This window comes from Microtetraspora malaysiensis, assembly GCF_001528665.1.
Classification (GTDB): domain Bacteria; phylum Actinomycetota; class Actinomycetes; order Streptosporangiales; family Streptosporangiaceae; genus Microtetraspora_A; species Microtetraspora_A malaysiensis.
This window is the reverse complement of record NZ_BBYJ01000030.1, coordinates 53,777-111,447: the sequence shown is the minus strand read 5'-3', so window position 1 is coordinate 111,447 and position 57,671 is coordinate 53,777. Positions and strand designations below refer to the sequence as shown.

The window sequence follows — 57,671 nt, the reverse complement described above, 5'->3', positions numbered from 1 at the left end:
CCTTGCCCGGTCCGAAGGCCACGCCCGCGTCCACGAAGATCCGGATCGCCTCGGGCATGGTCGGCATGTTGGCGCCCTCGCCCACGGCGACGCAGCCGCCGCGGACCAGCCGCTCCGCGTCCTTTCCGGTGATCTCGTTCTGCGTGGCGGACGGCATCGCCACCTCGCAGTCCACCTCCCAGACGCTGCGGCCGGGCACGAACACGGCGCCGTCGCCGCCGCGCTTGGCGGCGTACGCGCTCAGCCGCTTGCGCTCGACCTCCTTGACCTGCTTGAGCAGGTCGAGGTCGATGCCCTTCTCGTCGACGACGTATCCGGAGGAGTCGGAGCAGGCGACCACGACGCCGCCGAGCTGACGTACCTTCTCGATCGTGTAGATGGCGACGTTGCCCGACCCGGACACCACGACGCGCTTGCCCTCGAAGGACGTGCCGCGCGCCTTGAGCATCTCCTCGACGAAGAAGGCGCAGCCGTACCCGGTGGCCTCGGTGCGGACCTGGGCGCCGCCGAAGCTGAGTCCCTTGCCGGTGATGACGCCGGACTCGTATCGGTTCGTGATGCGCTTGTACTGCCCGAAGAGGTAGCCGACCTCGCGGCCGCCGACGCCGATGTCACCGGCGGGGACGTCGGTGTACTCGCCGATGTGGCGGTAGAGCTCGGTCATGAAGCTCTGGCAGAAGCGCATGATCTCGCGCTGGGAGCGGCCCTTCGGATCGAAGTCCGAGCCGCCCTTGCCGCCGCCGATGGGCAGGCCGGTCAGGCTGTTCTTGAAGATCTGCTCGAAGCCGAGGAACTTGATGATCCCCAGATAGACCGAGGGGTGGAAGCGAAGCCCGCCCTTGTACGGCCCGAGCGCGCTGTTGAACTCGACCCGGAAGCCGCGGTTGATCTGCACCTCGCCCTGGTCGTCCTCCCAGGGAACCCGGAAGATGATCTGCCGCTCGGGCTCGCAGATGCGCTCGATGATCTTCGATTCCGCATACTCCGGGTGCTTGCCGAGAACCGGGCCGATGCTCTCCATCACCTCGCGTACAGCCTGGTGGAACTCGATTTCCCCGGGATTGCGGCGCAAAACGTTGTCGTAGATGGTCGACAGCTTCTCGTGTAGCACCCGGTACCCCGTTCGTCAGGTCTGGTGGTCCATGCCCCCTAATCTTATGAGTCCCGACTTGACGCTGTTATGCCGGATCGGCACGTCAGCGCCGCTTTGCGTCCATATTTCGGACAAAGGCGGTGGACGTCGGCTTTACCTGCGGCTCCTGTTACGGTGGGTCGCTTGCGTGGCCTCTCTTGCCATGCTCTGTTGTAGGTCTCTTGATGCTCTCTTGACGGAGGCGTTCGGTGGTGCGGCGGTCTTTTGCGGCGGGGCCGGCGAGGTGAAGGGACGGCAGACCGGGTGGGGCTCGGCCATGCTCAACCGGTTCCAGAACCCGACACAGGTCCTGGCGACCTGTTTCGGCAGCGTGATCCTGCTCGGCACTCTTCTCCTGAGGCTGCCGATCGCGACCACCTCGGGCGAGTCCGCCGACTGGGTGTCCGCCCTGTTCACCGCCACCTCCGCTGTCTGCGTGACAGGGCTGGCCATCGTCGACACCGGTGGGCACTGGTCGGCCTTCGGTGAGGGAGTGATCGCCGGGCTGGTCCAGATCGGCGGGTTCGGGATCATGATTCTGGCCACCCTGTTCACCATGATCGTGTCGAACCGGATGGGGCTGCGCGCCCGCCTCATGGCCCAGGCCCAAACCAGCACGCTCACCGTCGCCGACGCCCGGCGGGTGGTCCGCAACGTCATCGTCTTCAGCCTCGTTTCGGAGGCGGTCGTGGCCGTGATCCTCACCGGCAGGCTGATGATCGGGTACGGCGAGTCGTTCGGCACGGCGCTCTATCACGGCGTCTTCCACGCCATCTCCGCGTTCAACAACGCCGGATTCTCCCTGTGGCCGGACAGCCTGACGCGTTTCGTGTCCGATCCGTGGATCTGCCTGACCATCGCCGGAGCGGTGATCGTCGGCGGGCTGGGCGTCCCGGTGATATTCGAGCTGCTGCGTTCCTGGCGTCGCCCCAGCCGATGGACGGTGCTCACCCGTGTAACGGTGGTCGTCACCACGCTGCTGCTCTCCGTGAGCACCATGGTGTTCCTGATGACCGAGTGGCGCAATCCGGGCACCCTGGGGGCGCTCAAGGACTCCGACAAGCTGCTGGCCAGCTTCTTCACGGCCGTCATGCCGCGGTCCTCCGGCTTCAACACCATCGACGTCTCCCAGATGGAGTCGTCGAGCTGGCTGGTCACCGACATCCTGATGTTCGTGGGCGCGGGCAGCGCGGGCACGGGTGGGGGCATCAAGGTGACCACGCTCGGGTTGCTCGCCTTCGTCATCTGGGCGGAGATCCGGGGCGAGCCTCAGGTCAACATCGGGCACCGCAGGCTCACCGAGTCCGCGCAGCGTCAGGCTGTCGCGATCTGCATGCTCGGCGTGGCGCTCGTCGCCATAACCACGTACGTGTTGCTGATCATGACCCCACACAGCCTGGACCAGGTGCTGTTCGAGGCGGTCTCCGCCTTCAGCACCACGGGCCTGTCCACCGGGATCACCCCCGATGTGCCGCCGGCCGGGCACCTGATGCTGGTGGTGCTCATGTTCATCGGCAGGATCGGCCCCCTCACGCTCGGCTCGGCGCTCGCCCTCAAGGAGCGCACCCGCCGCTACGAACTACCCGAGGAGCGAGTCATCGTTGGCTGAGAAGAAGAACGACCCCGTCGTGGTGATCGGGCTCGGCCGTTTCGGCAGATCCCTCGCGCTGGAGCTGGTGCGGAGGGGGGCCGAGGTCCTGGCCATCGACAGCCGCCCCAAGCTGGTGCAGAGCCTGGCCGGGCAGATCACGAACATCGCGACCGCGGACGGCACCGACATCGAGGCTCTGCGCCAGCTCGGCGTGCCGGACTTCTACCGCGCCGTGGTCGCCATCGGCAGCGACCTGGAGGCGAGCATCCTCGCCACCTCGCTGCTCGTCGAGCTGGAGATCGAGGACATCTGGGCCAAGGCGGTCAGCCGGCAGCACGGCCGGATCCTGCACCGGATCGGCGCCCACCATGTCGTCTTCCCCGAGCACGACATGGGGGAGCGGGTCGCGCACATGGTCAGCGGCCGGATGCTCGACTACGTCGAGGTGGACGAGGGGTTCGCTCTGGTCAAGACCCACCCGCCCAAGGAGTTCGTCGGCGTACCGCTGGGGGAGTCCAAGCTGCGCCACAAGTACGGTGTGACGATCGTCGCGGTCAAGAGCCCCGGCGAGGAGTTCACCTACGCCACCCCCGACACCGAGCTGTCGTACGGCGACATCGTGCTCGTCTCCGGCAGGAGCGACAACGTCGAGCGCTTCGCCGAACTCCCCTGAGCCCTGCGCCTGACCCCCTGACTGAGCTCTGAGCCCCTGACTGAGCCTGACCCCCGGCCTCCGAGCCCCCGAGCCCCAAGTCTGAGTCGGAGCCGTAACGGCTCGGCGAGGGCCGATGATGCCCCATCTGTCGCATAAGAGGCAATTGGTCACTTTGTCTGTCATTTATCGGGTTTTGCGGAGATCGAGGAGCTGGTCGAGGGGTCGACTGGGCATAATTCGCCTTGGTCACACGTTTGCTTAGCTGTACTAACTTCTTCGAGGCTAGGGGGCAGAGAAGATGTGCGGTATAGCCGGCTGGATCGACTACAACCGTGATTTGGGAGCCGAGCGCGACACCGCCCGGGCCATGACCGAGACCATGGCGTGCCGGGGCCCGGACGCCGAGGGACTGTGGACGGAGCCGCACGCGGCGCTCGGCCACCGCAGGCTCGCCATCATCGACATCGAGGGCGGTCGCCAGCCGATGGCGGCGGAACACGACGGGCGGCTGCTCGCCGTCCTCACCTACAGCGGCGAGGTCTACAACTTCCGCGAGCTGCGCGCCGAACTGGCCGTCCGCGGCCACCGCTTCCGCACCGAGAGCGACACCGAGGTCGTCCTGGAGGCGTACCTGGAGTGGGGCGAGGACTTCGTCGACCGGCTCAACGGCATGTACGCCTTCGCGATCTGGGACGCGCGGCGCGAGGAGCTGCTCCTGGTCCGCGACCGGATGGGCATCAAGCCGCTGTACTACTACCCGACCCCGTCCGGGGTGCTGTTCGGCTCCGAGCCCAAGGCGATCCTCGCCAACCCGCTCGTTGAGCGGGTGGTCGACGCCGACGGGCTGCGCGAGCTGCTCGCCTTCGTCAAGACGCCCGAGAGCGCCGTCTACCGGGGCATGTACGAGGTCCGCCCCGGCCAGATCGTCCGGGTCCGCCGCGAGGGCCTGACCAAGCGCCGCTACTGGCGGCTCGAGTCCCGCGAGCACACCGACGATCTCCCCACCACGATCTCCACGATCCGCGGGCTGCTGGACGACATCGTCGGCCGCCAGCTCATCTCGGACGTGCCGCTGTGCACGCTGCTGTCCGGTGGTCTCGACTCCAGCGCGGTGACCGCGCTGGCCGCCCGGTCCCTGGGATCGACCAAGGTGCGCTCGTTCTCGGTCGACTTCGCCGGGTACACCGAGAACTTCCAGCCCGACGCCATGCGCGACACCCCCGACGGGCCGTACGTCCACGACGTGGTCGAGCACATCGGCGCGGACCACACCGACATCGTGCTGAACTCCGCCGACCTGATGAACCCGGCCGTACGCGCCGCGGCGCTGCGGGCGCGTGACATCCCGATGGGCATGGGCGACATGGACACGTCGCTCTACCTGCTGTTCAAGGCGATCAGGGAGCGCTCGACGGTGGCGCTGTCCGGTGAGTCCGCGGACGAGGTGTTCGGCGGCTACAAGTGGTTCCACGACCCGGACACGGTGAACGCGGGGACCTTCCCCTGGCTGGCCACCGTGGGCGTCGGCCACCGTAACGGCCTCACCACGCTGTTCGACGAGCCGCTGCTGCGCAAGCTGGACATCCCCGCCTACCGGGCGGACTCCTACCAGCAGGCACTGGCCGCGGTGGAGCCGCTGCCCGGAGAGAGCGGCCTGCAGAAGCGGATGCGCGAGGTGAGTCATATGCACCTCACCCGCTTCGTGCAGATCCTGCTCGACCGCAAGGACCGGATGAGCATGGCCGTCGGCCTTGAGGTGCGTGTCCCGTTCTGCGACCACCGTCTGGTGGAGTACGTCTTCAACACCCCGTGGGCGATGAAGACCTTCGACGGCCGGGAGAAGAGCCTGCTGCGCGCCGCCACCGGCGACGTCCTGCCGCGCTCGGTCGTCGAGCGCCGCAAGAGCCCGTACCCCTCGACACAGGACCCCGCGTACGAGCGGGCGCTCCAGGTGGAGTCGGCGCGGCTGCTCAGCCGGGACGACCTCGCGATCGCGCCGCTGCTCGATCTGGCCAAGGCGCGGAACGTCCTCGACCACGAGGTGGGCACGACCAGCCTCCAGGAGAACAGGACGGCCATGGAGCAGCTCGTCCAGTTCAACGCCTGGATGGAGGAGTACGGGGTGCGGGTCACCATCTGAGCCACGGCTCCCGGCTTTGACAGAACAGCGCCGTCCTGCGGGGCGGCGCTGTTCGCGTCCGCCGGCAAAACAGGAGCGCGCAGACCTTGACGTCCACGCGGGGCCCGAAGGCAGGCGGGGGAGGAGAAGAATGGTCATTTCTCGTACAGCGATTCTCATCTCTGCGTAGTGTCTGAATCACTAATAGTGATCGAAGCGGGGGTTGTCGTTGTTGACTCGCGCGCAGATCCGGCTTGTCATGGCCGGACTCATGCTCGCCATGCTGCTCGCCGCCCTGGACCAGATGATCGTGGCCACCGCGCTGCCGATGATCGCGCAGGAGCTCGGCGGGCTTGATCAGCTCTCCTGGGTGGTCACGTCCTACCTGCTCGCCTCCACCGCCGGGACCCCGCTCTACGGCAAGCTCTCCGACCTGTATGGCCGCAAGCAGATCTTCCAGGGCGCGATCGTCATCTTCCTGATCGGCTCGATCCTGTGCGGCCTCGCGCAGAACATGGCCCAGCTGATCGTGTTCCGGGGTGTCCAGGGGCTCGGCGGCGGCGGGCTCATGGCGCTGGCGATGGCGGTGATCGCGGACGTCGTCCCGCCGCGTGACCGGGGCCGCTACCAGGGACTCTTCGGAGGTGTCTTCGGCCTGGCCAGCGTCGCGGGCCCGCTCGTCGGCGGCTTCTTCACCGACCATGCCACCTGGCGCTGGATCTTCTGGATCAACCTTCCCATAGGCGTGGCCGCGCTCGCCGTGATCGCGGTCGCGCTGCACCTGCCCCGCGCCACGGTGCGGCACCGCATCGACTATCCGGGCGCTGTCCTCCTGGTCGCCGCGGTGTGCTCCGTCCTCATGGTCACTGTGTGGGGCGGCCGGACGTACGACTGGGGATCGCCGCAGATCATCGGGCTGGCGGTCGCCGGGGTGGGCCTGACGGCGGCGTTCGCCGTCCGCCAGCGCAGCGCGGCAGAGCCGATCCTGCCGCCGCGGGTGATCGCCGACCCGGTGGTCGCGGTGAGCGCCGGCCTGTCGCTGCTGTCCGGTGTCGCGCTGTTCGGCGCGGTCGTCTACCTGCCCACCTACTTCCAGATCGTGCGCGGGCAGTCGGCGACGGAGTCCGGCCTCGCCCTGGTCCCGCTGACCGGCGGAGTGATCGTCGCCTCCCTGGTGAGCGGCCTGGCGGTCTCCAAGACGGGCCGCTACAAGGCGATGCCCGTCATCGGCGCGGCGCTGCTGGCCGTGGGGCTCTACCTGCTCGGCCTGGTCGAGATCGACACCTCGATGGTGCTGATCATGGCCTTCACCGTCGTGGTCGGCCTGGGGGTGGGCGCCTTCATCCAGGTTCCGCTGGTGGCGACGCAGAACGCGGTGCGTCCCGGCGACATCGGCACCGCCTCCAGCGCCATCGCGTTCTTCCGCACGCTGGGCGGCTCGCTGGGCACCGCGCTGTTCGGCACGATCCAGATCCGCACCCTGGAGGACGAGCTGGCCAGGGCCGGGCTGCCGGCGCAGGCCGCCCAGCTCGATCCCACCCTGCTCACCCGGCTGCCCGCCGCGCAGCTCCACAGTCTGCTCGAAGCGTTCACCACGGCGGTCCAGGCCGTCTACCTGTGGGCGATCCCGTTCGCCGTGGCGAGCCTGCTGCTCGCGTTCTTCCTGAAGGAGGTGCCGCTGCGCGGCGAGGTGACCGTGCGGCCGAGCGCGGTGACGCTCGCGGTCACCGGCGTCGCCCTCGCCTGGCTGGCCGACCGGCTCGAACGCGGGCACTCGCCCCGGCTGGTCGCGGCCGCGGCCCGGCTCCTCCCGGACCAGGGTCCGGACGGGAGCGGGGACGACCATGTGCGGGCCCGGCTGGCCTCGCGCAGGTTGATCAGGCCGTTGGCCGGCCAGGTGCTGCTCGCGGCATTGACGGAAAAGGAGAAGAAATGACCCGCTATCTGGCCGGCTTGATCGCGGCGACCGCCGCGCTCGCCGGCGGTGTCTGGCTGCTGCTCGCGCCGTACGGGCTGGACTACCCCTCGGGTGGGACGGCGGTGCGGGTGGACATGTGGACGGGAGCGGGTGTGTGCGTGATCGCCCTGGCCACGATCGGGGTGTGGGCGCGGGCCTGGCGCGGGCAGCTCCGCGCCGACGGACTTCTGCCCGAGCGTCCCGTCGAGGAGCCGGCCGCGGCGGCCGAGGCGGAGCAGCCGCCCGCTCCCGCGCCGGTGGCCGTACCGACGACAGAGGACCTGCACAGCCTGCTCAAGCCGCTGGTGGCGGCGCTCGCCGCGGACCAGCTTGAGCGGACGGGCAACAGGCACAACGAGGAGGACTGGTGAGCAGATGGGGGATCGCCGGCGTCGGCCTGCTCTTCGTGGCCGGGGTCTGGCTGGTCGCCGCGCCGTTCGTGACCGGCCAGCAGCCGGAGGGCGCGGCCTGGACGGCGGCCACGCGCAACGATGTGATCGTCGGCGCGGTGCTGGCGTTGCTCGGCTTCATCGGCTTCTTCACGGTGCTCGCCGGTCACGTCGCCGATATGTATGCCAGGGGCCCGCAGCCTCCGGCCCAGCGCTGACCCGCGACCACCGGGCTTGCGGTTCTCCCGGCGGGGACGTGCCCGCTGTGCGGGTGTGTCCCTCGCCCGCCCCCGCCGGGAGAACCTTCATTTCCTGAAATTTCCCGACAAGGGTTATTTCAGGCCGGCGTCGACGGCGCTGGTCAGCGTGCCGGTGTCACCGGACATCTCCCAGATCATCACGCCGAGCAGCCCCTTGCTGCGAAGCCACGCGGTCTTCTTGCCGATCGACCACGTGTCGTCGAAGGTCCACCACTGGCCCGGCTGGCTCGCGCTGCCGGTGTAACAGAAGGTGGCCACCGCCTGCTCGTCGTGCCGTACGGGGCAGCCGGGCACGCTCGCCACCAGGTTGCTGTAGCCCCGGGTGCCCGCCTCCTCCTGGAACTGGCCCGGCGCGGCGCCGGTGGCGGACTGCCACTCGCCGTACTTGCCGCCGTCGGTGACGCCCTGCCAGCCGCGGCCGTAGTACGCGAGCCCGATGGTGAGCTTGCGCGGGTTCACCCCGGCCTGCAGGTACGCGTTGACCGCGTTCTCGACGCTGAAGTGGAACGAGTAGGGGTCGTCGACGTCGGTGTACAGGTTGCCCGCGTGGCCGGTCCGGTTCGGCTCCCAGGAGTTGTCGCTGCCCGAGCCGTGGAAGTCGTAGCCCTGGATGTTGAAGATGTCCAGGTTCTTGGCCACCTCGGGAAGGTCCCAGCCGGCCTCGATCTTCGCCGGGTCGGCCGGCGTGAACGCGGTGAGCTCGTACCGCTTGCCGGTCTCCGCGGTCAGCGCGTCGAGCTGCTTGCGGAACTCGGCGATCAGTGCGGTGTTGTTCGCCTTGTCGTTCGCGCCGACGTGGTTGCCCGGGTGCCCCTCGGCGCCCGGCCACTCCCAGTCGAGGTCGATGCCGTCGAAGATCCCGGCGGCGCTGCCCGGCCCGCCCGCGCTGTTGTACTCGGGCAGGTTGCCCTTGATGTACATGTCGATGCACGAGCTGACGAACTTCTTGCGGGCCGCGTCGGTGGCGGCGGCGTCGGAGAAGTACTTCGAGTACGTCCAGCCGCCGATCGAGATCAGGACCTTCAGGTTCGGGTACTTCGCCTTGAGCTTGCGGAGCTGGTTGTAGTTGCCGCGCAGCTTCTCCCAGCCGGTGTCGGCGACCCCGTCCACGGACTGGGCCGAGCTCATCGGCCGGCCGTAGTCGGCGTCGGCGTCGCCCGCGCCGTCACCCTGGCTCGGGTCCTGCGGATCGGACGAGGTGCCCTTGGTGACGCCGTTGAGGCAGGTCAGCTTGACCGGGTCGATGTTGGCGAAGGCGTAGTTGAGGTGGGTCAGCTTCGCCGCCGCCCCGGTCGTGTCGAGGTTCTTCACGAAGTACTGCCGGCCGTAGATGCCCCACTGGACGAAGTAGCCGACCCGGGCGTACCCGTTCTCGACGATGTCGGCGGTGGTCGCCTTCACGGCCGCGCTGGCGGCGGACGTGTTGTCGTACAGGTCGCGGGCCCGCACGGTGAAGGAGTACTCCGTGGACGGGGAGAGCCCGGTGACCGTGGCGGTCGTGCCGAGGACGCTCGTGGCCAGGGTCGAGCCGACGTACACGTCGTATCCGGCGACGCCCTTGTTGTCGGTCGAGGCGTCCCAGGCGAGGGAGACGCTGGACGAGGTCTTGCCGGTGCTGCGTAGGTTCGCGGGCACGGTCGGCGGCTGGGTGTCGTCGGCCGGGTTGCTGGTGGTCACCTTCAGCGGCGTGCTCGCCGGGGAGAGGGTGCCCTTGCGGTCCTTGGCCTTCACCGTGAACGTGTACTCGGTGTTCGGGGTCAGGCCGGCGACCGTCGCGGCGGTGCCGGTGACCGTCGTGGCGAGCTCGGCGCCCCGGTAGACCTCGTACGCGGTGATGGGCAGGGTGCCGGGGGTCGCGGCGTCCCAGGCGAGGGAGACCGTCTTGGTGGTCTTGACCGGCGAGCGCAGGTTGCCCGGCGCCGACGGCGGGGTGTCGGCCGAGCCGTCACACGGCACGTCGTTGACCCGGCAGCTCGTCGGCTCCACCGGTGAGCTGAGCGTGAACGTCGGGCTGTACGGCTCCGTGGTGGCGTGCGCGTTCACCTTGGTGTTGTAGAAGGCCGGGCTGAGCGTGACCTGGCGGCCGCTCTGGCTCAGCGAGCCGTTCTGGGCGTTGCTCGCGGTGACGCCGGCGGGCAGCTCGAACTGGATCGACCAGCTGTCGAGCGCGGCGTCGCCGTTGTTCTCGACGACGAACTTCCCCTGGTTGCCGCTGAGCGAGAAGCTCGCCACGACCGGCGCGGTGGCAGGCGGCGGGTCGCCGCTGCCGTCGCAGTTCGCGTTGTTGATCAGGCAGCTCGTGGGCTGCGTGGGCGAGCTGAGGGTGAAGGCCGGGCTGTACGGCTCGGTGTTCCCGTTCGCCCCGACGGTGTTGATGTAGAACGCCGGCGTGAGCTTGACCCGCGTGCCGGTCTGCGTGGTCGTGGCGTTCTGGGCGTTGCTGACGGTGACGCCGGCGGGCAGTTCGAACTGGATGGACCAGCCGGTGACGGCTGAGCTGCCGGGGTTGCTCACCACGAATTTGCCCTGGTTGCCAGTCAGGGTGAAGGCGGCGGTGAGGCGGCCGGCGGCGTGTGCGGGGGCCGCGACGAACGCGACCATCATGGCGATCGGGAGCAGTAGGACGGCTAATCGGCGCATGTGAGAGCTCTTTCCGTAAGGAAAGTTTCCTAATAATTAGCCGGATCGTAACTTGCGCTCATGACTGCGGCAAGGCCCAAAACCATCGAGTCGGTAAATGTCCGGCTTGCGCGGATGGGCTAGCTTTGGGCTATCGTGGTGATATCACTTCAATAGCAAGGGGGAACGATGGAGCGTAGGGCGTTCCGTCTGAACGGCTTCGCCGTACTGGTCGGGCTGCTGGTGCTCGGCGGCGTCGTCGCCGTATTCGCGCTGCGCAGCCTGTCGGCAGACGGGGTGGGCGGTGGAACGATGAGCGACGACCCGGGCGACTTCGCGCTCCCGGGCCTGGCCGTGGTCGCGTGGATCGTGGTCTTCTTCATCGCGGCGACCGGATTCACCGTGATCAACCCCAACGAGGCCAAGGTCGTGCAGTTCCTCGGCCGGTATGTCGGCTCGGTGAGCGAGGCCGGCTTCCAGTGGGTGCTCCCGCTGACGACCAAGCAGCGGGTGAGCCGGCGCGTGCGCAACTTCGAGACGGCCAAGCTCAAGGTCAACGACGCCGACGGCAACCCGGTCGAGATCGCCGCGGTCGTCGTCTACAAGGTCGTCGACACCGGGCGGGCCGTGTTCGCGGTGGACGACTACGAGGAGTACGTGGCCATCCAGTCGGAGGCCGCGGTGCGCCACCTGGCCACCAGCCACCCGTACGACTCGCACGTCGAGGGCCGGACCAGCCTGCGGGACGGCGTCGAGGTGGCCGGGGAGCTCACCGCCGAGCTGCGCGAGCGCACCGATCTCGCGGGGATCGAGGTGCTCGAGGCCCGGATCACCCACCTGGCGTACGCCCCCGAGATCGCCCAGGCCATGCTGGTCCGGCAGCAGGCCGCCCAGGTGGTCGCCGCGCGCGCCCACATCGTCGAAGGCGCGGTCGGTATGGTGGGTCTCGCCCTGGACCGGCTCGCCGCGCAGGGCGTGGTCGAACTCGACGAGGAGCGCAAGGCCCAAATGGTGTCCAACCTCCTGGTCGTCCTCTGCGGCGACCGGGCGACCCAGCCGGTGGTCAACGCCGGCAGCCTCTATGCCTGACGCGTCCTGACCATGGTCGAACGCAAGAAGCTCCTGCTCCGGCTCGACCCGGCCGTCTACGAGGCGATCGCCAGATGGGCCGCCGACGACCTGCGCAGCGTCAACGCCCAGATCGAGTACGCGCTGCGCCTCGCGCTCAAACAGGCGGGCCGCGAGGCGAAGCGCGACGCCGGAGGGGGAGCGGCAGACCGGACCGCGGAGCCGGACGTCCCGGCGGGCTGACCCGCCTGGGGGCGTCCGGCACCAGGGGGACAGACCGGTTGGTCCGCGGCCGCGGAGCAGGGGCACGGAGCGGATGTGCTATGGAGGAGCCGTGACGAATCCCCAGGTCGACCCCCACGCCGATGTTCACGCCGATGTTCACGCCGGCGCTCACGCCAATGTCCACGCGCTGAACGGCAGGCCCTTCGACGCCGTTCTGTGTGACCTCGACGGCGTGATCCGCTTCTATGACATGACCGAGTTGACCCGGATGGAACGCGCGGCCGGGGTGGCGGAGGGAACGACCGCCGGGCTCGCGCTCGCGCCGGAGAACGATCTGCCGGTGCTCCGGGGCGAGCACACCGTGGAGCAGTGGCGGGACACCATCGCCGCCGCGCTCGCCGATCACGTGTCCGAGGACAAGGCCCGCGAGCTGGCCGCCATGTTCACCCGGACGCCGTTCCGCGTGGACGAGAAGGTGCTGGAGCTGCTCCGCCTCGCCCAGGCACAGGTGCCCGTCGTGCTGGTGACCAACGCGACCCCAGAGGTGGAGGACGACCTCGCCGGGCTGGGGCTCGCGTACTTCGCGGACGACGTGGTGAACAGCGCCCGGGTCGGCGTGGTCAAGCCCGATCCGGCCATCTACGCGATCGCCGCCGAGCGGGCCGGCGTCCCGATGGACCGGTGCCTCTTCGTGGACGACCGGGCGGAGAACGTCGAGGCCGCCGTGGCGCTCGGCATGACCGGCGTCGTGTACGTCGGGGTCGCGGACCTGGAGGCGGCGCTGGCCCCGCTGCTGGCCCCGCCGGCGGACCGGGCCACCCGCTGATCGAGCCCTGGACGAGACGGCCGCCTTCCCGGCGATCGGGTGGGCGGCCGTTCGCTTCCCGGGCGTCGGGGCGGCGAGCCGGGCAAACCCGATTACCGGCAATCGTGGAGATTACGGCGGTTGGGCGCCGGGAACCTCCCGCACGATGCGAGCGCGATCAGCCGCGTGCGGTGCGACCGACGAGCCTCGCTGCCACGTCCCACCGAAGGAGCCACCGTACCCATGCAGGCACGTCTGCCTGTCACGAAGCCGCGCGGATCCGGACTGGTCGCCCCGCCCGGAACGACGCGGCACGGCACCGGTGACGGCGCCGGGAGCAACGTCGTCCTCACCGTTCTCCACGGGGACGACCTGCCGCCTTCGCGGGACCGGCTGCACGACCTGGCGGGCGAGGTCCGGTACGCCCGCGGAGCGGAGCTGGGCGACGCGCTGCCGGGGAGTGACGCGCTGCTGCTGTGGGACTCGTTCTCGCCCGCCCTGCGCGCGGTCTGGCACCGTGCCGAGGCGCTGCGCTGGATCCACGTGGCGGCGGCGGGCGTGGACCGGATGCTCTTCGACGAGCTGCGCGCCTCCGACGTCGTCGTGACGAACTCGCGCGGCGTCTTCGACCGGCCCATCGCCGAGTATGTCCTCGCGTGCGTCCTCGCCTTCGCCAAGGACATGCCGGGATCGTGGCGCCTGCAGTGGGAACGCCGCTGGGAGCACCGCGTGACGGAGCGGCTCGACGGGAAGACCGTCATGATCGTCGGCACCGGGGCCATCGGACGGGCGATCGCCCGCATGCTGCGCGCGGTGGGGCTCACGGTGCTCGGCGCGGGCCGCTCGACGCGGGACGGTGACGCCGACTTCGGTGAGGTGTTCGACTCCTCACGGCTCCCGTCGCTGGTCGCGGACGTCGACTACCTGGTCAGCGTCACGCCGCTGACCCCCGAGACCAGGAAGCTGATCGACGCCGACGTCATCGGGGCGCTGAAGCCGTCGGCCCGGCTGATCAACGTCGGCAGGGGCGAGACGGTGGACACCGACGCCCTGGTCGAGGCGCTGCGAGCGGGACGGCTCGCGGGGGCGGCGCTCGACGTGTTCGAGGAGGAGCCGCTCCCCGCCGGGCATCCGTTGTGGTCGTTCCCCCAGGTGCTGATCTCCCCGCACATGAGCGGCGACGCGGCGGGGTGGCGGGACGCCCTCGCGGAGACCTTCCTGGAGAATCTGCGCAGGTACGTCGCGGGGGCTCCGCTGATCAATGTGGTGGACAAGCACCTCGGCTTCGTCCCCTCGTCCTGACCACGAGGCGCGCGCCGCCGAAACCGGCCGAGGCGCGGCGTCTCGTGGGGGAACGGTGGCTTCGGGCCTGGTCCGTAGCCGAAGCCCGGACCCGGCCCGCGATCCGCCGTGTTGCGGCGTTCCGCCCGGGAGGACCTGGGGAGCGCCGGTTCAGGGTCAGGGCTTACACCACGCCTTGACCGCGATGATCACCTTGAACGCCTGCACGCGGGTGATCGCCCCGCCGCCCTTGGACAGCTCCGCGACCGTGAACTGGGGGAGGCTCATGCCGCCGTCCTCGGGCTTGAGGATGCGCTGGCACACCAGGCCGCCCTGCCGGATCGCCCGGTCCTCGTTTTCGGCGAGCTCGGGCGCGATCTCCCGGAGGGCCGCCAGGTAGACCGCGCGCTGCGCGGAGGTCGGGCCGGGCAGCGCCTCGGTGGTGGGGGCGGCCGCCCCGCTCTTGGCCGGCTTCGCCTCCGACGCGGAGTCGTCGCCGCCGGTCAGGAGAATGATCGCGCCGACGACGGCGGCGACGACCACGACCGCGATGACGATCAACAACGGCATCTTGCTGCCGGGCTTGCGGCGGGAGGTGGGCGGCGTCGGCGGGGGAGGCGTGGGCGTGGGCATGGGGGGCTGCATCGGGGAGTGCGGCTGCGGTTGCGGCGCCTGCTGGTGCCATTGCTGTGGGGGGTCGTGTGGCTGCTGATAGCCAGGCGTTTGGTGCATGATTTGGAACGTTAGAGCCCCGGGCTCCGCCTTGTCCCGGCCAAACGTCCAAATGTCCACTTTTGGTCGGCGCTAATCCTGTTTACGATCTTATAAATACGACATGATTATATAAAAGTGACATAAAGCGCTATTTGTCGTGTAAGGGTGAAAACGGCGTCAAAGGGTGCTTTGTCTGGCTTGTTTCGGCGCAGAGCGGAGAGACCTGGGAAAGGTCCACGTTCTGTCGCGAAGGGAAACGACCATGTCCGGACTCCCTCGGCTGCCGTTCGCGCGGAACGACGTCCTGGCGCTCGCCCCCGAGTTCGGCCAGCTCAGAGCCGACGAGCCGATCACCCGGGTGCGGACCGCGACCGGCGACGAGGCCTGGCTGGTGACCGGCTGGCAGGAGATCAGGCAGGTCTTCGCCGACGAGCGGCTCGGCCGGTCGCACCCCACCCCCGCGTCGGCGCCCCGGCTGTCCAACAGCGCGTTCGCGGGCGGCCCGACCGGCGACCACGCCACCGAACGCGAGGTCCACGATTCCATGCGGCGGTTGCTCACACCCGCCTTTTCCGCGCGGCGCGTACAACGCCTCACCGGACGCGTGGAATTGCTCGTGGACGCACTGCTCGACCGGATGGCCGCGCAGGGGCCGCCCGCCGATCTGCACGGCAGCCTGTCCGCCCCCCTGCCCATTCACGTGATCTGCGAGCTGCTGGGCGTGCCGTACGAGGACAGGGAGCGGTTCCGGGCGATCGCGGAGGAGATGACGGACCTGACCGACCCGGCGCGCTCCGCGGCCGCCCAGGCGGAGATGAACGCGTACAGCTTCGCCGTGGTGCGGGCCAAGCGGGAGCACCCGGGCGAGGACGTGTACTCCGACCTCGCCACCGCTGAGCTGCCCGAGGCGGAGATCGCCAGGATCGCGGGCGGCCTCCTGTTCGCCGGGCACGAGACGACCGTCAACCAGATCGACTACGGCGTGCTGCTCCTCCTGCGCGATCCGGAGCAGCGGGACGCCCTGGCCCGCGACCCCGGGCGGGCCCCCGCCGCGGTGGAGGAGATCCTGCGGATGGCCGCGCCCAGCCAGCACGGGCTGGTCCGGTACGCGCACGAGGACGTCGAGATCGGCGGCGTGACGGTCCGCGCCGGTGAGCTGGTGGTGCTGGCGACGTTCGCCGCCAACCGGGACGAGCGGGTCTTTCCCGACCCGGAACGGTTCGACATCGGGCGCGAGACGGAGAACGCGCACGTCGGGTTCGGCTACGCGGGCCGCTACTGCCTGGGGGCGAGCCTGGCCCGGATCGAGCTGCGCGCCGTGTTCCAGGCGCTCTTCCCGCGCTTCCCCACCCTGAGCCTGGCCGTGCCGTACGAGGAGCTGGAGGTGCGCTCCGACCGGCTCACCGGCGGGTTCGCGGCGCTGCCCGTCGCCTGGTGAGACGCCGAGCGGGGACCGCCCGGCCGGGCGGGGGGTAACTCGCCGGGCCGGGCGGAGGGCTCACGGTCGCGGGCGCGGTCGCGGGCGCGAGCCGTACCGGCCGAGGGCGGTCCGTGGACCCGCGAAGCGACGCGGATCCACGGAGCCCGCCGATCAGAAACCGGCCGTGATCTTGGTGAACTCCCAGTTCTGCTGCGCGATGCCGCTACAGTTCTCGGCCACGCCGCCGCCCGGGCACGGCCGGTCGCGGTTCGCCGACCAGAACGCGAGGCGGGTCAGGCCCTTGGACAGCGCCCAGTCACGGATCTGCGTCCACGTCGCCGGGCTGGTCTGCTCCTGCTGGTCGGACAGGCCGTTCATGCCGGAGATGCCCATGTGCGCGTACGCCTGGGCGTCGGTCCAGCCGTTGGCGGACTTGAGCGCGTTCTTCAGGCCCTCGGAGGCGTTGACCGTGTTCTGGTACATGTTCGCGCCGCCGCCGAAGTCGAACGGCATGATCGTGTAGTTGTCGATCGGGACTCCCAGCGCCTTCGCCTGGTTGATCAGGCGGACGCCGTGCGAGTTCGGCCCCGAGGTGGTCGTGCCGAAGGTGACCACGACCTTGACGTTCGGGTTGTTCTGCTTGACGGTCTTCAGGCCGTTGAGGATGCGGTCCTGCACCGTGTAGTTCTCGAACTCGTCGGTGTTCTCGATGTCGAAGTCGACCACCGCCGGGCCCACCGCGTCGATGACCTGCTGCACGGCCCCGGCGAAGGCGGCCGGGGTGGAGCAGTTCGGGCCGAGCTTGTTGCCCTGCCAGCCGCCGAACGAGACCTGGACGCCGCCGCCCTTGGACTTGACCGTCGAGATCGTCTGGGCGTCCACGCCGCCGGAGAGCTGCCGCTGGCCGTCCCACTTCGGCGTGCAGCCGCCGCCGGACAGGATGAACGCCATCGTGAAGGACTTGATCCCGGTCGCGTCCATGACCGTCGCCGCGTTCGGCGGGTCGCCCCAGCCCATGTAGAGGTACGGCGCGCCCGGCATCCGGCCGCCGGTCGGGCAGCCGGTGGTGCTGCCGGTGACCGCGCCGCTCGCCGCCGACTCGCCCGTCGCGTTGTACGCCTTGACGGTGTAGGTGTGCGACGAGCAGGTCGTCAGGTTGGAGATCGTGGCGGTGGTCCCGGTCACCTGGGCGACCTGCGTGCCGCCCTCGTAGACGCGGTAGCCGGTCACGGTGCCGCTGGAGGCCGGCCAGGACAGCGAGATCGACGAGTCCGCGTTGCCGGTGACGGTCGGCGTGCCCGGGGCGCCCGGCGCGCCGTTGCCGCTCTGGGTGCTCGCGGTCAGCGTGTTGCTGGGGTCGGAAAGGTTGTTCGCCGCGTCCCGGGCGCGGACCGTGTAGCTGTAGGAGGTGCCCGCGGACAGGCCGGTGTCGGTGTACGTCGTCCCGGTGACGGTCGTCACCAGGTTGCCGTTCCGGTAGACGTTGTAGCCGGTGACACCGGTGTCGTCGGTGGAGGCGTTCCAGGCCAGCGAGATGCTGCCGGTCGTGCTGCCCGTGCTGCGCAGGTTCCCCGGAACCGACGGCGGCGTGGTGTCGCCGCCTCCGCCGCCCGCGACCTTCCACAGGGCCGGGACGTTCGGCGGCTCCCATCCGGGCAGCGAGGTGTGTCCCTGCACGCATTCGTAGTCGACGCCGTTGTACGTGACTTTCGCGCCGGTGCTGTAGGCCGTCCACGCCTGCCAGGCCGGATACGCGGCCAGCGTGGTCGAGGCTCCGAGTGCCGCCGGACTGGCGGCGGCGATGCCGAGGGTGGACATCGCGGCGGCGGCGAGTGCCGCCGTCGCCATGCGACGCAATCTCATTCGCACTCCTTGGGGGGTTAAGGGAGGGTAGCGAGGTGAGGCTTGACGGTCTTGGAGAAGTTCCAGTTGTTGCTGGCGTCCCAGTTGATCGACCAGGTCATCGCGCCCCTGATCTCGGGGTAGGCGCGCGGCGGCACGAAGGTCCCGCAGCTGGTACGGGTCGCCAGGCAGGTGAGGGCCTGGTTGACCAGGGAGGGTGACACGACGCCGCCCCCGGCCGCCCCGGGCCCGGCGGGCAGGCCGAGCGCGACCTGGTCGGGGCGCAGGCCGTTCTCAAGCTGGATGCAGGCCAGCGCGGTCATGAAGTTGACCGTCCCCTGCGAGTACGCGGCGGACTGGTCGCAGCCGAGCATGGAGCCCGAGTTGTAGTACTGCGTGTGGACGACGGTGAGGATGTCCTTGATGTTCAGCGCGAGCTTGAAGTACTCCATCCCGGTCGACTGCATGTCGATGGTCTGCGGCGCCATCGTGATGATCAGCCCCGCGCCGGCCTTGGTCCGCAGGGAGTGCAGCGCCTGGGACATGTAGGTGGCGTTGAGGCCGTTCTCCAGGTCGATGTCCACGCCGTCGAAGCCGTAGCTCTGCATCAGGGCGTAGACGGAGTCGGCGAACTTGGTCGCGGCGGCGGCGCTGCCGACCTGGATCCGGCCCTTCTCACCGCCGACGGAGAGGATGACCTTCTTGCCCCGGTTGCGCAGGGACTGCACGTCCGCCTTGAACTGCGCGTCGGTGTAGCCGCCGAGCCCGGCCGCCAGGTCGGCGCCCACGCTGAAGCTCACCTCACCGGCGGTGGAGGTCGCCTCGCCGAAAGCCACCGCGATCAGGTCGTACTCGTCCGGCACGGCCGACAGCTTCAGCAGCTTGGCCGCCTTGTTGTCGAAGTTGTGCCAGTACCCGGTGAGGAAGTGCTTGGGCAGCGGGCCGATCGGGCAGCCGGTCGTGGTGGCGGTGACCGGGTCGCTCGCCGGGCCGTCGCCGACCGAGTTGTACGCCGTGACCGTGTAGGTGTAGGGCGTGCAGGCGGTCAGGCCGGTGATCGCGTGCGAGGTGCCGGTGACGGTGGCCGCCACCGTGCCGCCGGTGCGGATCCGGTAGCCGGTGACCGTGCCGGTCGCGGCCGGCCAGCTCAGGGTGAGGCCGGTGTCGCCGATCTGTCCGGCGGTGACCGTCCCCACCTTGCCCGGCACGCCGCTGGAGCAGCCGGTGGTGCTTCCGGTGACCGCGCCGCTCGCCGCCGACTCGCCCGCCGTGTTGTACGCCTTGACGGTGTAGGTGTGCGACGAGCAGGTTGCCAGGTTGGAGATCGTGGCGGTGGTCCCGGTCACCTGGGCGACCTGCGTGCCGCCCTCGTAGACGCGGTAGCCGGTCACGGTGCCACCGGCCGCGCCCCAGCTCAGGGAGATCGAGCCGTCGGTGGCGCCCGTGACGCTCGGCGTGCCGGGCGCGCCCGGCGTGGTTTCGCCTCCGCCGCCCGCGACCTTCCACAGGGCGGGGACGTTCGGCGGCTCCCATCCGGGCAGCGAGGTGTGCGCCTGGACGCATTCGTAGTCGACGCCGTTGTACGTGACGCGCGTGCCGGCGCTGTAGGCCGTCCACGCCTGCCAGGCCGGATAGGCGGCCAGCGTGGTCGAGGCGCCGAGGGTGGGTGTCGCGGTGGCCTGGGCGGGTAGCGCGACGAGGCTCAGGAAGAGGGTCGCCAGGGCGACCAGGATGGCACGTGACTTCATGTTCACCTCGGGTCGGAGTGGGGGGTGCCGTACGGCTCGCGTCCGAGGAGGTGGCGGACGCGAGCCGTACGGGGCGGCGGCCGGGGCGGGAGAGTGCGCCGCGGCCGCGTGACCGGCCTGAGGACGGTGGCGGCTCCACCGGTCGTCAGGCCAGGTGAAGGGGGATCGGGGGGTGGGAGGTGTCAGCTAATCTTTTAATAAAGTTTCCTAAGAGTTGTGGCGATCGTAGCTTTGACATCCCGCCGTTACAAGGCCCAAAAGCCGGGGTGCGCCCGTAGCGGCGGCGAGGATCAGCGCGGGGTGAACTCCACCAGGGCGTCGGGCTTACGCATCAGGTCGGGCACCTCCGCGTCCGCCGCCGCGTACCCGACCGGGAAAAGGATGTACGGCCGCTCGTTGGCCGGCCGCGCGCAGATCTCACTGAGGAACGCCATCGGGTTCGGCGTGTGGGTGAGCGTGGACAGACCCATCCCGTGCAGCGCCGCGATGAACAGGCCGCAGGCGATGCCGACGCTCTCGTTGACGTAGTAGTGCTTGACCCGGGCGCCGTCGGGCCGCACGCCGTACTTCTCGGCGAAGCAGACGACCAACCAGGGCGCCACCTCCAGGTAGCCCTTGTCCGCGGTCGTCTCCAGCGGGGCCAGCGCCGCCCGCCACTCCGGGGTGAGCCGGCCGCCCTCGTAGTTCTGCCGCTCCTCGATCTCGGCGGCCTCCCTGATGCGCTTCTTGGTCGCCGCGTCGCCGATCAGCACGAACTTCCACGGCTGCTGGTGCGCCCCCGACGGCGCGGTGTTCGCGGCGCGCACCGCGAGTTCCAGGCACTCGCGCGGCACCGGTTCGTCGCTGAAGAAGCGAACGCTCCTGCGCTGGTCGAGGTGCTCGTAGAACGCCCGTCCTCGGGCGATCATCTCCGGCTCGTCGTACCGCTCCGGGTGGTACGGGACGAACGGGTGGGAATGCTGGCGTGCCATCGCAACCTCCACGGCTGTCATTTATGCACGCGTAGTCTGATTTGCCGCGTCAGACCGGGCAACAGGTCGGTCGATTCCCTGCCAGATCGGCAGCCACCGGGCCGGATCACCCCGCGGAAGTGAGCAGATTGGCAAGAACCGGGCTCGACACGCCGGACGTACGGGGTCTCCGGCACTCGCCCGACACGCCCGGATGAGGAGCGGCGGCCGGGTTACGGTCGCGGCTCGAACCGGGAGGGACCGCGTATCGCCACGATGAGGGCCACGAAGCCGGCCACGCCTCCGGCGGCGATCAGGACGAGGGCGAGCCAGAGCGAGTCCTGCCCCTGGTCGCTCTCCCGCTCACCGGCCCGCGAGACGACGGACGGACCGCCCGGCGGCAGGACCGCGCCGACCACACGGGCGGCCGCCTTCCCGGGCCAGTCGTACTCCGCCGACGCCAGAGCGCCCGGGTCGATGGACCCGGCGACCCTGCCCAGCGCGTCGTGGAGCACGTCGAGGGCGGCCTCGTTGTAAAAGGCGAGGATCGTACGGCCCGGCAGCCCGTCGGGCCCGTCCACCCGCGCGTAGCCGCCGTCGCCGGCGGTGCGGGGCACGACGGCGGCCTGCACCACCTTGTCGCGAAGGGCGCGCAGCGGGTCCTGCGCCGGGACGGGCTGCAGCCGCAGCGAGGGATAGCGCCGTTTCAGGGCCTCCGCCAGCTCCGGGTCGGTGTCCGGCAGCGAGACGCGGACGTCCTTGTCCTGCCCCTTGAGGGCCGCGCGCAACTTCTCCGGCGTGATCTGCCCGATGTCGTAGACCAGGACGTCCGCGCTCGGCACCGGGATGGTGCCGGCCTGGACGAACCCCTGTGGCGGTTCTCCCGTGAGCGCGGAGTCCGGGCCCGCGATGAGGACCACGGCCGGCTTCTCGACGGGCGCGGCGGCGGCGGGGATGTCGCTCCGCCGGATCTCGAACCGATAGCCCGAGCGCCGGACGACCTCGGCCACCACGTTCGTCGCGAACGCGTCCTCCGGCCGGTTCGCCGCCTGGATGACGACGGTGCCCGGCTGCGCCTCGGCGACGTCCGGGCCGGTGGGGGGATCGCCCCCGGGAGCGCGCACCAGCGCGACCACGCCGAGACCGATCAAGGTGATGCCCAGCGTCGCGAAGGCCACCGTCACCGTGACCTTGGCCTGCGGGCCCCGGCCGGACCGGGCTTGCTTCCCGCGATCGGCATGTTCCAGCCCGCCGAGCGCGGCCTGCATCGAGAGCGGCACGGCACCCGGCGCCGGCCCCTCGTCCGCCGTCCGCCGGTAGGGCGTGGTGGGCGCGGCCGTGCCATCCGGCGGCGCGCCGGGTGCGGGCGACCTGCCGCGGCCGCGGCCGCGGCCCAGCCAGGTCAACACGCTGCGGACGGGCAGGGTCAGCCGCCGCGCGTTCCCGGCGGGCGGGGACGTTCCGGCCGGCAGGGCGTCGCCGTCGTTCCGCTCCGGCGCCGGCTCGCGTCCGGGGGGATCGGGCGCGCCGGAGGCGGGTGCCGCCGTTCCCCGCTTCACCGGATGGTCCGGTTCACCGCCGTCCGGGGTCTCCTCCGTTCCCCGGGGCTCCGGCTCCGCCTCGTCCGCGGAGTCGGGCCGCAGCTTGGGATAGCCGGAGCGTTCGAGCAGCCGTACGGCCATCGGCCGGTCGGCGGGGCCGAACGACAGCGGCTCGGTCTCCCCGGCCAGCCCCCGGAGCAGGTCCGCGAGCCGGACGTCGGACCGGGTCAGCAGGTCCAGGCACACGTGGGCCGGGCTGTCCCGCCGGGTGATCTCCGCACCGTGCCGCCACCGCACCTCGTAGGCGTCCTCCGGCGCGTGCCGCGCGAACGACAGCCTGATCTTGTGCCGGGCCGTGCTGCTGGTCCAGGTCGCCGCGGTCAGCCGCGCCCGCATGCCGTACGGCAGCAGCGCGGCGACGGCGTCCAGGAAGCGCAACCGCTCGATCATGGGGACGCTGTCCGCGCCCACGACGCAGACGGGCCGCCCGGTCAGCAGCAGCGCGGCGGCGGAGAGCGCGTCCGGACCGGGGACGCCCTCCTCGCCGAACCCCGTCGTGGGGTCGAACTCCGGAACCTGAACGGCCAGAGGAGGGGACGGGGTCACCGGAAGGCCCGCGAGGGCGTGGTAGAGCGCCGCGTAGGACACCGGGTGGGCGGCCAGATCGTGGTACGGGACGTAGAACCAGCGGGTGTAGACAATCTTGCGGTTGGTGGCGTCCCGATGCCCGGACCAGTCCTGGATCGCGAGCACGATGTGGCGCGACACCCGCTCGCGTTCCCGGGTCGCCGCGACCGCGATCGTCACCTGGGGCAGATCCGCCGACAGACCCGTGGCGTACCTGCTCCTGATCTCCTCGAAGACCTCGGGCCCGAGGCGGTCGTCGCTCCAGGAGAGCAGCTCGTAGTCGTCGTGGGCGCCGGGCCGCTTCCCCTCCAGCGCCCACTCGAAGCCGATCTCGCGCCGGGTCACGAGATCTCCGTCGATGGCCGGATCGCGGCGAGTCGCTGCCCCAGCCACAGCATCGGCTCCACCACGTTGATCGGATGCAGCTGCCCCCGGATGCGCGAGTCCTCGTCCGCCTCCCCGGGGACCATGTTCTGGAAGTCGTCCCAGTCGAAGCGCTTGGTACGCCGGTCCACGTAGAAGCCGATCGAGGACGTGGCGAAGAACCGGATCCGATCCGGGTGGAAGTACTGGTCGAGCGCGTTGAGCACCATGTCGGCGTTGCCGCTGGCCGACACCTGGCACAGCTCGTGGAACAGCTCCCGCGCGTCCTCGCTGGCCACCCGGGGCAGCCGGTACGGATCGTCGAGGTCCACGGTGAGCAGCCGCCGCTTCTCGGCCGTCTCCAGCACCCGGGGGTCGTCGAACTTGGTGACGCACACGGCGATGTGGTGCGGCAGCTTCCCGTCGGTGAACTCCCCGGAGGCGAGCATCCGCTCGGCGAGCCGGGCGAGCGGGGCGTGCATGTGGTCGAAGGCGTCCCCGAAGGTGAACTCCCTGATCGGGTCGAAGAGGAAGACGATGCCCCGGCTCTGCTCAAGGCTGTCCAGCAGCTCCTGCCGGCGCGGGTCGCCCGCGCCGTCCGGAGCGCCCACGCCGCCCGCCGGACGCCGTCCCGTGCCGAACAACCCTCCGGGAGCGTCGAACATGCCGAGGCCGATCCGGGCCGGAGGCCCGGGCTTGGCCTTCCTGCCCCAGAGGCCGGTCTTCTGGGGAGCGGGGCCGATCAGCGTCCAGTGGTAGCGCTCCAGGGCCATGCTCGCCTCGGGGAACACCTTGCCCCGCGAGAGGGCGTTGGTCCTCTCGATCAGGTAGTCCGACGACGCCGGGTCGGACCCGACGATCTTCCAGTCGTCGTTCCTCCTGGTCAGGGCGATGAACAACGCCGCCAGCAGAGTGGTCTTGCCGCTGCCGGGGGCGCCCCACATGGAGATGTTGTGATCGGGACGCCCCCGGCTCGGTTCGGACTGCATACGCTCTGTCACTCCGTCTCGTCGAGCAGGGGGAACGGGAGATGGACGGGAGAGGAGGCGACCAGGCCGAGAGCGGCGGCCAGCCCGCGCACGTCCACCGCCTCCAGGTGGGCCAGGGCCGTCGCGCCGATCCCGTGCCACGCCTGGTGCGTCTGGTCGGTCGCCTGGTCGCAGATCGCGCCCAGGACCGTGCCCTGCCGCTTCCGCAGGGAGGCGAGGAGTTTCCGCCAGTCGTGCCGGCGGGGGCAGGGCAGGATCATGGACGGGTCGGTGCGCGCCGGATGCGGCGGGCGGCCCCCGACAGTGAGGACGACGGTGGGCGTCGGATCCGCCCAGTCGAGCCGTTCGGCGACCACGGCGAGCATGTCCTCGACCTGCGCCGCCTGGGGATGGTACGGGTACCCCCTGGCCACCGCTCCCTGTTCCTCCAGCGCGTCGAGCGCGTCCAGGGCCTCGCCAGCGCCGGCCTTCCAGGCCGGGACGCGCACCGGAAACTCCGGCGCCGACGCGTCGTACGAGTGGGCAGCGTAGGCGAGGAGGGAGACCTGGAGCAGGTCGCCGAGCTCGCCGGAGGCGAGGTTGATCACTTGGCGGGCCCGGCTCAGCCGTTCCGCGACCTGGTCGTCCGCTCCGCAGACCTCCACCGCGCAGACGAGGTGCGCGGGGCCGAGGCCCCCCGGCAGCCGGTCCGGGAGCGCGGAGACGAGCTGGTTCCAGTCTCTGGGGTCGGGTGAGAGCGCGGGCAGACCGGTGAAACTCACCCGGCCGGGCCGTACCAGCTCGGCGGTCACCTCGTAGCGGCCGGGCGCGAGCGGGGCGGACTGGACGGACAGCAGTCGCGGCTCGGGGCCCTGCCAGGTGACCACGGCGAACGCGGTGCCGTTCGGGCCGACGGCTTCGCAGCGGACGGAGACCCGGGTGCGGGCCCCCGGGCGGGAACCGAGGGGGAAGAGCTGCCTGCTGGTCAGCCGAGGCCGGTCCGTTCCCGGGTCGATGAGGACGACCACCAGCTCGTACGACCGGGTCAGCGGATCGTCCGCCATGACCTCCCGGACGAGCGCGGCGACCGGGGCCTCGGCCCGCAGCACCTGGGCGGCGGGATGCGCCGCGCGCAGCCAGTCGAGGGCCTGCTCGGCCTTCGGATCGCCGGAGGAGGCGGCCACCAGGATCACCTCGCCGAAGGGCGAGGGGGCCCGGGACGCACGTAGCACGGCCTTTCGGGTCTCGGCCGGGTCGGCGTCCCATCCGCGTTCGCCCGCGAGGTCCGGCCAGGTCGCCGACCAGCTCCGGCCGCGGGGGCTGCCGTTGCCGTCCCGCTGGAGCAGGAACGTGGTGACGCCGTCGGTGGCGACCTCCACCAGGGTGAGGGGGGCGGTGTCGGCGAGGTCGGCCAGGGCCTGGGCGATCGCCTTCCTGCTCAGATCCCTGTCGGGCTCCGGCACGAGGAGTCCTCCATAGGTATGTCGTATTAGCGGCGCTGCGTCCCCGATATCCAGATTACTTAGCGCATTTAACGTTATGCTGTGATACTCGGGCGAGGTGTTGTGGGACTTCCTAGGCGAAATCCTATTGGGTATCCGGAAATGTGATATTGGGCGCCTATGATAACCCCTCCGGGGGAACCGGCGGCGGCCCGATCGTCGTCGACATGGTGAGACTCCCATTCCCGAGGAGGAGCATGAGACGTTTCCTGGCCGGGCTGTCCGCGGTTCTGATCGCGCTGTCGGGAGCGCGCCCCGAGGTCCTCCGGACGTGTCCGACCGAACGCGCCAAGTTCGAGGGCATCGGTGGCGCCGTGCTCACCACGAGCGTGCTCGCCGTCGTCTCCATGACGTTCGCCCTGAGCAGCGCGCTCAGCGTCAACATCGTCCTCGCCGTCCTGGCCGCGCTGCTGTGGGGCCTGGCGATCCTCAGCCTCGACCGGTGGCTCGTCTCCACCATCAGGGCGGACGCGCCGAACCGCTGGAAGATGGCCGTCCCCCGGATCCTCATCGCCTTCGTGCTCGGTCTGGTGATCTCCACTCCGCTGGTGCTGCAGGTCTTCAAGGCGGAGATCGACACGCAGATCGTCGAGATGAAGCAGGAACGCGCCGATCTGTTCGCCCGGCAGCAGAAGCAGGGCGAGGTGGGGAAGGGGGTGGACGAGCTCCGCAAGGAGGTCGCCGATCTGCAGCGGGTGATTTCCTCCGGCGGCGACGTCCCCCTTGACATAGAACAGGACCCGAAGATAAAGGCGTTGTCCGCTCAGCGCGCCGATGCGCGGAAGCAAATGGACAAGCACTACAACGAGTTGCAGTGTCAACTCTACGGTGGAGCAAACTGCCCCAAAAAGGGTGATGGCCCGCTCGCTCAGGAGAGCCGGAAAGCGTACGAGAAGGACAAGAAGCTCGTCGACCTGCTCACCCGGCAGATAGAGGATCGAAAGGACGAGCTGAACTCGTCCGGGGAACAGGCCAAGGCGACCCGGCTCGCCGCCGCGAAAGAGGCCCTGCCCAAGGCCCAGAGCCAGCTCGACACCGCGGTCGAGCAGCAGGGCCGGATCCAGCAATCCTTCGACGAGGACAACCTGGCCACCGACGGACTGCTCACCCGGCTCCGGGCGCTCAACGAGCTCACCGGCAAGGACTTCACCCTCAGCATGGCCCGGCTGCTGCTGTTCCTGTTGTTCCTGCTCATCGAATGCCTGCCGGTCGCGGTGAAGCTCATGCAGCGGCCCGGCATCTACGAGAAGGCGCTCACGCTCGCCGAGCGCCGGGACCTGGACGGCATGCGGGACGAGTTCGGCGTCCGCTCGGCGTCCCGGGCCCGGTCCGCCGCGCCCGGCGGGTCGGACAGCGTCTGGGGCATCTGGTCGCCGCGCGAGGACGAGCCGCGCCGCCCAACCGCCCGGTTCGAGGAGGAGGCGCGGCCGCCCGAGGGACCGAACGGCACCCGGGCCGACCCGGCCGACTCCGGCTACGCGTACGGGTCGCTGGAGGACGAGGCCCTGCGCGGCATGGCGGACACCCGTACCCTCCGCATGCCGGGGCCGGGCGCGGAGCGCTCGGGCGGCGTCGAGCTGCTCCCCGACGAGGACTGAGGCGCACCGGTGACCGCGCGAATCGTGCAAGGGCGGTACGAGCTGAGGTCCCGGCTCGGCATGGGCGGCATGGGCACGGTGTGGCTCGCCTGGGACCGTACGCTGCGGCGATCCGTCGCGCTCAAAGAGGTCGTGCTGGCGGCGTACGGCGAGGACATGGCCGTACGCCGGAAGAGGGCGCTGCGCGAGGCGCGTGCCGCCGCGGGGATCCGCCATCCCGCGGTCGTCCACATCTACGACGCCTTCATGGACGACGGATCGCCGTGGATCGTCATGGCGTACATCGAGGGCGCGTCACTGGACCGCCGCATCGAGCGGCAGATCCTCTCCGAGCGGGAGATCGCCCGGGTGGGGCGCGACGTGCTGGCCGGGCTGGCCGCCGTGCACGAGGCGAAGGTGCTGCACCGGGACGTCAAACCGGCCAACATCATCGTCGATCCCAAGGACCAGGTCTTCCTGGTCGATTTCGGCATCGCGCGGATCTCGGGGGAGCACGGTCTCACCTCGACCAACATGCTGCTCGGAACGGTCGAGTTCATGGCGCCGGAGCGGATCGACGGGCACGCCGTGGGGCCCGCCTCGGACCTGTGGTCGCTCGGGGTGACGTTGTTCTGCGCGCTGGAGCGCTACTCGCCGTTCCGGTGTGACGGGCCGCTCGAAACCGCGCGGGCGGCCGCCGCCGGGCGCCTGCCGCGCTTCCGGCGACCGGGCCCGCTCGCCGACGCGATCGCCGGGCTGCTCGTCACCGACCCCGCCGGGCGGATGGGCGCGGCCGAGCTCGGAGAGCGGCTGGACGCGATCCTCGCTTCCGTGTCCCGCCCCCCGGTCGTCCGCGGTCCGATCTGTCACCTTCCGGGGGGACACATTCTCGGCGGCCCCGGCCCGGAGGGACGGCGCGGGAGCGGTCAGAAGAACGGCCGGGAGAGGGAGCGCCCGCTGCTCGAACGGCCCCGGCAGGAAGCCGCCGAGCTGCTCGCCTCGACGGAGCCGAGGGCGGCGGGACGCCTCATGGACGGCATGGCCGGCGACCCGGCCGCGGCGGCCGAGGTGCTGGCGCTGCTACCGACCTCGCGGGCCGGACGGATAGCCGACCACATGGCCCCGGACCTGGTGGCCGGGCTGGTGCGCGCGATGCCCCTCAGCCGGAGCGCGAGCATGCTGGCCCACACGGACGACCGGGTCGCGGCCGCCGTCCTCGGCGCGCTCGGCGTCGTCCCCGCGGCGGTCCGCCTGGTGGAGGCGATGACGCTGCGCCGCGCCTGCCGGGTGCTCGAATACGTGCCGCCCGCCGTCGTGGCCGGACTGCTGTCCGCGACCTCGGACGGCCGCGCCGACCGGCTCCTCGGCGGGCTCAGCCGTGCCGTACGGGACGAGATCGCCCGCCTGACCGGCCGGGCGTGATCGCGCTCGCTCCGCCTGGTGGCAGCCGGCGTCCCAGCCGGCCTCAGCCCTGATCGGGGGTGAGCGCCATGCGGTAGTGGACCTCGGGCAGCCGGACGCCGGAGATCTCCTCCGCCTGCGTGCGTCCGGAAAGAGCGAACCCGGTCTTCTCATAGAAGCGGCGCGCCCGCGGGTTGTTCTCCAGCACCCAGAGTCCGGCCTCGCCGTGTCCCGACTCCGTCAACCGGGCCAGCGAGAACGCCATGAGTTCCGGCCCGAGCCCGCTCGACCAGCACTCCTTCAGCGTGTAGATCGCGTATACCTCTCCGCCGGGGACCCCGTTCCCGGCCGGGCCGTACGCGCTGAGCCCGACGATCCGCCCGGCGGCCTCGCCGACGACGACGCCGCACGCGGGGTCGGCCATCATGGCCTGCCAGTGCGCGACCGCCCCCGGGGTGACGGTGAGCCCGTCGAGAAAGTCGTCGGGCACCACGCCCCGGTACGCCTCCTGCCACGAGGCGTTCTTGACCCGCAACACGTCCGCGGCCTCGGCGGGCTCGCCCTTCCGTACTGAGAAGTTCATTGATCGAGTATCAAATCCGCGTCGCGCCGCGTCGAAGGGATTTCGACACCGGGAGCGGGCGGCGGGCATCATGGTCCGCGTGGCCGCCCCTCCCCAAGACCTCAGAGACGTGCTGGAAGAGGCACTCGGACGCTTCGCCGTACCCGAACTGACGCGCTCCGTGCAGAGCATCATCGCGCAGTATCGGGAGGGCTTCGACCGGGCCGCGCCCGTCCTGGGCTCGGAGACTGCGGTGGCCGCGTACGCCGCGTACCGGATGCCCGCGACGTACGCGGCCGTGCGCACGGCGCTGCACCATGTCGCCGCGCTCGCGCCCGGGTTCGCGCCGGAGACGCACGTGGACGTGGGCGGCGGCACCGGCAGCGCGATCTGGGCCGCGGGCGACGTCTGGCCGACGCTCCGGCAGGTCAGCGTGCTGGAGCAGTCGCCGTCGGCCATCGGCTTCGGCAAGCGGCTGGCGAAGCGGTCGCCGACGGCCGCCGTGCGCGAGGCCCGCTGGCAGCAGGTCGTCATCGACCGGGCGGTCCCGAAGCCTCCGGCTGACCTGGTCACCATGTCGTACGCGCTGGGGGAGCTGTCGCCCGCCGCCCAGGAGGACGTGGTCCGCTCCCTGGCGAAGGACGCCCGGGTCCTCGTGATCGTCGAGCCCGGAACGCCCGCCGGCCACGCGCGGATCACCGCGGCCCGGGACCTGCTGATCGAGCTGGGGGCGCATGTGGTGGCGCCGTGCCCGCACGACCGGGAGTGCTCGATCCGCGGTGCCCAGGACTGGTGCCACTTCTCCGTGCGGCTCAACCGGGGCGCGCTGCACCGGCAGATCAAGGACGGCACGCTGAGCTTCGAGGACGAGAAGTTCTCCTACATCGCGGTGTCGGCCGAACGGTGGCCGCGCGCGGAGAGCCGGGTCCTGCGCCATCCGCAGAAGCGCAAGGGCCTGGTGATGCTGCGGCTCTGCACCGACGAAGGCCAGGTCGCCGACCTGACGGTGTCCAAGCGGCAGGGGGAGACGTACCGCGCCGCGCGGGAGGTCGCGTGGGGCGACGAGTGGCTCCCACGTGAGCAGGACGGCCGCGCCACGACCGACGCGACTCGATAACATGATCGAAACGGCGAAGCACCAGTAGGATGCCACGGTCCAAGACAGATGGAGATCGACCCGGAAAGGGCTGCACGTGGCGCAGAAGGTGATTCTGGTTGACGACCTCGACCACTCCGAGGGCGAAGACGTGGCGAGACGGGAGTTTCCGCTGCTGAACCGGACCTTCGCCATCGACCTGTCGGAGGCCAACCAGGAGCGGCTCAGCGAGGCTCTCGCGTTCATCGAGACGGTCCTGGAGAACTCTCGCGAGGTGAAGCAGGCGTCGCGGTCGAAGAAGGCGGCGGCCGACCTCTCGCCCCGGCTGCGCGGCTACACCGCCACCGACGTCCGGGAATGGGCCCGGGAGCAGGGCATCGAGGTCCCGGCCCGGGGCAAGGTCCCCGACGAGGTCATCGAGCAGTTCATCGTGGCGTACCCCGACGCGGACGCGAACGCGGCCGACTCCGCCCAGGGCGGGGAGACCGTCGCGGAGGCGGACGGCGCCGCGGCGGACGGCCAGGGAGAGGGCCCGAGCGAGGACGCGGACGAGAGCGCCGCGCGGGTGGCCGCGGCCTCCTGACGTCGCTCCCTCGGGATCGTTTCCCCAGGTGCGGGGAGGCGTGACCATACGGTGGCCATGCGGTGGCCGTCCCCTTCGGGACGGCCACCGTATGTTTCGGCGTGGCACCGGACCGCAGGATCCGCGCCCCGCCCTCGGCTCGGTCAGCGAACGGCGTAGGCCCGCGTGATCGTCTGGACGACGCTGTCACCGGCGGCGTCCGTCACCGTGGCGCGCAGCGAGACGAAGCCCGGCGTGCCGGGGTTGGCCAGCAGCGCCGTCCATCCTGATCCGGCGGGGATCACCGGCACCGCGCGCCAGCCGACGCCGTCGTCGGAGGACACCTCCAGCTTGAGGGACCGCACCGCGGCCTCCGTCGCTCCCGGATTCCGCTCGATCCGGATCGGCACCCGGGTCACGGATCCCCGCGTGGCGCGGTTGAGGTCGTCGAGCCCCTCGGGCGCGTAGCGCACCGCCATCAGCGGCAGCGGCCGCGACTGCTCCGTGGTCGCGGAGTGGAAGGTCCAGACGGCGTCCACCGCCGTGGACAGTGCCGCGTACGGCACCTGCCTGCCTGCCGACGCGTGCAGCGTGTACGCGCCCTTCTCCGCCGGAAGTTCCGCCGACAGCAGGCACCGCGGCGACTCCCAGTCGCAGTCGGCCAGGTCGGTCTTGGCGATCACCTCGCCGCCTCTGGCCAGGGTGACCGTTCCGGTGGCCGCACCGTCACCGCCGGTCCGCCCGGGAGTGCCGTCCATGAAGAGCTGGTTGGCCGGGAAGCGGAGCTCGTCGCCGGTACGGCTGCCGCCGGGAGTGGCGAAGGCCGGTCCGGTCACCGCCGTGTTCCACGTCTCCCGGACGGGCCCTCGATCCAGCTGTCTCCCGGTGTCGCGCACCCACGACGAGCCGGTCGTGACCTCCGTGTCCCAGGTGAAGCCCGGGGTCCGGTAGTGGGTGACGGTGCCGGGCAGACCCACTTCGTGGGTTGGGAACTCCCAGGCCCAGTCGAGCCCGGGGAGACGGGGGCCCGTCCGGACGGATCCCGTAGCCGCCACGCCGGAGGCCCGGTAGGTCGCGGTCACCTTCACCAGATCACGCGTCCGCGCGGTGGAGGAGGGGTCGTCCGGAATGCCGTCGGCATGGTAGTCGACCAGGTCATAGCGGTACGGGCTCGGGGTCGCGTCCTTCTTGTGCCACACCGTGTGGGCCATGTAGCGGAGGCCGGGCTGCCGTACGGGCAGCACGAAATGCTCGTTCTGGGGACTGTCGACGTCGGACCACGCGAAGTACCACGAACCATTGGCGAGAGTGACCTGGAGTGAGGGCTCACGCGCGGCGGTCGGCTCGTCCACGGCGAATTCGATCTTCTTGGCCTGACGCGCGTCCAGCACCACGTTCTGGTCGGTCTTGCCCACCGTCACCGGAATATGGGCCGTCGTCACCGAGGTCTCCTCGAACAGGTCGGCGTAGAGGTTCCACGTGCCGACCGGTAGCCGGATCTTGGTCACTCCGTCCCTGAGGAACAGCTGGTATGTGGCGCCCGTCTCCAGGCTGTAGACCTCACCGAGGCCGAAGGCGGGTTCGCCGTTCCTGCCGGTGCCGGTGACCGTGACATCATAGGACTCCGGCTCGACGTAGGCGCCGGCCAGTGTCCGGACCACCGTGTCACCGGACCTGGCCGTGATCACCCCGGCGTAGTCGCCGGGGGCCTTCTGCTCGGCGTTGATGGTCACCGTGACCGACGCCTCCCCCTTCGCCGGCACCTCCAGCCGGGCGGACGACAAGGACAGCATGTCCTCGTCGGCGGCCAGGTCGAGGGTGACGGGAGAGTCACCGGAGTTGGCATAGGTGATCGTCCTGGTCGCCTCCTTCTTGCCGGAATCCCTCCAGGGGAAGGCCGCCGAGACGTTGCCCGAAACGGCTGCGACCTGCTGCGCCACCGCGCGGGCCACATCCACCCGGCCCGCACCCTGGTCGTACGGCCCGACGTCCGCGGTGGGGGTGGCGGAGCCGATCAGCGCCGCCTTGAGCCGCGCACCGTTCCAGTCCGGGTGGCGCTGGGCGAGGATCGCCGCCGCTCCGGCCACATGGGGGGCGGCCATCGATGTGCCGCTATGGGAGACATAAGGGCCGTCGGCCGTGCCGGCCGCCGCGGCGGCCATGATGTCCACACCGGGGGCGGTCACGTCCGGCTTGATCGCGTGGTCGCCCAGGCGGGGGCCGCGGCTGGAGAACTCGGCCATCCGGTCGGACTTGTCCACCGCGCCGACGGTCAGCGCGGCGTCCGCGCTCCCCGGGCTACTGATCGTTTGGCGATTCGAGCCCTCGTTGCCGGCGGCGACGACGAACAGCGCACCGGTCCGCTCCGACAGCGTGTTCACCGCCTGCTCGATCGGGTCGAGTTCCGGAGCGTCCGGGCCGCCGATGCTCATGTTGACGATCTTGGCCTTGACCTCGACCGCGGCCCACTCCATGCCCGCCAGCAGCGCCGAGTCGGTGATGCCTTCTTCGCCGACCTTGCCGACCGCGATTTTGGCGCCCGGCGCCACACCCCGGTACTTCTCCCCGGCGCCGGCGATGATGGAGGCGACGTGCGTGCCGTGGCCGACGTTGTCGCGGACGTCCGGGGCGTCGCTGAAGTTCCGCGACTGGGTGACCACCTGCTTCAGGTCCGGGTGGTCGGGGTCGTAGCCGCTGTCGAGCACGGCCACCGTGACACCCTCGCCGGTCATGCCCTGCTTCCACGCCTCGGGCGCGCCGATCTGCGAGACACTGCGGTCCAGGGTGAACTCGCGGCGTCCGTCGAGCCAGAGCCGGGACTTCCCGGCGGCCAGGGCCCGCGGCCCGTTGACGAGGTCCTTCCACGTCTTGGCCGTATCGGCCTTCGGGACGCGCAACGCCCCCATGCCGAGGGTGTCCAGCCGTATGGTCTGCCGCGCCGCCTGCGGCGCGGCGGGCGCGACTCCCTCGGCAGACTGGCTGATCAGCGGGATGTCGGCCCGGTCGGCGTCGCCGTAACGCCACTGCAGCAGCTGGGTGACGTCGAACAACCGCTCGTCCAGGACCCCCTGAGCGACCAGCGGCATCGCGTCGGAGGGGAACACGTACAGGTGCCCGTCGCGCCGGCGGGTGTGGTACGAGACCTGCCGTCCCGGTCCCGGCTCCACCCGGTGGCCCCGGCCGGTCACCACGACCCGGTCGCCGGTGATCAGTGTGACGCCGCCCTCCGATGCGCCGTCATCGTGTCGGACATCCCCCGGGCCGGGCGATGGTGGTGCCTGAAGCGCGGTCATGCCGACCGATCCGGCCAGAACGGCGGCGATCAGTCCACTGCCTAAGTTCATGCCTTCTTCTCCGTCCAAAAGACGATCTATCTCGCCTTTACCTTTGGACGGAGCCAAAGTTCGCGTTACGCGTGGGCAGCCGGTGATCCGGGCGAACCGGCCCGGATCACCGCGGTTTCACAGGCGCTGAAGGGCGTCGGGTGCCCGTCAGCCCCGCTTCGGAGGACGTATGTGCATGGTCGCCCCGAGACGGTTCCACAGGTTGATCTGCGCCACCAGCGCGACGAGGTTCGCGGCCTCCTCCGGCTTGAACGCGGCGGTCACCGCGTCCCAGAGTTCGTCGGACACGCCGTCGGGCCGCCTGGTGGCGGCCTCGGCGTAGTCCAGGGCGGCGCGCTCGGCGTCGGTGTAGAGCTCGGACTCCCGCCAGCCCGGGAGCTGGAAGATCCGATCCTGTGTCTCGCCGTGGCCCAGGGCCTCGTGGATGTGCATGTCGATGCAGTAGAGGCAGCCGTTGATCTGCGAGGCGCGGATCTTGACCAGCTCGCGGACCGCGCCGTCCAGGGGTCCCTTCCGGAGCGCCTGCTCCGCCTGGATGAACGCCTTGTACACCTCGGGCGCCAGTTCGTGGATGTTCAAGCGTGACATCGTGCTTCCCTTCCTCGGACTCGTCAGGTTGTCGCCAGGGAGACGGGACAGCACCGGCGAATGTGACGGCTTCGCCGGAAAATCTTCACGGAGAGGCTCAGCGCGCCGGGGCGAGGTGCGCGAGCTTGTCCGGGTTGAGCACCCGGCGGATCGCCAGGATCCGCCCGTCGGGCGCGATGTCGAAGGTGTCGACCAGCGTGGTCCGCTCGTCGCGGCACACCACCAGAGCGAGCTCGCCGCCCACCTCGCGCGGCGCGTGCGGGCCGAACCGGTGCTGCCGGGCCACGCGGAAGAGCACCATGGCGATGCGCTCGCCACCCATGATGACCTTGCGGGCGGCGAAGACCTTGCCGCCGCCGTCGGTGACGTACACCGCGTCCGGATGCAGGAGCTCGACCAGCCCCTTGAGGTCGCCGGCCTCATACGCGGAACGGAACGCCGCGAGCACCCGCTCGCGCTCCTGGCGGCTCGCGCGCGGCTGCTCTTTGATCGCGGCCACCCGGCGCCGCGCCCGCGAGGCGAGCTGGCGGGAGGCCGCGGGGGTGGCCCCGAGGACGTTCGCGATCTGCGCGAACGGCACGTCGAAGACGTCGTGCAGCACGAACGCGACCCGCTCCGGCGGCGTGAGCCGCTCCATGACGAGGAGCATCGCCGTGCTCACCGACTCGTCCACGAGCACCGGCGCGGAGGCGTCCGGGCCGGTCAGCAGCGGCTCGGGCAGCCAGGGGCCGACGTATGTCTCGCGCCGGGCGCGGGCCGAGCGGAGGAGGTCGTAGCACCGGCGGGCGGCCACCGTCACCAGCCAGGCCCGCAGGTCCTCGATCTCGGACAGGTCCGCCGCGGTGGCGCGCAACCACACGTCCTGCACGACGTCCTCGGCGTCGCTGACACTGCCCAGCAGCCGGTAGGCCACCCCGAAGACGGCCGGCCGGTGCCCGATCCACTCTTCCCCGGTCACCCGCCGACCGTACCGGCGACGCCGGACGGCCCGCCGACCGCGTCCTCATGTGGCTCATCTCCTCCTCGACCGGGCGATGGCGATCACGAGGAGGATGAAGACGGTGACCAGCACCAAGAAACCGACCAGGCCGGCGGTGTGGCCGTAGTGCGGCAGGCGCGCCTCCACGGTGAGTGCCTGGGCCACGCCGAAGGCGAGCGGCGGCGAGCAGGCGCGGGATTCGTGAACGATCGCTCTCACCCCCTCTACCTGGTCTACCTGGCCATTCTCCCGGATGCCTCCCGGACGGCGGCGTCGGAGGGCGACCGCCGGGTCAGTGCCCGAGCGCCATCTGGACGATCTTGACGATGACGAGCACCGTGGCGACGGTCAGGTAGAGGCGCAGCACGGCCATGCCCAGCCGGCGCGTCGCGGACAGGACGGGCCTGCCCAGCTCGGCCGGCGGCGGCGTCCGCCAGTCGTCCCGGCCCGTACGGTCGATCGGCACGGCCGCGGAGCGGCGCCGACGTGCGAGGACGTAACCCGTCACGACCGCGCCCGCGGCGGCGCACCCGCCCATGATCATGAAGATCTGGCTCTCGCCGATGCCCGGGAACAGAACGGCGGCGGTGAGGATCACCGACAGGGTGACGAGGACGCCGACGACCAGCGAGGTGAACACGTTGGTGGCCCGGCCGTTGACCCACGGCCCGAGGATCGCCCTGTCGTTGCACAGCAGCAGCAGGAACACCGACGCGCTGGGCAGGAGCACCCCCGCCAGCGCCTGCACGCCCTCGGTGAGCAGGCCGAGGGGCGAGCCGGGGATCAGCACGACGGCCGCCGCGGCGGCGACCAGCCCGGCGTACACCGCGTAGAAGCCCTTGGCGTTCCGGATGCCGCGGTGCAGCGAGTGGTTGAGGTCGAGGACGTCCCCGACGGCGTACGCGGTGGACAGGGAGACCGCGAAGGCGCCGATCACGCAGGCGTCCAGCAGCGCCACGGCGAACAGCGCCCCGGCGACCCGGCCCGCGTACGCCTCAAGACCGTGCGCGATGCCGGCCGAGTCGGTGAAGTTCCCGGCGGCCTCGGTCCCGGCGAACGCGGCGGCGGCGACCCCCATCATGGCCGCCGCGCCGACGATCACCACGGCGATGCCGATCCACAGGTCGGCCTTCTCGTACTTGATGAAGCGCGGCGTGATGCGCTTGTCGATGACGTAGGACTGCTGGAAGAAGAGCTGCCACGGCGCGACCGTCGTGCCGACGACGCCGATGACGAGGAGCATGAGCGGGGCCATGCCGCCGGGGCCCGCGGGCAGCGAGGGCAGCAGGAAGCCGCGGGCCACCTCGGAGGAGGCCGGATGCGCCATGACGTACACGGGCACCAGGAGCAGGGACGCGCCGCAGAGCGCGATCGCGATCCGCTCGAAGCGGCGGAACGAACCGGTGGAGGCGGCCGCCATGATGACCAGCCCGGCGAGGATCACCGACGGGATCTTCGGCAGGCCCAGATAGCCGGCGGCCAGCGTGATGCCGATGAACTCGGTGACCAGGGTGAGCGCATTGAGGATGAACAGGTCGATCACGCTGAACGCGCCCCAGAACCGGCCGAACCGCTCCAGGATGAGCCGGGCGTGCCCGACGCCGGTGACCGCGCCGAGGCGCAGCACCATCTCCTGGTTGACGTACAGCACCGGCACGAGCAGCAGAAGCGTCCACATCAGGGCGGTGCCGTAGTTCTGCCCGGCCTGCCCGTACGTGGCGAACGCGCCGGCGTCGTTGTCGCCGACCATCACGATCAGGCCGGGGCCGATGATCGCCAGCAGCGTCTTGAACTTGGCGGAGAGGCCGGAGGCGGCCGTCTCGCCGTGCCGGATGGTGCCGAGCGCGCCGCGGATGTCGCCCGCGTGGGCGTGGTCCGGCGGCGCGCCGACGCGGCCGGGGGCGGTGAACTCTGTGGCCATGACGAACCCCTCTCGGCCCGGAGCGGGCCAACCGGGGCACGCGTCGCGCCGCCGTCTTCGCGCCTGCCGTACGTGACGGGACCAGGGGAGGGACGCGAGCGGGCGGCTACCGCATGCCGGAGGCGGACGAGGACACGCGAACCTTGAGCCGACTTCGGCTGGGACAGCGTTCGGACACGTCATCACCTCCGTCCGGCCGGGCGCCGCCGTTTCCCGGCGGCGCTGCTTCCAAGACGGGGCCCACCTCGTGACAGGCGGTGCACCCCACATCTCGTAAGAGCTTCGGCACTGCCCGGCGTATGCCCGCGTCCCGCGCGGGAAGCCACCTGGCCTCACCCCTTAAGCCGGGGAAAGGTGTCCTGACCCTGGGCGTCTCTCGACGTCGTGGGGTCAGTGGCCTGTATCCGGACAGACGCCTCACCTAACGAGGTGCCTTTTCCTCAGCGTAGGCCGCCGCGGGTAAAGCGGACAACCCGGACAGGGCGCCGTACGAGCAGGTCAGAGGCGCCCCCACCTGGCGGCTGCGGTTACTCGGGGCTCCTTCGGGGTTCGACGCGCGAACCGGTGTGCTGTCCTTTCCGGTAGTACGTCAGGAACATGTCGACACCCTTGGTGATGAGGTCGTCGGTGAGGCGTGGATCGAGCCTGTCGCCGTAGGCGCTGTGCACGATGTGCGGGTACAGCACCAGCGCATAGAACTGAGTGATCGCCAGCTCCATGTCGGGGATGTCCAGGTCGTCGCGGGCGCCGAGCGCCGCTGCCAGCGGCCCGGCGAAACGGTCGGGCCCTTGCTCGCGCCAGGCGCGGCCGAGCTCGGGGAAGCGCCGCGCCTCGGCGGTGATCAACGCCCGCAGGGCGAGCACCTCGGGCTGGACCAGCCCCTCGACCCAGTCGCGGGCGGTGGCGGTCAGGACCTCACGCAGGTCGTCGCCGGTGCGCAGGCGCTCTTGCATGGCGCGCATGGTCCGGCCGAGCGCCTGTTCGAGCGCATCGTTCACCACCTCGGTGAACAGCTCTTCCTTGCCGGCGAAGTGGTTGTAGACGGTTACCTTCGACACTCCCGCTTCGGCGGCGATGTGGTCCATCCCGATGCCGAAGCCCTGCTCCAGAAAGAGCTTGTGTGCCGCACGCACGATAGCGGCCCGTTTGCGTGTCGCGCGTTCTCCCGATGGGGCGCGTCTGCTCGTCGTGGTCACCTCGCCATCTTATCTGAACTGTACAGTTGAGTTCACCTGTACTGTTCTGTACAGTTCAGTTCAGTTACCCGGTTCGGCCGGGACGTACCGACTCCACGAGAGGTGCTGATGACCGAGTTCAAGATCCTGGGGATCTCCGGGAGCCTGCGGGCCGACTCCTACAACACCGCCCTGCTCCGCGCCGCCCAGAAATTCACGCCCCCCGGGGTCAGCGTGGAGATCTATGACCGGTTGCGCGACATCCCGCCGTATGACCTGGACCTGGACACCCCGCACGGTAGGCCGGTCGCCGCGCAGGACCTTCGCGACAAGGTCAACGCCGCCGACGGCCTGCTGATCGTGACACCGGAGTTCAACTACTCCATCCCCGGCGTGCTCAAGAACGCCATCGACTGGGCCAGCACCGACTGGACGGGCGCCGAGGGAGCTCCCCTGCTGCGCAAGCCCGTCGCCGTCGCCGGCGCCTCTCCGACCAACTTCGGTTCCGTGCGTGCCCAGCTCGCGCTGCGCCAGGTGTTCGTGTGGACCGACTCCGACGTCGTCGTCAAACCCGAGCTCATCGTCTTCCGCGCGCACGAACGCTTCGACGAGGCGGGCAACCTCATCGACGAGACGACCATCCGCCTGCTGCAGGACCTGCTGAACGCCTTGGCCGCCAAGATGAAGGGAGAGTGACCGTGACTGTTCACGGTATGGTCGCCGCCGGGTTCGATGAGGTCCGGCAGGTCTTCGCGACCCTCGCCGCAGAGGAGGACGGACTCGGCGCGCAACTCGCCGTCCGCCACCACGGCCGTCAGGTCGTGGACCTGTGGACCGGCCCGGACCTGAGCGGCGACTCGCTGCTGGCCCTGTACTCCTCTGGCAAGGGCGCGGCGCACCTGGTCGTGGCGCTGCTGGTACAGGACGGGACCCTGGATCTCGACCGGCGCGTCGCCGACTACTGGCCGGAGTTCGCCGCCGAAGGCAAGGGCGAGATAACCCTGCGGGACCTGCTCGCGCACCGCGCGGGGGTGATCGGTGTGGAAGGCGGCTTCAGTGCGGCAGAGTTGGCCGACGACAAATTGCTCGCCCAACGGCTGGCCGGACAGCGACCCTACTGGCGGCCGGGCAGCGCCTATGGCTACCACGCGTTCGTCATCGGGGCACTGACCGGCGAGGTGGTGCGCCGAGTCACCGGCCGGTCCACGCAAGAGCTGTACGAAGAGCGAGTGCGCGCCCCCTACGGGCTGGATTTCTATCTCGGCCTCCCCGAAGAGCAGGAGCCGCGCTACCTGCCGGTGCAGCCGCTGGCGCCGGCCAAGCAGGCCCTGGCCGGCCCGATCGCCTCGGACAGCCTGATGGGCATCGCCTTCAACCAGAACGCGACCCCACCCACGGACCTGGTCGAGTTCGCCAACACCCGGGCCGTCCGGGCGCTCGGCCCCACCTCGGCCGGGAGCGTGGGGAACGCGCGCGGGCTCGCCACGCTGTACGCCGCGGCCATCGGCGAGGTCGACGGGCGACCCCCGCTGCTCAACGCCGCGACCCTGGCCGAGTTCACCAAGCCGCACACACCCGGCGTGGACGCGGTGACCGGCGAACGCGACCACTTCCTGCTCGGCTTCGAGTCCGTGGGGGTCCTTTATCCGGAGCTGGGCGCCGATTCCTTCGGCCACAGCGGCGCCGTGGGCGCCCAGTCCTTCGCCGACCCGGGCAGCGGCATCGCCTACAGCTACACCCGTCGCCGCTTCACGATCGGCGACGGTGGTGCCGCCCCGGAAAACCGCCGCCTGATCGGGGCCGTCATGCGCGTGATCGGCTCCCGGAGCGTATCGGGAGGATCGTGACGGTAGGCGCTGACGGGTGACCAGGATCCGGCGAACGCCCTTGACGGGCTAATCGAGCCCAGCTACCCGACATAAGCCTGAATATTAGATCAAAGACTCCTGTGCGTCAGGATGTAAAAGGATCCCGGGATATGTACGGATCGAGGGCGTTTGGCCGGGTGCTGCTGTGTCGTCTGCTGGTGGTCACGTGGGTTTCGCCGCTTTCTCGCGCGAGCGCGCGGGGGTCTATGCCTCCAGCGCATTGAGCAGTTCGGGGAGGTCGGCGAAGGAGTCGATGACGTGGTCAGGGGGCGGGTCGGCGAGTTCGTGCGCGCGCGGCAGGTACTTGCCCGTGCGGACGAGGATGCCGCCGATCCCGCAGCGCTGCGCGGCGAGGACGTCCGCCTGCACGTCGTCGCCGACCATGGCCGACTCGGCCGGGCTCACTCCGAGCGCGCCGAGCGCCGCGGTGAAGAAGGCCGGCGACGGCTTGCCCACGACCTCGGCCGCCACCCCGGCGGCCTGTTCCAGACCGACGAGGAAGGCTCCGCTGTCGAGTCGCAGCCCCTCGTCGGTGCGCCAGTAGAGGTTGCGCGCCATGGCCACCAGCCGGGCCCCGCCGAGCAGGTGCGCGAACGCTCGGTTGAGCGCCTCATAGCCGAACTCGGGACCGGCGCCGCCTACGATCACCACGTCGGGGTCGTCCTCGACCAGTTTCACCCCGGGAAGGTCCTCGCGGATGTCCCCACTGTTCAGCAGCGTGCAGCGCGCCCCCGGATAGCGCGACGCCAGGTAGGAGGCCGTGACGGCGGGCGCGGTGACGATGTCGTCCGGACTGACGGAGAACCCGGCGTCGGCCAGCGTCCGCGCCAGCCACCCCCGGGTATGCGAGGTGGTGTTGGTGACGAGCGCGATCGCCCTGCCGCGGTCGCGCAGCCGCGACAGGGCGTCGACCGCGCCCGGTATCGGCCGCCAGGAGATGGTGAGGACGCCGTCGATGTCGATCAGGACGGCCTTGACCACGGTCATCTCTCGACGGTAACCCCGTGTCGTCCGATCACCGCGCGCAGTTGGTGCGCGGCCGGTAGGTGTACCAGCCGGTGGGGCTGGTGGAGTCGGTCTGCTCAGCCCGGACCGTCCAGTCCTGCAAGGACGAGCCGTCGCAGGGCTGGCCGCCGCTCGTCGGGGCCGCGTTGTCGACGTCACCCAATCGCAACGGACAGCGCCATTTCAACTACCGAGAGTGACTGTCTGTCAAGTGTCTCGCTCCCTTCAGGAGCCAGGGCGGGCCTCCGAGGGTGATTCGGTCGACAGCCGTGGGCGTCCCACCGCCGACGGCTATCTCCCGCTCTCCCGGGCCTCGGGGCGGCGCACGGTGATCGCGAGCAGCACCGGGCCGTCCCGTCGCGTGCCGCACCCCGGCTTGCCGTCGTCACCGAGGGCGCAGCCGCCGCAGCCGCCGCTCGGACAGGCGGCCGCGATGTCGTCGGCGGAGAGGCGGCCCTTGCGGATCCAGTAGGCGACCATGGCGTCGACCTCGTCGCGGCCGATCTCCAGCCGTCGGGCGATCTCGTCCAGGCTCGTCCCGCCGCGGGCCGCGGTGATCTCTTCGAGGACCCTGCGCAGCGCGCTCACAGGAAGAGGCTTCCTATTTGGAACACCGCCACCGCCAGCAGCCAGGCCAGCGTGAGCTGCATCCCGATGCCGAAGAGGGTGAGCCGTCCGCCGATCTCGGCACGCTGGGCGGCCACGGTCGTCATGCACGGCGTGTAGGCGAGCAGGAACACCAGAAACGCCAGCACGGCGGGGATCGGATGGCCGTTCGAGGTCTGCTCGATGGTGGCCCGCAGGGCGGCCCCGAGCCCGCCCGGTTCGTTCCCGTCAGCCGGTTCGCCCATGCTGTACGTCTGGGCCATCGTGGAGACCACGGCCTCCTTGGCGACGAACCCGGTGATCAGGGCGGCGGAGGCGTGCCAGTCGCCGAACCCGGCGGGGGCGAAGGCGGGGGCGACGGCGTGCGAGGCGGCGCCGAAAACGCTGTGCTCGATCGGCGTGCGGCCGAACGAGCCCTGGCCTCCGAACGGGATCGACGAGAACAGCCACACGAGCGTGACCGTGGCGACGATGATCCCGCTGGCCGTCTTCAGGAAGGCCTGCAGCTTGAGCCACGTCTGCGCGCCGATCACCCGTACGGCGGGCAGACGGTACGGCGGCAGGTCGAGGACGAGCGGCTCCTCGGCCATGCCGCGGAAGAGGGTGCCGCGCAGCACAAGGCCCATCCCGATCACCAGGGCGATCGACAACACATACATCGCGAAGACGACCGTGCCGGCGGCGCTGCCGAAGAAGGCGGTCGCCACGAGTACGTAGACGGTGAGCCGGGCGCTGCAGGTGACGAACGGGATCAGCAGGCCGGTCAGGAGGCGGTGCCGCCGGTCGGACAGGATGCGGGTGCCGGCCAGGGCGGGCACGTTGCAGCCGAAGCCGACGATCAACGGGAGGAACGCGCGACCGGGCAGGCCGATGAGCCGCATGAGCCGGTCGACGACGAACGCCGCCCTGGCCAGATAGCCGGAGTCCTCCAGCACGGACAGCAGCACGAACATGATGGCCATCAGGGGGACGAAGGAGAGCACCTGCCCGACGCCCGAGACGAGGCCGTTCATCACGAGGCCCCGGATCGCGTCGCCTGCCCCCATCGCGTCCAGCAGGCGGCCCGCCCCTGTGGCGACCGGGCCGTCGAAGAGCCCCTGGAGGCCGGTCATGAGCGGCTCCGCCACGGTCGTGGTGAGGACGAACACCGCCCACATGACGCCCAGGAAGATCGGCGGCCCGACCCACCGGGAGGTCAGCACCCGATCAACCCGGTCCGACCAGGTGGCGTGCCCGGCGCTGTTTCGGGTCACGACGTCCGCGATCACCTCGTGCACCCACGCGTAGCGCTGCTCGGCGATCAGGAGCTCCGGGTCGTCCAGATCGTCGTCCGTGTTCAGGGCGGTGCCGAGGGCGCGTGCGGCGGCGGTGGTTTCCTCCGGGACGCCGGGCACGGGCTCTCCCGCGAGCAGGGCGATCGACAGCCAGCGGGCCGGATAGCGGGCGGCGGCTTCGCCGGGCACCTCGGCGGTGACCGACTCCAGCGCGGCCTCCAGGTCGGCGCCCAGGACGGGTACGGCCGGCCGGCGGGGAGCGGCCAGGGCCTCCCCGATCACGCGGCCGAGTTCGTCCACACCCTCGCCTCGGCGGGGCACGACGGGCACGACGGGCGCGCCGACAAGCTCGGCCAGCCGTCCGGCGTCGATGCGGATGCCTCGGCTCTTCGCGATGTCGACCATGGTGAGCGCGACGACGAGCGGCACGCCCGTCTCCATCACCTGGGCGAGCAGGTAGAGGTTCCGCGCGAGGTTGGCGGCGTCGACAGTGATCACGACGAGGTCGGGACGGCCGTCCATGCCCCGGTCGACGAGCAGGTCCCTGGTCAGCGCCTCATCGGGGGAACCGGGCAGCAGGCTGTACGTGCCGGGCAGGTCGATGAGCGTGATGTCGCCGTGGGGCGAGCGCCAGGTGCCCTGCGCCACGCTCACGGTCTTGCCGGGCCAGTTGCCGATCCGCTGCCGTGCGCCGGTGAGCATGTTGAAGAGGGTCGATTTGCCCACGTTGGGATTGCCGACGAGAGCGACCCGCGGGTCGCCCGCATTGACGTTGCCGGGGGCGTCGTCCTCGCAGCAGGGCTTGGTCAGCAGAGTCTTGGTGAGCGGTCGCTCATTCACCGGCCGGCTCCACGACCAGTGTCGTGGCCGTGAGGGCGTCGACGGCCACCCGGCCGTCACCGAGGGCCAGGACGAGCCCGCCGTGCATGCCCCGGTTCAGCACCGACAGCACCGCACCCGGCACGAATCCCAACTCGGCCAGTCGGCGGCGATGTCGTCGGTCACCCGTCACCCGGCTCAGCCGCATCAATGCACCTCTGGCGAACTCACCAGGTCCCATGACAACCTCCCTGCCTGAGGTTATCTAAGGTTAGCTTCGCCTAACACCCGGGGATGGGTGCGGCAGATGGGGCCGGACATCCGCGGGCAACTCGGTGGATATCGGGTCGGCACACTGCGGTCGTCCAGGACGACGACACGGGACTGCTCGTGCACGGGGGCGCACGGGGCCCTTGACGATGGCTGCGGTGCGGGCTTGGTCAGTTCGCCAGGAAGTCGCGGACCAGCCGCTCATACCGGGGCCGGTCGGTGTTCCATCCCTCCGTGTGCCCGCCTGCCGTGAACTCCTCCAGGCGGATCGGCCAGCCCAGGCGTTTGCCGACCGCGGCCAAGTCGCGTGACTCGCTTATGGGGTGCTCCTCGTCGGCCAAGGTGTGGATCACCAGCATCGGCGGGCGGGCCTTCGGCGGGTTGGCGATCAGGCTGAGCCGGTCGGCGTCGACGCCGGTGCGCCACTCGACGACCAGGCTGGACAGTCGTCCCAGGAAACCGGGGAAGTTGACCCGCCTGGCACCCTGCTCCGCTGTCGTGACCAGGTCGGACATGGGGGCGTCCAGCACGACCCGGTCGACCGTTCCGGCCAGGGAGGACTCGCGCAGGAACTGGCCGATGACCGTACCGCCCATCGAAGTCCCGTATAGGACGAAGCGGCGCGCTCCTCGTTCCCGCGCTGCGTGAAGAGCGGCCTCGAGATCGCGCCACTCAGTGTCCCCGAGGTGCAGCAGTCCATCGGGAGAGGGCGGCGCGCCTTCGTCGTTGCGATAGCTGATGACGAGGAAGGGCAGGTCCAACTCGCGTAGGGCCGGAAGGATCTTCAGTTCGGCCTTGCGCCGGCCGTTCTGACCGTGCACTGCGACGACCCAGGTGTCTCCCTTGCCGGGCACGTACCAGGCGGGAGCCGGACCCAGCTCCGTGGGCACCATGAACTCGGTGAATCCAACGCCCCAGCTGACCTGCGGGTCACCGGGCGGGACCGCGGTGAAGTAGCCGGGTGTGCCGACCGATGGGACGGCTCCGCGCAGCACCTGACGCGTCACCAGGCCGGGGGCCCGCGACACCACCTCGCCCAGCATGGTGGAGGCGCCGGACCACTCCAGCCAGTAGACGCCCGGCCTGGTCGTCTCCGGGGTCTCGGTCAGCGTCACCGCGCCGGGCCGTCCGGCCAGGACGTTGGTGTTGTCGCTGCCGTAGTGCACCACGCCGATGGCCTGCTGGCTGCCGTACCAGGCGCCGTAGCCCGTGCCACCCGCCAACAGGGCCACGGTCACCGTGGCGCCGATCCACCACTTACGCCTTGACGCCATCGAGGATCCTTTTCGCCGTTCGTTCACACAGCGCGCGGAAGTCGTCCTCGGGCAGCCCGATTCGGCCACCGAGGTAGAGGTGAACGAGGCCCTGGATGCTCGCGGTGAGCGCCAGCGTGACCTCTAGGGGGTCGTCTTCCTTGAGCAGGCCGAGGCGCATGCCCTCCTCGATGATCGACACCGTCGGGGTGAAGGCGGGTGAGGCGCCTCCGGCGAAGTCGTCGGGGAAGCGGCGGGCTTGTTCCCTCTGGTCGGTCATCAGGTACGTGTACAAGTGCGGGGTGCTCAGCGCGAAGTCGAGGAAGTCGTGCATCAGACCGAGCGCTCTGCTCTCCCAGTCGCCGCCCTCGGCCCGCCTTCCCCAGCCGGCGGCCAGTTCCTGGAAGGCGTCGGCCACCACGGTGTCCAGCAGGACCTGGCGGTTCGGATAGTGCTTGTAGATCGCCATCGCGGTCACGCCGACGGCGTCGGCCACGCGGCGCATGGTCACCGCGGAGGCGCCCTCGGCCACAAGGATCTCGCGGGCCGCCTGTATGATCTTGTCGGCCGTCTTCATGTATACAGCGTATACCGCATTGAGTGTCTGCGGAGGTTGTGTAGATGTGAACGTTTGGCGGGCAGCGCACTAGGCAATCGGCACTGGCGCTGGGAACATCCAACGTGGGCCCTTGGTGAGCTCCGCCGTCAGGATGAATGAGAACTATCGTGACTAGCATGGAAAATCCCCCTCAGCGTAGGGACTCCCAGATGTCACACCTGCGCGCCTCGGACAGCAACAGGGAGCAGGTCTCCGCCGTGCTCGGTGAAGCCCTGAGCACCGGTCAGCTAAGTCATGAGGAGTACTCCGATCGCCTGGACCGGCTCTATCAGGCCAAGACCGTGGGAGAGCTCGAGATCCTCACCGACGACCTACAGGTCGAGCAGCACCGTCCGACCGCGAGCCCGGTGTCCTACGTGCAGGGTGGGAGCTCCGAGCCCGAGAACATCGTCGCCATCTTCGGTGGCGCCCAGCGCAAGGGCCGCTGGCGGGTGCGGCGGCGGACCAGAGCGCTGGCCATGTTCGGCGGCCTCCAGTTTGATCTGACCGACGCCGAGTTCGAGGCGAAAGAGGTTGAGATCACGGTCAACGCGATCTTCGGTGGGGCCGAGATCATCGTGCCTGAGGGGGTGGAGGTGCGCTGCCACGGCGTCGGCGTCTTCGGCGGTTTCGATGTGCACGGCAGCTCGGACATCGACCCGTCGGCGCCGGTGGTTGTGGTGAAGGGCCTGGCACTGTTCGGCGGTGTGGGCGGCAAGATCCGGCGCCGGCGCGACCGTTGAGCGACGCGCCCGGGGCGCTTCAAAGACGTCAGGGTGCGACCGCTGAGCGGCGCGTCGCACCAGCACCGAAACAAGAACCCCCGAACTCGTAGGTTTGGGGGTTCGCCCCGTACGCCGCGGTCTTCCAGCCACCGGGACCGCCGGACTATCGTGGACGCCGCGCGCGCAAATCTCCGTGATCTTTCAGATTTTCTGAAAGGTCCCCTGTAGAACTCCTCGATGGACGCGCGCTCTCGCCCGCCAACAGACTCCCTTCCTGAGATCCAAAGCGGACCCGGCCGATCGGGACCGCCTCATAGGAAGCGCGATCTATGGCGAACCGATCCCGGAGAGTGGTGCCCGCAGGGCTCGCGCTCGTCCTGGCCCTCGTGATGGCGGGCTGCAACGCGAACTCGCAGTCCACCGAGCCGACGAAGGACAAGAACACGACGGCGCTCGAGTCCGTGCCCCAGGGCGGGACCCTGCACTACCTCTCGCGGCGCGCGACCGAGTCCTTCGAGACCGCCAAGGCGCAGATGGTGCCGACCACCCGGCTGCGGTGGGTGCACCGCGGGCTGACGTCGTGGCAGACGTTCCCGGACAAGGACACGGTCCTCGTGCCGGACCTCGCCACCGACACCGGTACGACGGACGACGGCGGCAAGACGTGGACCTTCACGCTGCAGGAGGGCCTGAAGTTCTCCGACGGCAGCCCGATCACCGCGCAGGACGTGAAGTACGGCGTCGAGCGGTCGTTCGCGCCGATGTTCCAGGGTGGCCTCGGCTACCACAAGACGCTGTTGGTCGGCGGCACCGACTACGACGGCCCGTACGACGGCAAGGAGCTCGACTCCATCGAGGTCGTCGACGACCACAAGATCGTCTTCCACCTGACGCGCCCGTTCGGCAACTGGCCGTGGATCGTCAGCATGCCGGCCTTCGCGCCGGTGCCGGCTGCGGCCGACACCGAGCCGGAGACGTACGGCGAGCACCCGGTCGCCAGCGGCCCGTACCAGGTGACGAGCTTCCGCAAGGGCTCGCAGGCGGTGCTGGAACGCAACCCGAACTGGAAGGCCGACACCGACCAGGTCCGGTTCGCCGGCCCGGACAAGATCGTCCTCGACATGGGCCTGAACAACGACACGATCGTGCAGCGCCTCATCGACGACAAGGGCGAGGACAAGACCGCGATCAGCAACGCGCTCATCTCGCCGGCGCAGTTCCAGCGGATCGAGTCCGACCCGTCGATCTCCACCCGCATGGCCAACAGCCCGTCGGGCTACTTCCGCTACCTCGCCATGAACGTCAAGCGCCCGGTCCTCTCCGACGTCCGCGTGCGGCAGGCGATCAACTACGCGATCAACAAGGCCGAGCTGCAGAGCGTGTACGGCGGCCCGAAGTTCGGCGGCCAGATCACCTCGACCATCATGACGCCCGGCATCCCCGGCTACACCGAGTACAACCTGTACGACGGCGGTGACACCGGCAACGTCGACAAGGCGAAGAAGCTGCTCGCCGCCGCCGGCGTCTCCGACCTGAAGCTCACGCTGACCTACCCGACCGACGTGAGTGCGATCGAGGAGAAGGAAGCCCAGAGCATCAAGAACTCGCTGGCGCGGGTCGGCGTCAAGGTCGAGCTCAAGGGCCTTGACGGCGACACCTGGTACGAGCTCATCTCGTCCGCCGACGGCGACTACGACATGACGACGAACGGCTGGGGAGCGGACTTCCCGAGCGGCATGAGCACCATCCAGCCGCTGTTCGCGTCGAGCGAGATCGGCAACGGCGGCGGCAACGCCTCGAATTTCTCCAACCCCAAGGTGGACGCCGCGATCGAGGCCGCTACCGCGGAGCCGAACCTCGACAAGGCCGCCGAGATGTGGGCCGCGATCGACAAGCAGATCATGGAGGACGCCCCGATCGTGCCGATCCTCGTGCAGCGCACGCAGGCCCTGGCCGGTTCGAAGATCAAGAACTACTTCATCCCCGCCTACCCGCCGTTCGCGAACGAGCTGGTCGTCCGTGTCGATCGCTGAGATCCAGCAGACGGAGGGCCGGGGTACGCCGGCCCTCCGCCGATTCCTCCGGAAGCAGTCGGTCCTCGGCCGCTTCCTCCGGAAGCGGTCCGGCGTCGCCGGCCTGGTCATGCTGGTCGTGCCGCTCGTCGCGGGGCTCTGCGCCCCACTGCTTGTGTGGATCGAGGGACAGGACCCGAGCACCTTGCACACCGATCTGCTCGACCCGGACGGCGGCCGTCCGCTGGGCGCCTTCGGTGGCGTCAGCGCCGACCACTGGCTCGGCGTCATCCCGGTGACGGGCGTCGACCTGTTCGCCCAGATCGTCTACGGCATCCGCTCGTCGCTGTTCATCGCGTTCGGGGCGAGCATCCTGTCGATCGCCTTCGCCGCCGTCCTCGGTACGGCGACCGGGTACTTCGGCGGCTGGCTCAACGCCGTCGCGGGGCGGGTGATCGACTTCATGTTCGGCTTCCCGGGCCTGATGTTCGTCATCGCGATCATGGCGATCGTGCCACCGGAGATGCCGCGGGGCCTGGTCCTCGTGCTGGTACTGGCCTTCTTCGGCTGGATCGTTCCGGCCCGGATCATCGGCGCCCAGGCCGGCGCCATCAACGCCCGCGCCTTCGTCGAGGCGGCGCGCGCGACCGGGGCTCCGCCCTGGCAGATCATCCGCCGTGAGATGCTGCCGCACCTCTTCGGCCTGGTCGTCGTCCTGTTCGCGATGTCGCTGCCCGGCAACGTCAGCGTCGTCGCGGGACTGTCGTTCCTCGGCGTCGGCCTGCGTGGAGACGTCCCCGACCTCGGCAAGCTGCTCTCGGACTCGCTGTCGTGGATCTACAGCGGTGCGGACGTCTGGTACATGCTCTTCCCGGGCGCCGTGGTGTTCCTGATCGTATTCGGCGCCACGCTCGCCGGTGACGCGCTCCGCGACGTCCTCGACGTGCGCACGGAGGATGCTGCATGATCGTCTATATCGCCCGCCGCATGGTCACCGCGGTGTTCATGCTCCTCGCGATCGCCTTCGTGACGATAGCCCTCTTCTTCGGGGCCTCGAAGGACCCGGCCCGCGCCATGTGCGGCAAGCCGTGCCCGCCCGAGACCCGGGCCAAGGTCAGCGCCTACATGCAGACCGACCAGAGCGCGGTGTGGCAGTACACCGAGTTCGTGAAGGGCCTCTTCGTCGGCCGTACGTACGGCGAGGGCGCCCAGCAGGTGCACTGCGACGCGCCCTGCTTCGGCTACTCATTCCCGAACCGCAGCGACGTCACGACGCTCATCGCCGAGCGGCTGCCCGTCACGTTGTCGCTCGCGCTCGGCGCGGCCGTCCTGTGCCTCGTCGTGGGCATCGGCCTCGGCGCGTTGTCGGCGATACGCAAGGGCGGGATCGTCGACCGGTTCTCGACCGGCTTCGCGATGTTCGGGCTGTCAGTGCCGACCTTCCTCGTCGGCCTGCTCGTCGTCCAGGTCTTCGGCTTCATGCTCAACGCGCTGCCGTACTCCGGCTTCGTGTCGTTCTCGGAGTCACCGACGGACTGGGCCTGGCACCTGATCGGCCCGTGGATGGTGCTGTCGTTCATCCTCGCCGCCGGCTACATCCGGGTCACCCGCACCCAGCTCCTCAACGAGCTCTCGGCCGACCACCTCGTCGCGATGACCGCGCGCGGCGCGTCGACCCGGCAGGTGAACCGGCACGCCGTCCGCGGCGTGATGGTGCCGGTCGCGGCGATGTTCGCGCTCGACGTCACCGCGCTCCTGGGCGGGTCGGTGATCGCGGAGAGGGTGTTCAGCCTGCACGGACTCGGCGACCTGCTGCTGTCCGCCGTGAACGAGGCCGACCTGAGCATCGTCGTCGGGGTGACGCTCTTCTCCGCCTTCCTCATCATCGTCGGCAACCTGATCGCCGACCTGCTGATGCCGCTTCTCGATCCGAGGATCCGCCGTGCCTGACCCCGTACTCCAGGTCGAGGACCTGTGCGTCTCGTTCACCAGCGGCGGCGTCACCGCCGATGTGGTCCGGGACCTCTCTGTGAGTCTGGACGGCGGCCGCACGCTCGCCGTGGTCGGCGAGTCGGGGTCGGGCAAGACGATCACCGGCCGGGCGATCATGCGGCTGCTGCCGCGCGGGGCGAGCGCCCGGGGCCGGATCGTCGTCGCGGGCCGGGAGATGCTCTCCGCCGACGAGCGCGAGCTGCGCCGGGCCCGCGGCTTCGACGTGGCCATGGTGTTCCAGGACTCGATGTCCGCGCTCAGTCCGTACCTCGACGTCGGCGCGCACATCGCCCAGGCGGTCCGCCTGCACAACCCGTCGGTCACCCGCCGCGCTGCGCGGGCCCGTGCGGTCGAGATGCTCGACCGGGTCGGCATCCCCGAGCCCGCGGACGCCGTACGCCGCTTCCCGCACGAGTTCTCCGGCGGCATGCGGCAACGCGCGATGATCGCGATGGCTCTGGTGAACCGGCCGGCGCTCCTCATCGCCGACGAGCCGACCACCGCGCTCGACGTGACGGTGCAGGCGCAGATCCTGGCCCTGCTCCGCGAGCTCCAGCGGGAGTACGGCATGGCGATGCTCCTGATCAGCCACGACTTCGGGGTGGTGGGGAGCGCGGCGGACGACGTCCTCGTGCTGTACGCCGGCCGTCAGGCCGAGTACGGCAGCCTCCGCGACATCTTCGATCAGCCCGCCCACCCGTACACCGCCGGTCTCCGCGCGGCCACGCCGCGGCTGGACGCCCGGCTCCACACTGGCGGGGAGCGGACCCGGCTCCGCGCCATCCCCGGCGCACCCACGTCGCTGCGCGACGCCGGGCCGGGTTGCGCCTTCGCGCCGCGCTGCGGCCTCGCGGACCAGGTCGGCGAGCGCTGTGTCGTCGAGGCGCCGCTGCCCACCGTCCGCCCGACCAGCGAGGGCGGCGGCCTGCACCTTGCGGCCTGCCACCTCGATCGTCTCCCCGCACCGCAGGAGGTCGCCCGGTGAGCGAGCCGATCCTGGAGATGACCGACGTCAGCAAGCGCTACCGCACCGCCGGTGGCTTCGGCCGCCGGCGCAAGGGCTTCCTCGCCGTCGACGGCGTCTCGCTCCACGTCGAGCGGGGCGAGGCGCTCGGCCTGGTCGGCGAGTCCGGCTCGGGCAAGTCCACGCTGGCGCGGATGGCCAACGGCCTGGTGGTGCCGACGTCCGGCACCGTCCGTACGGACGGGCAGGACGTCGCCGGCCTCAGTCGGCGAGGACTGCGGCGGCTGCGGCGCAACGTCGCCATGGTCTTCCAGGACCCGTTGGCGTCGCTGAACCCGCGGCAGACCGTGCGGCAGACGCTGGAGAACGTCTTCCGTGCGCACGGCGAGACGACGTCGACCGCCGAGCTGGTCGCGCTGCTGGAGTCGGTCGGCCTCGGGGCCGACTACCTGGGGCGCTACCCGCACGAGGCGTCCGGCGGGCAGCTCCAGCGCGTCGCCGTGGCGCGCGCGCTCGCCCTCAAGCCGGACCTGATCATCGCGGACGAGCCGACCTCGGCGCTCGACGTGTCGGTGCGTGCCCAGATCCTCAACCTGCTGGCCGACCTGCAACGCGACCAGGGGATCTCGTTCCTCCACGTCAGCCACGACCTGGCGGTGATCCGGCTCTACAGCGACCGCGTCGCCGTCATGCAGCGCGGCCGCATCGTCGAGACCGGCCCGTCCGACGAGATCTTCCGCTCCCCACAGCACCCCTGCACGCGCGCGCTGGTCGAGGCGACACCGGAGGCGGAGCTGCCCGCCTGACCTGCGGGAGCGTTGCGCGACGCCGACCAGGCGTGCCACGATCATGAACATGACTCACCGAACGACCACCCCGTCGTGAGCCGGCCGGAGGCCGGCGCGACAGAGTACTGAAGAAGGACACGTGGGAACCGACCTGTTCGTCCGAGAATACGGGCGGGACGCAGCAGATGCGCCCGCCATCCTCATCCTGCACGGCGCCGTGGAGTCCGGCGCGTGCTTCGGCGACGCCGTCGACCGCTGGGGCGGTGACTACCACATCGTGGCGCCGGACGCGCGGGGCCATGGGAAGTCGCCCAGCCGTCTGCCCGAGCACGAGGGCGTTCCGTCCACCGACGTGATGGTGCAGGACGCGATCGACATCCTCAAGGACATGCTCGACGAGACCGGGCGCAAGACGCTCATCGTCGGGCACTCCATGGGCGCGCGGATCGCCGCCTTCGTCGCCGCCGACGCCCCGCACCTCGTGGCCGGCGTCGTGCTCGAGGACCCGCCGTGGTGGGTGCCGGAGGCCGGTCCCAACCCGTGGCTCAGCGTCGAGCAGCCCCCCAAGGACCCCTTCGACTACGCCGACACGGCGTCGGTCGAGGAGCTCATGGACATGCAGCGCGAGCTCAATCCCCACTGGGCGGAGCAGGAGCTGCGTCCGCTCGCCGAGGCGATGAAGGCCGTCGACACCGACTACATGGAGCAGCGGCTCCATGAGAAGCGCCGGATCTGGACGCCGACCGCGCGGCAGATCACGGTCGGCCCGGCCGGCGTACCGGCGCTGCTCGTCACCGGCACCGGCGACGTCATCGTCGACAAGCACTCCCGTGAGCGCCTCACGGCCGTCGCGCCCGGATTCGACGTCGTCGTGATCGAGGGTGCCCACCACTGCGTGCGCCGCGACAAGCCGGACGAGTACCACCGGCACGTCGACGCCTTCCTCCGCGAGAACGCGCCGTCGGCCGGAGCCGTCACTCGACGCTGAAGGTGTCGGACCGCGCGAGCGGGCCGTAGATCTCCGAGTCCGGCGCGGCGACGGCGGCCCGCATCGCCTCCAGCCCCGCGCGTACGACGGGGTGGCCCTGGTTGTCGCGCCGCGTCGTCATGATCACCTTGCGCAGCGGCGCGATGCCGCGCGTAGGCAGGATCGTCACCCAGTCGGAGTCGCGGGCGGAGAGCGCGGACTCCGGCACCAGGCAGATCCCCGCCTCGGCGGCGACCAGCGCCAGCGCGGCGCGGTAGTCGTCCAAAACGTGGGTGATCGGCGGGTGGAAGCCGAGCTCGGCGCACGCCTGCAGCACCATCGTGCGGCACGGGTTACCGGGTGAGGGCATGATCCAGCCGTCCTCGGTGAGCTGGGTGAGCGCGATGCCCTCCTCGCCGGCCAGCGGGTGCGCGTGGGGGAGGACGGCCTTGAACCGCTCGATGTAGAGCGGGAACTTCACGATGTCGGGGGAGTCGCGCTCGGGGTCGGACTCGTACTCCAGGCTGACGGTCACGTCGATATCGCCGCGCATCAGCATCCGGTGGCTCATGTGCACCTCCGCGTCGATGACTGTGACGTCGACGCCCGGCGCCTGGCGGCGCAGCTCGACGATGGCGGGTGCCACCAACCAGCTGATCGCCGTGGGGAAGGCGCCGATCCGGAGCTGCCCGAGGACACCGCCCGCGTGCGCGGCCAGGTCGGCCTCGGCGATCTTCAGCCGGGAGCTGATCTCCTCGGCGTGCCCGGCGAGGATGCGCCCGGCCGGCGTGAGCGCCAGCTTGCGCCCCGTGCGTACGACGAGCGAGTGGCCGACCTCGCGCTCGAGCGCCGCGAGCTGCTGCGACACCGCGGACGGCGTCAGGTGCAGCGCCGCCGCGGTCGCGGTGACCGAGTCGGACAGCACGAAGGCACGGAGGACGAGGAGACGTCGGGGGTCGATCGTGGGCACGCGGGCTCCGTCGAGAGTCGGCCGGGCGTCCGTCGCGGTGGGGGCATCCGAGAGGCGGGACCGGGGAACCCCGATGCTAGGGGCCGTCACGTAACCTTGGCCAGGTAACCGGTCCGGCTTCTGATCGGCGAGCCGGCGGCGAAGTTCGTTCTGGGCTCCGCTCTCAAGTCCAATGGCCCGAACTCATCGACGCCAGGTCGCTCGCCCATCGGCGGGTGGGTGATCGTAGAGGTCCAGGACGCGCTGCATCTTGGCGATGAAGTGCGGGTCGGTGGAGGACTTCCATGTCGTGGTGGTCTGCCAGGTCACCCCGCCTTTGCGGAGGATCCGCCGCAGGTGCTCGCGGCTGATCGCCGCCACCACCCCGCGAGTGATGAGGTGCTCGGCCAGGGTGCGCAGGCTCCAGGTGGAGTGTCCGGTGATGCCCCATTCGGCGGGGGCCGTCTTGGCGATCAGGCAGATGTGTTCACGCACCTGGCCACTGATCGTTCGTGGACGGCCCCCGCTCCATTTTGGGTCGAGCGCGTCGAACCCCTTCTCATTGAAGGCGTGGATGACATCCCGCACGTAGTCGTCGCTGACCTGCATCAACGAGGTGATGTCCGGGACGCTTTGGCCTTGGCCGGACATCATGACCACGATCGCCCGCCGGAGCTTGACCGGATCCTTCGCGTTTCGCGTGATCCGCTGTAGCTTGCGGCCTTCTTCCATGGTTAACGGCCGGACGAACACTTCCGGTCGGCGAGCCATGACCACCTCCCAGCGTTGAAGAGGTAGCCAGCCTGGCGGGTTCCCCGCTGAAGATCAATTACCCGTCCGAGATTCGGTGACGGGCCATGAGAAGTGATCGCCTTGCCCGTGTATCTGACGGGAGCGCTTGGCGGAGCCGTGCCGAAAACCCGCCTGCGAACTGCGGAAACAGCGCCACGATTGGTTCGCGCATGGTTCGCGATCATTGGCCTACGGCTGCATATCGCTGCTCTCGGCTGCCTCTGTCCCGTCGGCTGCTCCTGTACGGAAGTGCAGGTCAGACGGTGAATAGCAAGGTCAAAGAAGTGCCCCCGGCAGGATTCGAACCTGCGGCACCCGCTTTAGGAGAGCGGTGCTCTATCCCCTGAGCTACGGAGGCGATACGTGCCCCGTAAGCCTAGCGAAAGGTTGGCACCACGTGCGCCGCTGGGGCCGATAAGTCGCTTGAGTTCATGGTCATCGCTGCCCTGATGGGCGGTAAAGCCCTGGCAAGCGCTCAGGCCGGTGCTAGCTTACCCGATTATCGTCACGCTTCGTGACTATGTGGCGACGTAGACGGAATCGCGGCATCCGCTTGCTTCTCCTGGCGATGCTCGCGCCGGCGATCCTCGCCTTTGGCCTGCTCGCGGGCGAGCTGGCCGGCTACGGAGACCCGGGGCATGAGTCGCTCGCCGAGGCGGCGCCGCAGCAACCGCCGCCACGAGTAGTTGTCCGCCCCGGGCCGCCTGACCTGCTCTATCAGGCGCTGGTGCCGCTCTATCAGGGGATCATGCCGCGTCCGCGGGTCCGCCGCCCTAAGTCCCCGCTGAGGCCGGCTGCGCGGCCAGGGGCGGGGGAGAGGAAGCGGCCACCGCGGAAGGCGACGTCATCTGGCCGGAAGCGGCCGCCGGTGAGGACGGTCGAGCGGAGATCCGGGGAGTTCGCATGCGCACGCGAATGGCAGGACACCTGGCTGTGGGAGCTGTGCCAGGAGCGGGCGCACCAGACCACCTGACAGGTTGACGCGCGACCTCGGGCATTCGGCTCGCTGTAGTAACGTGCGTCCCTGACCCGGGTCATGAATTCGCAATGGAGGAGTCATCGTGCCATCTCCTCGATCGGCGGGCCTGATCGCGGTTGTCACGGCGATGACTTCGCTCGCCGGCGGGGCTGCCGGCGGCCCCGCCCATGCGAGTGGCACCGCCCCTGCGAGCGGCGCCGTACGCCAAGATGCGGCCGTCGTCGCGATCAAGGAGCCGACCAACCTCACCGAGTTGCGTCGTGAGGCCCAGAAAGCGTTCCAGGGCATTGAGGACGCGAACAGGGCGCTCAAAGCTCGGCAGAAGCAGTTCGACGCGTTGGAGAAACGGGTCGCGGCGAAGCTGACCCAGCTCCAGGGGGCCGATCAGGAACTGGCCAAGATCCGCCAACCCCTGTCCGAGATCGTCGAGTACCTCTACCAGGACCCGGCGGCGAACAGCATGGGGAGCTTTCTCCCCGCCGGAGACGGCACGTCCACCCTCCGGGCATTCAGCGACGTCAACCACATAGTGGCGGAACAGAACAACGTCGTGTCCGACGCGAGCAAGCTCCTCCAGCAGCGCGAGCAACTGGCCAAGGAAGCCCAGGAGCTGCGCGCGGAGAACCTGCTCCAGGAGGCCCAGCTCGACGCCGAGATCGACGCGCTGCGCAAGCGATCGAACACCCTCGTCAAATCGCTCACGCGGGCGCTGGTCAAACTGGGCGTCAAGGTCAACGCCAACAATCGCGGTACGGGCGCCTGCGACCCGACGCGGGTCGACCTCGCCGCGCAGTACCCCAACGGCCTGCTCCCGAGGGCCTATCTCTGC

At 70.1% G+C, this 57,671-nt stretch carries 50 protein-coding genes, 1 tRNA gene and 1 riboswitch (2 of these 52 running past the window's edge); of the genes, 25 read left to right on the top strand and 26 right to left on the bottom strand.

Features of this window, described 5'->3' with window-relative positions:
• On the bottom strand, positions 1–1,111 hold the 5' portion of the coding sequence (gene gdhA / locus AWQ71_RS33155; RefSeq protein WP_067140966.1) for an NADP-specific glutamate dehydrogenase. Its footprint begins 236 nt before the window's first position; 1,111 of the gene's 1,347 nt are visible here — the first part of the coding sequence; the start codon lies at positions 1,109–1,111; its stop codon lies beyond the left edge, outside the window.
• A gap of 214 nt (positions 1,112–1,325) precedes the next feature.
• On the opposite strand from gdhA, the gene AWQ71_RS33150 reads away from it, so the two are divergent.
• The 6 genes from AWQ71_RS33150 (at position 1,326) to AWQ71_RS33125 (ending at position 8,061) form a co-directional block, all read left to right on the top strand.
• Positions 1,326–2,741, top strand: coding sequence for a TrkH family potassium uptake protein (locus AWQ71_RS33150; RefSeq protein ID WP_369407230.1), 1,416 nt, complete (start codon positions 1,326–1,328; stop codon positions 2,739–2,741).
• The gene (locus AWQ71_RS33145; RefSeq protein ID WP_174550779.1) at positions 2,734–3,396 is read left to right on the top strand and encodes a potassium channel family protein; all 663 of its coding nucleotides are present in this window, start codon (positions 2,734–2,736) and stop codon (positions 3,394–3,396) included. Before AWQ71_RS33150 ends, AWQ71_RS33145 begins: the two co-directional genes overlap by 8 nt.
• 280 nt (positions 3,397–3,676) lie before the next feature.
• Entirely contained in the window at positions 3,677–5,518 is a 1,842-nt protein-coding gene (gene asnB / locus AWQ71_RS33140) for an asparagine synthase (glutamine-hydrolyzing) (RefSeq protein ID WP_067140963.1), read from the top strand.
• 238 nt (positions 5,519–5,756) lie between these two features.
• The gene (locus AWQ71_RS33135) at positions 5,757–7,433 is read left to right on the top strand and encodes an MDR family MFS transporter (RefSeq protein WP_067140961.1); all 1,677 of its coding nucleotides are present in this window, start codon (positions 5,757–5,759) and stop codon (positions 7,431–7,433) included.
• Complete coding sequence (locus AWQ71_RS33130; RefSeq protein WP_067140958.1) at positions 7,430–7,825, top strand: hypothetical protein; 396 nt, start codon at positions 7,430–7,432, stop codon at positions 7,823–7,825. The genes AWQ71_RS33135 and AWQ71_RS33130 overlap by 4 nt, the downstream gene beginning before the upstream one ends.
• Positions 7,822–8,061 carry an SPW repeat domain-containing protein gene (locus AWQ71_RS33125; protein WP_067140955.1) on the top strand — a complete coding sequence of 80 codons (240 nt, stop codon included), beginning with the start codon at positions 7,822–7,824 and terminating at the stop codon, positions 8,059–8,061. Before AWQ71_RS33130 ends, AWQ71_RS33125 begins: the two co-directional genes overlap by 4 nt.
• 114 nt (positions 8,062–8,175) lie before the next feature.
• Here AWQ71_RS33125 and AWQ71_RS33120 read toward each other — a convergent pair whose 3' ends face one another.
• Positions 8,176–10,743: a glycosyl hydrolase family 18 protein gene (locus AWQ71_RS33120; protein WP_084259557.1), complete on the bottom strand. Its 2,568-nt coding sequence runs from the start codon at positions 10,741–10,743 to the stop codon at positions 8,176–8,178.
• A 168-nt stretch (positions 10,744–10,911) separates the two neighbouring features.
• Here AWQ71_RS33120 and AWQ71_RS33115 point away from each other — a divergent pair, with 168 nt between their 5' ends.
• The 4 genes from AWQ71_RS33115 to AWQ71_RS33100 all read left to right on the top strand — a co-directional run bounded on the left by AWQ71_RS33115 (position 10,912) and on the right by AWQ71_RS33100 (position 14,122).
• Positions 10,912–11,811: an SPFH domain-containing protein gene (locus tag AWQ71_RS33115; protein ID WP_067140952.1), complete on the top strand. Its 900-nt coding sequence runs from the start codon at positions 10,912–10,914 to the stop codon at positions 11,809–11,811.
• Between the two features lie 12 nt (positions 11,812–11,823).
• Positions 11,824–12,033 (top strand): type II toxin-antitoxin system antitoxin, encoded by a 210-nt coding sequence (locus tag AWQ71_RS33110; protein ID WP_067140949.1) that lies wholly within the window; start codon positions 11,824–11,826, stop codon positions 12,031–12,033.
• 91 nt (positions 12,034–12,124) lie between these two features.
• Positions 12,125–12,841: an HAD-IA family hydrolase gene (locus AWQ71_RS33105; protein ID WP_218002061.1), complete on the top strand. Its 717-nt coding sequence runs from the start codon at positions 12,125–12,127 to the stop codon at positions 12,839–12,841.
• Positions 12,842–13,063: 222 nt separating this feature from the next.
• Entirely contained in the window at positions 13,064–14,122 is a 1,059-nt protein-coding gene (locus tag AWQ71_RS33100) for a D-2-hydroxyacid dehydrogenase (protein WP_084259555.1), read from the top strand.
• A gap of 156 nt (positions 14,123–14,278) precedes the next feature.
• On the opposite strand, the gene AWQ71_RS33095 is transcribed toward AWQ71_RS33100, so the two are convergent.
• Positions 14,279–14,734: a hypothetical protein gene (locus tag AWQ71_RS33095; RefSeq protein ID WP_067140946.1), complete on the bottom strand. Its 456-nt coding sequence runs from the start codon at positions 14,732–14,734 to the stop codon at positions 14,279–14,281.
• A gap of 343 nt (positions 14,735–15,077) precedes the next feature.
• Here AWQ71_RS33095 and AWQ71_RS33090 point away from each other — a divergent pair, with 343 nt between their 5' ends.
• Entirely contained in the window at positions 15,078–16,253 is a 1,176-nt protein-coding gene (locus tag AWQ71_RS33090; protein WP_067140943.1) for a cytochrome P450, read from the top strand.
• A gap of 153 nt (positions 16,254–16,406) precedes the next feature.
• Here AWQ71_RS33090 and AWQ71_RS33085 read toward each other — a convergent pair whose 3' ends face one another.
• The 6 genes from AWQ71_RS33085 to AWQ71_RS33060 all read right to left on the bottom strand — a co-directional run bounded on the left by AWQ71_RS33085 (position 16,407) and on the right by AWQ71_RS33060 (position 25,737).
• The gene (locus tag AWQ71_RS33085) at positions 16,407–18,098 is read right to left on the bottom strand and encodes a fibronectin type III domain-containing protein (protein ID WP_067140941.1); all 1,692 of its coding nucleotides are present in this window, start codon (positions 18,096–18,098) and stop codon (positions 16,407–16,409) included.
• A 17-nt stretch (positions 18,099–18,115) separates the two neighbouring features.
• A complete protein-coding gene (locus AWQ71_RS42165) occupies positions 18,116–19,825 on the bottom strand; it encodes a fibronectin type III domain-containing protein (protein WP_067140938.1) in 1,710 nt (569 codons plus the stop codon).
• 290 nt (positions 19,826–20,115) lie between these two features.
• Complete coding sequence (locus AWQ71_RS33075) at positions 20,116–20,796, bottom strand: nitroreductase family protein (RefSeq protein WP_067140935.1); 681 nt, start codon at positions 20,794–20,796, stop codon at positions 20,116–20,118.
• Between the two features lie 212 nt (positions 20,797–21,008).
• Positions 21,009–23,288 carry a hypothetical protein gene (locus tag AWQ71_RS33070; protein ID WP_067140932.1) on the bottom strand — a complete coding sequence of 760 codons (2,280 nt, stop codon included), beginning with the start codon at positions 23,286–23,288 and terminating at the stop codon, positions 21,009–21,011.
• Positions 23,285–24,295 carry a DEAD/DEAH box helicase family protein gene (locus AWQ71_RS33065; RefSeq protein WP_067140930.1) on the bottom strand — a complete coding sequence of 337 codons (1,011 nt, stop codon included), beginning with the start codon at positions 24,293–24,295 and terminating at the stop codon, positions 23,285–23,287. Before AWQ71_RS33065 ends, AWQ71_RS33070 begins: the two co-directional genes overlap by 4 nt.
• Positions 24,296–24,303: 8 nt before the next feature.
• The gene (locus AWQ71_RS33060) at positions 24,304–25,737 is read right to left on the bottom strand and encodes a hypothetical protein (RefSeq protein ID WP_067140928.1); all 1,434 of its coding nucleotides are present in this window, start codon (positions 25,735–25,737) and stop codon (positions 24,304–24,306) included.
• Positions 25,738–25,973: 236 nt separating this feature from the next.
• Between AWQ71_RS33060 and AWQ71_RS33055 the strand changes: the two genes are divergently transcribed.
• Both AWQ71_RS33055 and AWQ71_RS33050 read left to right on the top strand, forming a co-directional pair.
• Positions 25,974–27,374, top strand: a complete 1,401-nt coding sequence (locus tag AWQ71_RS33055; RefSeq protein WP_067140926.1) for a DUF4407 domain-containing protein — start codon at positions 25,974–25,976, stop codon at positions 27,372–27,374.
• Positions 27,375–27,383: 9 nt separating this feature from the next.
• Positions 27,384–28,775, top strand: a complete 1,392-nt coding sequence (locus AWQ71_RS33050) for a serine/threonine-protein kinase (protein ID WP_067140924.1) — start codon at positions 27,384–27,386, stop codon at positions 28,773–28,775.
• Between the two features lie 43 nt (positions 28,776–28,818).
• On the opposite strand, the gene AWQ71_RS33045 is transcribed toward AWQ71_RS33050, so the two are convergent.
• The gene (locus AWQ71_RS33045; RefSeq protein WP_067140922.1) at positions 28,819–29,337 is read right to left on the bottom strand and encodes a GNAT family N-acetyltransferase; all 519 of its coding nucleotides are present in this window, start codon (positions 29,335–29,337) and stop codon (positions 28,819–28,821) included.
• 79 nt (positions 29,338–29,416) lie between these two features.
• Between AWQ71_RS33045 and AWQ71_RS33040 the strand changes: the two genes are divergently transcribed.
• Together AWQ71_RS33040 and AWQ71_RS33035 are read left to right on the top strand one after the other, a co-directional pair.
• On the top strand, positions 29,417–30,433 hold the full coding sequence (locus AWQ71_RS33040) for a small ribosomal subunit Rsm22 family protein (protein ID WP_218002060.1): 1,017 nt from the start codon (positions 29,417–29,419) through the stop codon (positions 30,431–30,433).
• 76 nt (positions 30,434–30,509) lie between these two features.
• A complete protein-coding gene (locus AWQ71_RS33035; protein WP_067140918.1) occupies positions 30,510–30,995 on the top strand; it encodes a histone-like nucleoid-structuring protein Lsr2 in 486 nt (161 codons plus the stop codon).
• A gap of 143 nt (positions 30,996–31,138) precedes the next feature.
• Here the strand turns inward: AWQ71_RS33035 and AWQ71_RS33030 are convergent, their stop codons facing one another.
• From AWQ71_RS33030 to AWQ71_RS33005, 6 genes are all read right to left on the bottom strand, one after another.
• A complete protein-coding gene (locus AWQ71_RS33030; RefSeq protein ID WP_067140916.1) occupies positions 31,139–34,318 on the bottom strand; it encodes a S8 family serine peptidase in 3,180 nt (1,059 codons plus the stop codon).
• A gap of 147 nt (positions 34,319–34,465) precedes the next feature.
• Positions 34,466–34,906, bottom strand: a complete 441-nt coding sequence (locus AWQ71_RS33025) for a carboxymuconolactone decarboxylase family protein (protein ID WP_067140913.1) — start codon at positions 34,904–34,906, stop codon at positions 34,466–34,468.
• Between the two features lie 97 nt (positions 34,907–35,003).
• Positions 35,004–35,864: an RNA polymerase sigma factor SigJ gene (sigJ, locus tag AWQ71_RS33020; RefSeq protein ID WP_067140911.1), complete on the bottom strand. Its 861-nt coding sequence runs from the start codon at positions 35,862–35,864 to the stop codon at positions 35,004–35,006.
• A gap of 54 nt (positions 35,865–35,918) precedes the next feature.
• Positions 35,919–36,104 carry a hypothetical protein gene (locus AWQ71_RS33015; RefSeq protein ID WP_067140908.1) on the bottom strand — a complete coding sequence of 62 codons (186 nt, stop codon included), beginning with the start codon at positions 36,102–36,104 and terminating at the stop codon, positions 35,919–35,921.
• A 73-nt stretch (positions 36,105–36,177) separates the two neighbouring features.
• Complete coding sequence (locus AWQ71_RS33010; protein ID WP_067140905.1) at positions 36,178–37,806, bottom strand: Nramp family divalent metal transporter; 1,629 nt, start codon at positions 37,804–37,806, stop codon at positions 36,178–36,180.
• A gap of 261 nt (positions 37,807–38,067) precedes the next feature.
• Positions 38,068–38,242, bottom strand: a riboswitch (M-box (ykoK) riboswitch).
• Positions 38,243–38,333: 91 nt separating this feature from the next.
• Positions 38,334–39,002, bottom strand: a complete 669-nt coding sequence (locus tag AWQ71_RS33005) for a TetR/AcrR family transcriptional regulator (protein ID WP_067140902.1) — start codon at positions 39,000–39,002, stop codon at positions 38,334–38,336.
• Between the two features lie 108 nt (positions 39,003–39,110).
• Here AWQ71_RS33005 and AWQ71_RS33000 point away from each other — a divergent pair, with 108 nt between their 5' ends.
• Both AWQ71_RS33000 and AWQ71_RS32995 read left to right on the top strand, forming a co-directional pair.
• The gene (locus AWQ71_RS33000) at positions 39,111–39,677 is read left to right on the top strand and encodes an NADPH-dependent FMN reductase (protein WP_067140995.1); all 567 of its coding nucleotides are present in this window, start codon (positions 39,111–39,113) and stop codon (positions 39,675–39,677) included.
• A gap of 2 nt (positions 39,678–39,679) precedes the next feature.
• Positions 39,680–40,828, top strand: coding sequence for a serine hydrolase domain-containing protein (locus tag AWQ71_RS32995; protein WP_218002059.1), 1,149 nt, complete (start codon positions 39,680–39,682; stop codon positions 40,826–40,828).
• A gap of 225 nt (positions 40,829–41,053) precedes the next feature.
• Here the strand turns inward: AWQ71_RS32995 and AWQ71_RS32990 are convergent, their stop codons facing one another.
• The 7 genes from AWQ71_RS32990 to AWQ71_RS32965 all read right to left on the bottom strand — a co-directional run bounded on the left by AWQ71_RS32990 (position 41,054) and on the right by AWQ71_RS32965 (position 46,653).
• Positions 41,054–41,836, bottom strand: coding sequence for a TIGR01458 family HAD-type hydrolase (locus AWQ71_RS32990; RefSeq protein ID WP_067140897.1), 783 nt, complete (start codon positions 41,834–41,836; stop codon positions 41,054–41,056).
• Positions 41,837–41,864: 28 nt separating this feature from the next.
• Entirely contained in the window at positions 41,865–42,023 is a 159-nt protein-coding gene (locus AWQ71_RS42160; protein ID WP_157570724.1) for a hypothetical protein, read from the bottom strand.
• Positions 42,024–42,145: 122 nt separating this feature from the next.
• Positions 42,146–42,442: a FeoC-like transcriptional regulator gene (locus tag AWQ71_RS32985; protein ID WP_067140894.1), complete on the bottom strand. Its 297-nt coding sequence runs from the start codon at positions 42,440–42,442 to the stop codon at positions 42,146–42,148.
• Complete coding sequence (gene feoB / locus AWQ71_RS32980; protein ID WP_067140891.1) at positions 42,439–44,574, bottom strand: ferrous iron transport protein B; 2,136 nt, start codon at positions 44,572–44,574, stop codon at positions 42,439–42,441. The genes AWQ71_RS32985 and feoB overlap by 4 nt, the downstream gene beginning before the upstream one ends.
• Positions 44,567–44,794, bottom strand: coding sequence for a FeoA family protein (locus tag AWQ71_RS32975; RefSeq protein WP_067140888.1), 228 nt, complete (start codon positions 44,792–44,794; stop codon positions 44,567–44,569). Before AWQ71_RS32975 ends, feoB begins: the two co-directional genes overlap by 8 nt.
• Positions 44,795–44,993: 199 nt before the next feature.
• On the bottom strand, positions 44,994–46,097 hold the full coding sequence (locus AWQ71_RS32970; protein ID WP_067140885.1) for an alpha/beta hydrolase family protein: 1,104 nt from the start codon (positions 46,095–46,097) through the stop codon (positions 44,994–44,996).
• Positions 46,081–46,653, bottom strand: coding sequence for a TetR/AcrR family transcriptional regulator (locus AWQ71_RS32965; protein ID WP_067140882.1), 573 nt, complete (start codon positions 46,651–46,653; stop codon positions 46,081–46,083). The genes AWQ71_RS32970 and AWQ71_RS32965 overlap by 17 nt, the downstream gene beginning before the upstream one ends.
• Positions 46,654–46,844: 191 nt before the next feature.
• Here AWQ71_RS32965 and AWQ71_RS32960 point away from each other — a divergent pair, with 191 nt between their 5' ends.
• From AWQ71_RS32960 to AWQ71_RS32930, 7 genes are all read left to right on the top strand, one after another.
• Complete coding sequence (locus AWQ71_RS32960; protein WP_218002058.1) at positions 46,845–47,417, top strand: DUF1707 SHOCT-like domain-containing protein; 573 nt, start codon at positions 46,845–46,847, stop codon at positions 47,415–47,417.
• Positions 47,418–47,728: 311 nt separating this feature from the next.
• The gene (locus AWQ71_RS32955; RefSeq protein ID WP_067140875.1) at positions 47,729–49,432 is read left to right on the top strand and encodes an ABC transporter substrate-binding protein; all 1,704 of its coding nucleotides are present in this window, start codon (positions 47,729–47,731) and stop codon (positions 49,430–49,432) included.
• On the top strand, positions 49,419–50,378 hold the full coding sequence (locus tag AWQ71_RS32950; protein WP_157570723.1) for an ABC transporter permease: 960 nt from the start codon (positions 49,419–49,421) through the stop codon (positions 50,376–50,378). Before AWQ71_RS32955 ends, AWQ71_RS32950 begins: the two co-directional genes overlap by 14 nt.
• On the top strand, positions 50,375–51,361 hold the full coding sequence (locus tag AWQ71_RS32945; RefSeq protein WP_067140873.1) for an ABC transporter permease: 987 nt from the start codon (positions 50,375–50,377) through the stop codon (positions 51,359–51,361). Before AWQ71_RS32950 ends, AWQ71_RS32945 begins: the two co-directional genes overlap by 4 nt.
• Positions 51,354–52,388, top strand: coding sequence for an ABC transporter ATP-binding protein (locus AWQ71_RS32940; RefSeq protein ID WP_067140870.1), 1,035 nt, complete (start codon positions 51,354–51,356; stop codon positions 52,386–52,388). Before AWQ71_RS32945 ends, AWQ71_RS32940 begins: the two co-directional genes overlap by 8 nt.
• Positions 52,385–53,173, top strand: coding sequence for an ATP-binding cassette domain-containing protein (locus AWQ71_RS32935; RefSeq protein WP_067140867.1), 789 nt, complete (start codon positions 52,385–52,387; stop codon positions 53,171–53,173). Before AWQ71_RS32940 ends, AWQ71_RS32935 begins: the two co-directional genes overlap by 4 nt.
• Positions 53,174–53,294: 121 nt before the next feature.
• On the top strand, positions 53,295–54,143 hold the full coding sequence (locus tag AWQ71_RS32930; RefSeq protein ID WP_067140864.1) for an alpha/beta fold hydrolase: 849 nt from the start codon (positions 53,295–53,297) through the stop codon (positions 54,141–54,143).
• On the opposite strand, the gene AWQ71_RS32925 is transcribed toward AWQ71_RS32930, so the two are convergent.
• The 3 genes from AWQ71_RS32925 to AWQ71_RS32915 form a co-directional block, all read right to left on the bottom strand.
• Entirely contained in the window at positions 54,130–55,092 is a 963-nt protein-coding gene (locus AWQ71_RS32925; RefSeq protein WP_157570722.1) for a LysR family transcriptional regulator, read from the bottom strand. The two genes, AWQ71_RS32930 and AWQ71_RS32925, sit on opposite strands and share 14 nt — an antisense overlap.
• Positions 55,093–55,275: 183 nt before the next feature.
• The gene (locus AWQ71_RS32920) at positions 55,276–55,842 is read right to left on the bottom strand and encodes a helix-turn-helix domain-containing protein (RefSeq protein ID WP_218002057.1); all 567 of its coding nucleotides are present in this window, start codon (positions 55,840–55,842) and stop codon (positions 55,276–55,278) included.
• Positions 55,843–56,148: 306 nt separating this feature from the next.
• Positions 56,149–56,221 (bottom strand) — tRNA-Arg (locus AWQ71_RS32915).
• A 748-nt stretch (positions 56,222–56,969) separates the two neighbouring features.
• On the opposite strand from AWQ71_RS32915, the gene AWQ71_RS32905 reads away from it, so the two are divergent.
• Positions 56,970–57,671 carry the 5' portion of a D-alanyl-D-alanine carboxypeptidase family protein gene (locus AWQ71_RS32905; RefSeq protein ID WP_067140858.1) on the top strand. Its footprint extends 366 nt past the window's final position, so only the first 702 of its 1,068 coding nucleotides appear in the window; it begins with the start codon at positions 56,970–56,972; its stop codon lies off the right edge, out of view.

Coding starts and splice junctions, on each gene's coding strand:
- asnB (WP_067140963.1), top strand. CDS start 3,677: ATGTGCGGTATAGCCGGCTGGATCGACTACAACCGTGATTTGGGAGCC.
- AWQ71_RS33135 (WP_067140961.1), top strand. CDS start 5,757: ATGGCCGGACTCATGCTCGCCATGCTGCTCGCCGCCCTGGACCAGATG.
- AWQ71_RS33130 (WP_067140958.1), top strand. CDS start 7,430: ATGACCCGCTATCTGGCCGGCTTGATCGCGGCGACCGCCGCGCTCGCC.
- AWQ71_RS33120 (WP_084259557.1), bottom strand. CDS start 10,743: ATGCGCCGATTAGCCGTCCTACTGCTCCCGATCGCCATGATGGTCGCG.
- AWQ71_RS33115 (WP_067140952.1), top strand. CDS start 10,912: ATGGAGCGTAGGGCGTTCCGTCTGAACGGCTTCGCCGTACTGGTCGGG.
- AWQ71_RS33110 (WP_067140949.1), top strand. CDS start 11,824: ATGGTCGAACGCAAGAAGCTCCTGCTCCGGCTCGACCCGGCCGTCTAC.
- AWQ71_RS33100 (WP_084259555.1), top strand. CDS start 13,064: ATGCAGGCACGTCTGCCTGTCACGAAGCCGCGCGGATCCGGACTGGTC.
- AWQ71_RS33095 (WP_067140946.1), bottom strand. CDS start 14,734: ATGCCCACGCCCACGCCTCCCCCGCCGACGCCGCCCACCTCCCGCCGC.
- AWQ71_RS33090 (WP_067140943.1), top strand. CDS start 15,078: ATGTCCGGACTCCCTCGGCTGCCGTTCGCGCGGAACGACGTCCTGGCG.
- AWQ71_RS33085 (WP_067140941.1), bottom strand. CDS start 18,098: ATGAGATTGCGTCGCATGGCGACGGCGGCACTCGCCGCCGCCGCGATG.
- AWQ71_RS42165 (WP_067140938.1), bottom strand. CDS start 19,825: ATGAAGTCACGTGCCATCCTGGTCGCCCTGGCGACCCTCTTCCTGAGC.
- AWQ71_RS33075 (WP_067140935.1), bottom strand. CDS start 20,796: ATGGCACGCCAGCATTCCCACCCGTTCGTCCCGTACCACCCGGAGCGG.
- AWQ71_RS33065 (WP_067140930.1), bottom strand. CDS start 24,295: ATGCAGTCCGAACCGAGCCGGGGGCGTCCCGATCACAACATCTCCATG.
- AWQ71_RS33055 (WP_067140926.1), top strand. CDS start 25,974: ATGAGACGTTTCCTGGCCGGGCTGTCCGCGGTTCTGATCGCGCTGTCG.
- AWQ71_RS33045 (WP_067140922.1), bottom strand. CDS start 29,337: ATGAACTTCTCAGTACGGAAGGGCGAGCCCGCCGAGGCCGCGGACGTG.
- AWQ71_RS33030 (WP_067140916.1), bottom strand. CDS start 34,318: ATGAACTTAGGCAGTGGACTGATCGCCGCCGTTCTGGCCGGATCGGTC.
- AWQ71_RS33025 (WP_067140913.1), bottom strand. CDS start 34,906: ATGTCACGCTTGAACATCCACGAACTGGCGCCCGAGGTGTACAAGGCG.
- AWQ71_RS33010 (WP_067140905.1), bottom strand. CDS start 37,806: ATGGCCACAGAGTTCACCGCCCCCGGCCGCGTCGGCGCGCCGCCGGAC.
- AWQ71_RS33000 (WP_067140995.1), top strand. CDS start 39,111: ATGACCGAGTTCAAGATCCTGGGGATCTCCGGGAGCCTGCGGGCCGAC.
- AWQ71_RS32990 (WP_067140897.1), bottom strand. CDS start 41,836: ATGACCGTGGTCAAGGCCGTCCTGATCGACATCGACGGCGTCCTCACC.
- AWQ71_RS32975 (WP_067140888.1), bottom strand. CDS start 44,794: ATGGGACCTGGTGAGTTCGCCAGAGGTGCATTGATGCGGCTGAGCCGG.
- AWQ71_RS32970 (WP_067140885.1), bottom strand. CDS start 46,097: ATGGCGTCAAGGCGTAAGTGGTGGATCGGCGCCACGGTGACCGTGGCC.
- AWQ71_RS32965 (WP_067140882.1), bottom strand. CDS start 46,653: ATGAAGACGGCCGACAAGATCATACAGGCGGCCCGCGAGATCCTTGTG.
- AWQ71_RS32960 (WP_218002058.1), top strand. CDS start 46,845: ATGTCACACCTGCGCGCCTCGGACAGCAACAGGGAGCAGGTCTCCGCC.
- AWQ71_RS32955 (WP_067140875.1), top strand. CDS start 47,729: ATGGCGAACCGATCCCGGAGAGTGGTGCCCGCAGGGCTCGCGCTCGTC.
- AWQ71_RS32945 (WP_067140873.1), top strand. CDS start 50,375: ATGATCGTCTATATCGCCCGCCGCATGGTCACCGCGGTGTTCATGCTC.
- AWQ71_RS32920 (WP_218002057.1), bottom strand. CDS start 55,842: ATGGCTCGCCGACCGGAAGTGTTCGTCCGGCCGTTAACCATGGAAGAA.